Raw genomic sequence first — 57671 nt, 5'->3', positions numbered from 1 at the left:
CAGCAATTTGGCGAGGAAGTCTTGCACTTCTTTTGCTGTGATGCTGTTGACCAACTTTTCATAGTCTTTTGTATTATCCACACCCGTGTAGAGGTATTCGTCCATATTATTAAGCCAGTAGCCGTTTTCTTTCTGGGCGTCTTTATACTTCTTCAGCATATATTCTTTGATCTTCTGCATGTGTTCGGCAGACGGACCTTCTTTTGCCATTTTGTGAAGTTGTTCTACAACAACAGCAGACAATTTATCTTTCTTGGCAGGGTCAGTTTGGAATACAATCTGAAGAACAAGTTCCTCTTTCGGGTATTTACCAAGACTTCCGTTACAGCTTACACCGTATGTACCTCCTTCTTTTTCGCGGATTTCAGCAGTGTAAACCAAATCCAGAGCCTGATCTAAGAAGCTAAGCAGGACATTGTTGCGCAAGTCATATTTGCAAGTGCCGCTATAAAGGAACATGATGGTAGCCATCGGAGTTTCCTGTGCCTTTGCAAATACATTTTTGATCTCTCCCTTGCGGATATCCATCTTGTTATCTTTGAAAGTCTCTTTACGGTTGATAGATGGCAGACCTCCCAGATATTTGGCGATTAACGGTTTCATTGTAGCCAAGTCTACGTTTCCTACCAGGAAGAAAGTGAAGTCACTTGCATCTTTGTAGCGGTCTTTGTACATTTCAAGAATACGGTCATAGTCGATCTGGTCTACCATGTTTTCTTTCATTCTGATAGCACGTGGATGGTGACCGTATAGTACGCTTGTAATAGTGTCACTGAAAGCAGTCATCGGGTTAGCGTCGGCATTTTGAAGTTCAGCTTTCAGACGGTTCTTGTAAGATTCGAATGCTTCATTATCCTTACGCGGAGATGTGAAAGTCAGATAAGTAAGCTGCATCATTGTCTCAAAGTCTTTCGGAGCACAGCTACCGGAAACTGTTTCCGTAGTGTTGCCGATACCCGCACCTACGTTTGCACGTTTACCGGCTAAAGCTTTACCCAGATCCACTTTGCTGAAATTACCGATTCCACCTACCAGAGCTACTCCGTTTAATTGAGAGATATTGATAATTTCTTCGTTCGGGAATACGCTGGTACCACCGAAGCTTACACCTTTCATTACAATCTGGTCAGCCTTGAAATCAGTTGGCTTCACATATACGGTTACGCCGTTGGAAAGTACCAACTTAGTCGTACCATAGATTTCACCAGCTTTTTCAGAAACAATCTTGCCACCTTTAATATCTTCAGAGATCAGCGGTTCGTTAGAAACTTTATCTTCATAAGGTTTCAGATCGAATGACTTCATTTGTTTCAATAAAGCAGCAATTTCTTCTTTAGTAGGGTATTTTGCTCCTTCTTTTTCCGGACCGGCCAGCAAAACCACCTGATTGTTGTCAGTGATTAGTTGTTGCATCACCTGATTGACAGCTTCTACAGGGATATTCGGAGCCAGTTTGTTTACCAGTGTATATTCAACTTCGATTCCCGGAATCGGTTCTTTTTCAAGGAAATTGTTAACGTATTCGTTGACGTAAGAACCACTTTTAGTCTTTTCACGTTCGTTGTAAGCAGATTCTACGGCTTGTAGATAGTTGGCGCGTGCGCGTTCATATTCTGATGCGGTAAATCCGAAGCGGCGTGCACGTTCAGCTTCTTCCAAAACTGTTTTCATTGCTAAATCGATACCGTCTATTTTGCTGCTTGCATCAAGTGCGAGTGCTTCTTTAGTCTTGGCAAGGAAATAGTTTCCATATTCTGCGCTTGCACTAGTGAAAGGAGGATTAGCAGTTTGGCGGAGTTCGTTCAAACGGTTGTTCAGCATATTCATAGCCATGCTGACCATATACTGAGTAGCATAATAAGCAATGGTATTTTTCAAAGAATCCGGTGTAGCGTCTTGTTTGAAGAAGATGTTCACATAAGGATTCTTCACTTCCTTGTCTGTACCGATATAGATCAGCGGTTCCTGATTATCAGGCACTGGATAGTAGATACGTTCGGCCGGGTTTACCGGAGCTTTTACATCTGCGAATACCTTTTTCAGTTTGGCTTCAATTTCATCTACATTGATATCACCTACAATAACGATTCCTTGCAAGTCCGGGCGATACCATTTCGCATAATAATCGCGGATATCCTGATAAGGGAAGTTGTTGATAACATCAATACTTCCGATAGGCATACAGTCTGAATATTTCGAATTCGGATACAGAGTAGGCTGTGCATCAGTCATGATGCGAAGCATACCACTGTTGCGGCTTCTCCATTCTTCGCGGATAACGCCACGCTCTTTGTCAATTTCCTTGTCGGCAAGGTTGATAGCGCTCGACCAGTCGTGAAGGATCAGCAGACAAGAGTCTACCACGTTTATATTTTCAGTCGGTACGTTGCTGATATTGTATACCGTCTGGTCGACACTGGTATATGCATTCAGGTTCGTGCCGAATTTGATACCTTTCGTTTCGCACCAAGGCACGATACCAAGTCCGGTTTCATCACCCGGGAAGTGCTTTGTTCCGTTGAAAGCCATGTGCTCCAAAAAGTGAGCCAGACCACGTTGTTGCGGTTCCTCAAGAATGGAACCTACTTTCTGGGCGATGTAGAATTCAACTCGTTTTTCGGGAAGGGCGTTGTGGCGAATGTAATAGGTAAGCCCGTTGTCTAGTTTACCGATGCGAACATTCTTGTCCACAGGTAACTCTTGCATGGGTTGTGCAAGTACGAGCTGGAAATTGCAGCATATAAAAAGGACTGCAATAAATAATCCACGTAATAAATGTTTCATGTTCTATTTAGTTTAAATAAATATTTCTGTGTTATTTGCCGTTGTGCTTGGTTGTAAATCACAAATAGACAGGGAAAAGAGTTATTTTATAGCTTCCCGTATCCTGACTAGCTTAGTTAACAGTCCTTCCAGAAGGTCTAACTTTAACATATTGGCACCATCGCTTTTGGCTACGGCAGGGTTTTCATGTGTTTCGATGAATATTCCGTCGGCACCTACGGCGATACCTGCTTTGGCGACAGTCTCTATCAACTGCGGCATTCCTCCCGTTACCCCACTGGTCTGGTTGGGTTGCTGCAAGGAGTGAGTGACGTCCAGAATCACCGGATAGCCGAATGATTGCATTTCGGGGATGCCACGGTAGTCTACAACAAGATCCTGATAGCCGAAAGTTGTTCCACGTTCGGTAAGCATCACATTCTTGTTTCCGGCTTCCACCACTTTGTCGGCAGCAAACTGCATTGCCAGCGGTGAAAGGAACTGTCCTTTCTTGATGTTAATCGTTTTTCCGGTTTTGGCTGCAGCAACCAACAAGTCGGTCTGGCGGCAAAGAAAAGCCGGGATTTGAAGTATATCCACGTATTCGGCTGCCATTGCAGCTTCATCTGCAGTATGGATATCGGTTACGGTGGGGACTCCGAAAGTCTCATGTACCTTTCTCAATACTTTGAGTGCTTTCTCATCGCCAATGCCGGTAAACGAATCCAGACGTGAGCGGTTTGCCTTACGGTAAGAACCTTTGAATACATAAGGAATTTGCAGTGCTTCGGTGATCTTTACTACTCGTTCGGCAATGCGCATTGCCATTTCTTCACCTTCTATCACACACGGACCGGCCAACAGGAAAAAGTTGCCGGCGGGGTTGTTCTTAAGTTCTATCATTTTATTATTTACCAATTACAAATTATCAATTAGATTGTGAGTATATGTTTCTCTCCTTGGGTGGAGTGATCCTGATTAGTTGGGGATGATAAGCGTTGTCTTTTCCGGGAGCACGCCTACTTCTAAAGGAAAATGTTTAGGCAACAAACGCCCGTCCAAATCCACCGCTGCATTCTGTGCCCGGAGTACCTTTACTTTTCTCGTCCGGTAGCTTTTCACCACTTTGTGATTCAGGATTCTTCCCTGAATCAGCATCCATAGTCCGGAAATAATTTGCAGGAATTCTGGGCGGTAGATTACAGATACATCCAGCCATCCGTTGTATGGAACGGCACTGGGAGTTTGTCCCCATCCCCAGGCACTGCCTATACATACGGTCATGATGCGTCCGCGGATATGTTCATCATTGATGCGGAGATGCATTCTGTAAAGTTTCCGTTCGAAGATGAGGGAGAACAGGGCGGCAACGTATGAAAGGAACTTCACACCCCAGAAACGTTTGGTCTGATCGGTGATTTTGACGATTCGTGCTCCCAGTCCGATATTAACGGCATTGAGGAAATAGCGACGCTGGTGTTCGTTTCCGTCGTAGAAGTTGCAGTAGCCTACGTCTATTTTCTTCAACCGATGATTGATGATACAGTCGACAGCCGGCTTGTATTCGGTACTAAGTCCCCAATATTTGGCGAAGTCATTTCCGATACCATTCGGAATCATGCCGAGGGCGATGTTCTCTTTGTCTTCGGCATCGGATAGCATAATGCCATTGATGGCATCGTTCAATGCCCCATCACCTCCCACAATGACAATCGTGCGATAACCATTGTTGGCCAAAATTTTAGCGAGACGCTCTACCGAACCGAAACCTTCGGATTGTACATAGTCATAGTCTACACCTTTACTGTCCATGTACTCCTTAATTTCTTTCCAGCGCTTCTTTACCTTTCGGGTACCAGCTTTTGGGTTGTAAATCACTCCCCATTTCTTCGGTTCTACACTCATATTTGTTTATCTATCCTATTGTGTATTAAAAATCGCACTATAATAACTGCCAAAGATACTAATTCCCTTGCAGTTTCTCTTTTACAAAAGCTATCTTTTCTTCCATTGGCAGCTCTGCATTCATCCAATGGATCGTAAATCCTCTTCTTTCCATGCCGCGGAACCAGGTCATTTGTCGCTTGGCAAACTGATGGATGGCTATCTCCAAACCGTTGAACATTTCTTCATAAGTCAGTTTGCCTATGACGTATAATGTCAGGTATTTGTATTCCAGTCCATAGTAGATGAGATCGTCCGGTGCAATCCCCTGTTCGATCAATCGTCTTACCTCGTCCACCATTCCTTCATCCAATCGTTGTTTCAATCGGCGGGTGATCTTTTCACGGCGCAGTTCCCGGTCAATGTCCACTCCGATGATGAGACTGTTCAGTTCCGGAAATTCCCTTTCGGGAACCGGATGGGCTGCATAATACTCTTCAATTTCTATCGCACGTATCGCCCGTTTCACGGTATCCACATCGGTGGAGTTATGCAAAGCCTTGTATTGACTTAGCATTTCCGTCAACTCTTCCAGCGAATGATTTGCCAAACGGTTGCGCAATTCCGGATTTTCCGGTACGGGCATCAGTTTATATCCTTTCAACACGGATTCCAGATACATACCTGTCCCTCCACATAAAACGGGAAGACAGCCTTTTTGTTTGATGCTTTCGTAAGAATTCAAGAAATCACGTTGATATTCAAACACATTGTATTTATATCCGGGGTCTGCAATGTCAATCAGATGATAGGGGATTGTACGTCCGCTTACGGTATAGTCGGCCAAATCTTTTCCTGTACCGAGATCCATTCCTCTATATATCTGACGGGAATCGGCACTGATAATTTCTGTGTTGAGTTCATAGGCCAAGGCAGCGGCAAAGGGAGTTTTACCCGAGGCTGTAGGTCCGAGTATGGCGATTAAATCATAGTCCGGCATAGCTTCATTCTTTTATATCTGCAAAATTACGAAATATTTTTAACCTGTTTGGCATTCAATCGCTTTTTTATCAAGATTAATAAGGGGATAGGGAAGGTTCATTTGCATTTTAACCTCTAATTGGTGGTATTCAATCTAATAATAATGAAGTGTATGAGAATACCGCCATCTGATATTATCTACTATAATATTTGTGTTGTTTTTATTGTCAATCTGTCATGGTAGTAGCTAATCTTTTGATTTTTAGTGGAATATGGCTGATGATAGGAGCTGACAATAGGCTGACAATAAAGGTCTTGTTTTTTTATTGTCAGCTTTGTTTTTGCTGATTAAATAGTATAGCTATTTGATAAACAGTTGTTTATCTCCTTTTTTATCATGATGCTATTTTTGTGATAACTTCTGTATATCTGTATGTTTTTACGTTATATTACCACTAAGGTTGTGTTGAAAAATCAGGTGTGGTAACTCTAGTATGCTGATAGAATAACACGGAGATACGGGTAAAGTAGCTTAAAGATACTGGCATTGCTCAGCTAGAGTGCCTTTATTGTTCAGCTAAAGTACCGCTCTTGTTAATTCTCCACGGCCGTGGTAGCTTCTTTCCACAGTCGTGGTAGCTTCTTCTCACGGCCGTGGGAAGATCTCACCACGGCCGTGGAGAATGAATGATATCGGTAGCTTAACAGATGTATACCTGCTTGATAGAATAAAGATAAAGGTGCCTTAATAGAGTTGTGCTTACTTGCGTAAGTCTATAAACCTGGCATTCAAAATCATTTCCACATCTATCTGTTGTTTATTGTCTGTATGATTCGGCATACCTTTCCGTTTTTATCCACACCTTCTATGGTTATATCTTCCGGTGCAGTGCTGTCCGGAGTATAGTATTCGATAGTTGCTTTTCCATTGGCATCCAGTTGAAGGGTAGGATTCCAATAGATCGTACTTCGTAAATCCGAGCGTTGGTCATTCTTCTTTTCGGGCGTATCATAAGTCGGCTGGTAGAACTCGACCGAATCGCTGTACCCTAGTGGAGTGCACGTGATAATACCTTGTGCCGGTCTTGCCGGGATATCTTTGCCGTCTTTCAGCGTAATAACGATAGCACCTGCCGAACCGCGGGAACCTAAGATTGCTGCATCGGCACCGCGAAGAAGGCTCAAACTCGACATATCGCTGGTTTGTATCATGGTCAGGATGTCGTTATCGTCTTCATATACCACGTCGTCAACGACAATGACAGGTTGCTCGGGATTGTTACGGATATGTATTTCATTTCCATTTGTCACGCTAATACCCGGGAGTCTGGTGACTGCATCGAAAGCTGTTTGTGCACCGAATCCTTCCAGTCTGTCCCCCTCGATTGTGTAGGTGTTGATACCTCCTGTGTAAATACTTTCTGAACTGGCCTTTTTACGACTTCCAGTGACTACCACTTCTTTCAGATTGTACACTCTCATTCCACCTTCCATGTAATATTGGTCGCGGGTGTTGAGCAAATAATCTTCCATAAACGTTGCTGTTCCATCATGGAAAGGAGACTTGTGCGAAGTTGCCGGGTATTGAGGAGTGTCAATCACGATGTCCACTCCGGCAAATCCTCTTTTGGTACGTGCCTGAACAAGGAAAGTCGTGCTATCTCTGAAAGATGTGTTCACGATAAACTCTCCTTTTTCGTCTGTGGTGGTAGTGGCGATGATGTTCTGTTTGGGAGCCAGAATACAAATAGGTCCTTTCTTGACGTTGCCTCCAAAGAAACCTTTGATACGTCCGCTGATAGTTTGCCCCTTTTCCATATAGTTGGTGAGGTTCATTGAAGGTGCAGTCAGTACATTCTGGATATGGTGTCTGCGCCATCCGTGCGTCATCATCAGAAAGTCTACCGTGCGGAGAGTCCGGAGGTCTTGCTGCAAAAAATAATATCCGGGATTTTCTACATATCCTTTTAAGTCGGAGGTTAATAGAAGATTCGATACGATATTGTCAGCAAGCGAATCCGGACGGATACTCTTTCTGTCGGTAATGCTGACGGAGAAACTACCTTCTACCGGAGTGCCGTTATCATCCTTTGCTGAAATTTGCAGGGATACTTTTTCTCTTTTTCCGTATGTCGGCTTATCTGCAAGAATTTGCCATTGATGCGGATTCCGGTCGGGTATGAAAACCAGACGTTCGCTAAGCGCGTTGCCCTGTTGGTCGATCAGCATGAAATGGGTGATGCCTGCGTTGAATAAACTGTCGTTCATTCTTCCAAAAGTCCTGTCGACACTGACTGGCTGCAGGATGACCAGCTTTCCACGAGTGTGCGCAATCAAGAATAACTTTTGAGGCCACTCGGTAGCTTCTGTTTTCTGGATTTCGTAACGGATTTCCTTTTTATAATGTGTCATGGAAAGTGTGATTCCTTTTTCTTCTACAGCCGGGAGGTCGAATCGTTTACTAATCCCGTCACTGGATTTGGCAATCACATAGTAAGAGTTTCCGACAGTCGGATTCAGCGTGAAAACTCCCATACCGTCATGCTCCGAGCGGAAAGCAGTCAATGTATCTCCGTTGGCATCGAACAGGAAGCCTTCTATTTCTGTAGAAAAGCCGTCCGATCCTTGAGCCTTGAAAGCTATATTCTGATGAGCAACGGTCAGAAGAGCACCTCCTTCCGGGAAGAACTTAACATCAAAGTCTTTTGTAAACGAAGGCAGATAGAAAGTCTTTTTATAAATATATTGGGGATCATCGAACTCTACTTCAATGTGGCGTGTGGCAATAGGCTTCAAATCCGGCAGGGAAATAGAAATCAACCCATTCTCGTCTGTCTTTCTTTTACCTTTATCTTTAATCTTTCCGTTTTCAATGTAGCGGTAGCGGATGGCAGTATTTCCGAAAGCCTCTTGAGTATTGCTGGTAAATCTTACCTTGGCTGTATAATGTGATTCGTCTTCTTGCTGATACTCAATGTTTGAAACAATCGTATTATCAATCGAATTACCGATTTTCAGATTGCGTGAATAAAAGAATTCCGGTTCCTGATTAAGCATCCAGTTGCTATATCCCCGCAAATAATAATCGCCTGCAGGGAGAGTGGGAGGGAGGGTGAAAGCATTATGAAAACCCAGTGAATCTCTACGAATCTTCTTACGTTCTACGATAGAGTCGGAACGGTTGACAAGTTCTGTAATGATGAAGTTGCTTTGTGTATTATCTTGATGTGTAACAGAGTTTACCAGATATCCCTTGAACCATATTTTTTCTCCTGCCCCATAAAAAGGCTTGTCCAGATGTAAGTAGAGTTTCTCCTGCGGGACTTTTTCCAGTAGATTAAAATACGCAATAATGGTATCTTGTACGTTTTGCCCCGACAATGGGGCAAAACAGAACAGTATTCCGAAAAAGAAAGCTATTAAGCCTCTATGGATAGAAAATGTAGTTTTGTTTTTCATACGCTATGTGTTTGATTCTACATCTATGATTTGTGCATCCAAATCGAAAGCACTTTCCTTTTTACTGCCAGTATGTTAATCACCGATACAACGATAAATAATAGAATACCCATACTGATTGCTGCCCATAATGATCCGGTTTCCAGTTGTGGGAATAGCAAGCGGATGCTGTCTATGTAATAACTGCGCAACCAGGAGACTAATCCGATGGATAATACAAGCACAATAACGTTCAATCCTACCGTGAGCAACTGATAAGGCAATGCTACCTTGTTGGGACTGTATCCGATTAGTAATAGACTTTCCAGCTTGGTCGTATTCTTTTGTAAAAGCAGGAAGATGCTCAACATCAGTATATAGAATGAAAGGATACTGATAAATAAACCCACTCCCAATACAATACCTACGATAAGACGGAGGAAATAAGTTGTTTTTCCGGCATCCAGCTTACCATCTTCCGTTTCATATCCTTTCTTCTGAAAATAACTGGCGATGGCGGAATCTGCCGGATTGCTAACCTCGATAATCAACCGTGCCGGTTGGGCTTCTGCATTCGGTGCAAAATTCTCATTAGCCCATTTCATAAAGGACTGGGGAACAAGAATCGTATTCAGACGATTGGAAAAGCCGACAATGTTTCCTTTGTACTGTTCCACCCGTCCGTTGCCACGCATCATAATATCCATTTGAATCAGACTCATTAACCCTTCCGATAGTTTGGGGAGGCTGCGGCTTTGCGCAAAACCGAAGTTGTAAAGGTTCAGATAGTTGCGCGGAATGATAATGGGGATGGTATGTGTGTTTTCATCGAAATGCCATTTATCGAGTTTGATGTCGACAAACTCATCGGGAACAGACTCAAAAAACATATCTGTGGAAAGATGAATACCGGCTTCCTTCATTCCCAATCCTGCTGAAACTTTGAATTGAGAAGGAGTGAAAGCTCCTATTGTTTTGGTAAACGGTTGCTTTTTCAGATCCGCAATTTCTTCGGCAGAGAATGTATTACTCTTTCCTGCAAAAGAACCGAGAGCACTGATTTTCTTTGTAGCTATGATGAAATCCTTTTTCATAAAGCTGTCTCCTTCGGTGAATACCGGAATGACATCTTTATAAAACTGTACGCTAAGCAATACAATCATCATGCCGAATAGGTTGGCTAAAAAGAAACCGGCTAATTGACCGATACTGATATGTTGGCGGAGAAGCTTCCAGACAAGGGTATTCATTGTTTTATACTTAATAATTTTAATACGGAATATTTAGGCACGGATTACACGGATTTCACGGTTTAAGATTTATAGGAAAACAGCGTAATCCGTGTAATCCGTGCCTAAATACTTTATGATAATACATAGCCAATTCTTTTATAAGCTGAGAATATGTTGATAAGGCAGACCGATATGTTTACCGATGGAAGTGGCGATCACTCCGGCTCCTTGTGCCTTTGCTTCGGCGATGATAAGTTCACCCATGATGCGGCTGTTATCATCGTCCAGGTGGCTGATCGGTTCATCCAGAAATAAAAAGTCGAACGGCTGGCAGAGCGCCCGGATAAAGGCGACGCGCTGTTGCTGTCCGAAAGATAGCTTGCCGGCTTTCACATTTATTTTATCTGCGATCCCCAGTTGTTCGAAGAACGATATGATTTCTTTTTTCTTTTTGCATCCGGTGAGGTTATTCTTCAATTGCACATTTTCAAGAGCGCTAAGTTCGGTGAAGATGCGTAAATCTTGAAAAAGCATACTTAGTGAATGCTTTCGCAGGTCGACCCATTGCTTCACGGAGTATGCTTTGATATTGGTTTCATCGAAATTAATAATCCCCTGATAGTCGTTGCGGTAGCCATAGATATAGCTGCACAACGAAGATTTGCCGGTGCCGGAAGCAGCTTCAATCAGATACATTTCTCCTTTCCGGAAGAAAAGATCCTGATGCCATACGTCCGAAGTCACCGAATTACGGTCAGCAAACACTTGGGGAAGTGTTTGCTGTAAGTGAATACTATTCATACCGTTGGTTTATACATTTATTACATGCCGGCAAATTGCTTGGCAAAGTCTACAATTTGTTTGAGGGCATTTACATCTTTGTCTTTCAGGCAGAGGTCGATCTCGCTGACTTCCCCTTCCGAACTCATGGACAGGTAAGAAACCTTGTTGGCCAGTTTGATATATGTCTTAGCTTCCTGTCCTCCGAAACCTGCTACCATTTTAACGATAGGCAGATCGAGGATTGCTTCGGCATTGATTGCTATAAATAGGCTCTTTCCCTTCATATCCGATGCATAAGGAGCATCTTTGACTGATTTGTCGGCAGCTTTACCTACGTTTTTGTAGAGTAACTCATCATTGGTTGCATACATTTGTTTATCCTTGATGCCGAAGAATATATTCATGCCTCTTGTCTTGTAGACATATTCGTCTTTGCCAAGTTGCATGATATCTTCCCCTCTCTTCAATCCCAATGATTCCTTGTTCTTGTAAATCATTTCAAGAGCATTGCCGTTCTTCACGTCAGCGTACATCATGAAAGTGGGAGCACTGCTCATCGTTACGTTGATTAATCCTGCAGAAATATCACCATTGAACGAGCTGAACAACTCTTTTACTTCGTCTGCCTTAGCGATAGATACTGTGTTGCGGAATTCCTTGTTTTCGCTCAACAGGTTATACAGTTCGCCTCCTTTTACGCCTACGTTGAAGAACATCAGGGTAGAAGCCGGGAAGTATTTAACGAAAGTATTGTTCGCTTTTCCAACAGATTCCATTTGTTTTTTCAGGAGAGCTTTCACTGCTTCGTTTTCAGTATAGTTTTCTGTTTTGAGGGCAATCTTTCCTTTTTCAAAGTTCAGTCCTCCTATCAGAGTGATGTCTTCCGCTTTCACTTCGGTAGGTAATCCCATGGTTATCTGATCGCGGTAGGTTGAAGGAATAGCTGTCATGGAAGCAAAGAAGTTAATATCACTTTTCTGTTTCTCCATTTTCTGGAAAGCTCCTGATTTCACGATACTATTGCTTGCTGTCTGTTTCAACAAATTAGTAATGGCTTCTTTGGCTTTATCAGTTTGAGTTGTTCCGCTGACATTGACTACCAATATAGTAGAACTATTGAAAACAAGCAAACCGCTGTTCATCGTTGTAAAACTGTAACCGTCAGCTTCGCCTACCGGTTGACAGATCTGTTCTTTTGCCATCACGTCGAGTGATGCATGTAATTTATCTTCATTGTTCACTTTACCTACAACAGTGGGATAAGGGAAAGAAGATGAAGAGAACACATAGAATGGAGATTCAACATCGATTCCCGATTCGCCCGGATTCTTCATAACCTTTTCCAGTTGTTGGAATGTGGCCGCATTCATTCCGCTTTTCAGTGCTTCCAGTACTTTTTGTTTAGCAGCTTCATTCTCTTTATCATCCAATCCCGCTTTGCTTGCGAGGGATTTAAGATTGATAGAGGCAACTACCGAAGCGTCAGCCGGTATCACATTTGTATATTCCGATGTTTTGGAACATGCTGCCAGAAAAACAATCAGTACTGCCAGTACCGAGAGTCGTGAAATCGTTTTCTTTGCCATACTTATGTTATTTAAAAGTGGTATAATCATTGATTCAGACATTTACTGCTGTTATTGATTTTGCAGATTCAGCGTGTGGCAGGCCACCAATGCCGCTGTTTCTGTACGGAGCCGTGATTTGCCGAGACTAATCGGTACGAATCCCCGTTCGATGGCCTTCTTCACTTCTTCTTCACTGAAATCTCCCTCGGGACCTATCAGAACAAGGGCGTCTTCTCCTGGTTTCAGAACATTCTTCAATAGAGGTTTCTCCCCTTCGTAACAGTGGGCGATAAACTTCTGTCCTTTAAACTCCTGCCTGATGAACTGATCGAACTCGATCATTTCGTTCAACTTTGGCAGTCGTGCCTTGAGAGATTGTTTGATGGCTGATATCAGAATCTTTTCAATCCGTTCGGTCTTGATGACTTTACGTTCCGAGAAACGGCAGTTGAGGAAAGTCAGTTCGTCAAAACCTATTTCGGTAGCTTTCTCTGCAAACCATTCGTTGCGGTCCATATTCTTCGTCGGTGCCATGGCAATGTGTAAATGGCACGGCCATAACGGTTCCTGAAAAATGGTTTCTTTGATGTTTACGAAACAACGTTTGTTGGTTGCAACAGTAATTTCAGCTTTGTAGAAGTTACCCTTACCGTCGGTAAGCGTGATTTCGTCTCCGATACTTAGCCGCAGAACACGGATGCAGTGTTGCGCTTCCTCTTCGGGAAGCTCGTTGCTTTTCTGTATATCTGGAGTATAAAATACGTGCATAATATTATTTACTGATTTTTATTTCTTGAATTGATTTGATCGCGTATCTGCGCGGCTAACTCGTAATTCTCATCTTTAATAGCCTGTTCCAGTGCTTCTTCAAGCGTTCTGGAAGTAGCACCGGGCAAATCATGTTCTTCTTCAGCCCCTTCGTCGTTGTCCGTTTCTTCAGAACGGTTTCTTTCTTCTGACGACATGTGAAGACATTCCTGTTCAAGAATAGATTCATAAATAAGAATCGGGCAGTCGGCACGCACTGCCAGGGCAACTGCGTCTGAAGTCCGTGCGTCAATGCGTATAATCTCTTCGTCTTTTTTGAGGTAAATATAGGAGTAGAAAATACCATCCTTTGCTTTGTAAATTAATACACGTATCAGGCTGGCTCCCAGTATAGTAAGACTTGTTATAAATAAATCATGTGTCAACGGACGGGGAGTTTTCACTCCTTTCAGATATAAAGCGGTAGCCTGGGCTTCCGCCGGACCGATGATGATAGGCAGTTGCCTTTCACCGTCCACTTCGCCTAATAGCATAGCAAACGCGCCTACTTGCGCCTGGCTGTTCGTGATATTTATAACTTGTAATTCTACCTTTTTGTCCATCGTTCTCTTTTACTTAATTTGTTTTACTCTCCTGCTGGTGTTTGTACTTGAATACCAAGGCAAACAGAATGCCGATTACCAGCGCATAAGCGGCAAAGATCAGCCAAATGTTCATCCATTCGCGACTCACCAGTCTGCCGTCGGCATATACAGAGAATGCATCAACTACCGCACCGCTGGCATATCCGCCCATGATGGCTCCCAATCCGTTAGTCATCATAAAGAACAAGCCCTGTGCACTGGCACGGATAGAAGATTTGGCTTCTTGTTCAACAAACAACGAACCGGAAATGTTGAAGAAATCAAAAGCCATACCATAAACAATCATGGAAAGGATCAGCATCCATAGTCCTGATCCCGGATCTCCAAAACCGAACAGGCCGAACCGGAACACCCAAGCGAACATACTGATTAGCATGACTTGTTTGATTCCGAAATGACGCAGGAAGAAAGGTATGGCAAGAATAAACAATGTTTCGGACATCTGTGAAATGGATAACAGGATGACTGAATGTTTCACTCCGAAAGAATCTGCATATTCAGGGATGCTGGCAAAACTGCTTAGGAAAAGGTCGCCGTAAGTATTCGTAATCTGCAATGCTGCACCTAGAAGCATGGAGAAAAGGAAGAAAATAGCCATTTTCTTTTTCTTGAATAACACCAGCGCATCCAGTCCGAAAGCGGAGAGCCATGATTTGTTTTCAGATTTAGCCGGTCGACAGGCCGGGAGGGTAAATGAATAAAGTCCGAGTAGCAATGCGGAAGCACCGCCTACATAAAGTTGCGCACTTGAATTCTTGAATCCGGTAAGGTCGACAGCCCACATGGCACAAATAAAACCGATTGTTCCCCATACGCGGATAGGAGGGAAGTCTTTAATCAGGTCACATTTGTATTGTTCCAGTGCGTTGTACGATACCGTGTTGGCGAGGGATAAGGTGGGCATATATACCAACAGGTTGAGTAACATGGCCCAATACATCTGGTCGTATCCCGTTGCGGTGGAAGCGTAGAAGAGACATCCTGCTCCTGCAATATGGCAAAGTCCGTATAAACGTTCTGCATTAAACCATTTATCGGCAATAATACCGATAATACCCGGCATTACCAAAGAGGCAATCCCCATGGTGGCGAAAATGGCTCCGATTTGTCCTCCTTCAAAATGGAGTTCTCTTCCCATATAGCCACCTAGTGATATTAACCATGACCCCCATACAAAGAATTGCAGGAAGTTCATAATAATCAAACGAACTTTTATACTCATGACTTTTTTAATTTGTGTTTCTCTTCACATTCATAAACCTTGCAAATATAATATTTTCGTTGAATAGGTGGATAAGTAATTTGATAAAAAGGGGATAAAAATGGCATAAATGCGAAGAAAAGATGAGATTTGGGTGTGAAAAAACAAATGGAGGGGGTACAAAAAAAAGAAGGCTATCTATCCCAGACAGCCAATCTTTGTTAACCTTAAATCTAATACCATGAAAAACACAGTGCAAAGATATAGGGTTTATGTTATACAACATAATGTTTTCTCGAAAATCTTCTGTTTGTTAACTCTAATTAACTTTGAATCTTCCGTTTTTCTGTTACTGCCCTCTCTAATCAGCCATACTTCCGGAGAAATGCCTGATATCCGAATGGAAACTTGGCTCCGGCAGCTTGCCGGTTATTCTACGTAGAGCACCAATCCTTTCAGATATTCTCCTTCGGGATGATAGATGTTTACCGGATGGTCGGCCGGTTGAGTCAGCTGGTGTAGAATACGTACGCTACGCCCTGACATGGCTGCTGCGGTAAATACGGCAGTACGGAAATTGTCTTTGCTTACCACTTGCGAACAAGAGAAAGTAAACAGGATACCGCCCGGTTTGATTTTCTCGAATGCTTTGGCGTTCAGTTTACGATAACCTTGCAAAGCATTCCGCAGTGCATCTTTATGTTTGGCGAATGCGGGCGGATCAAGGATGATTAAATCATACTGGTCGCCCATGCGGTCGAGATATTTGAAAGCATCCTCGGCAAACGCCTCGTGGCGGGAATCACCGGGGAAGTTTAATTCCACGTTTTTGTTAGTCAGATCAATTGCTTTGGCTGAACTGTCGACAGAGTGCACGAGTTTCGCACCTCCGCGCATGGCGTAGAATGAGAATCCACCGGTGTAGCAGAACATATTCAGTACCGAACGGTCTTTGGCGTAACGTTCCAGCAAAGAACGGTTTTCACGCTGATCTACAAAGAATCCGGTCTTCTGACCTTTCAGCCAGTCTACATGGAACTTCAAACCATATTCTTGTGCGATATTATCACTGCTTCCTCCTTTCAGAAAACCGTTTTCGGGGAAAAGGTCTGCCTTAAAAGGAAGAGTTGTTTCTGATTTATAATAGATATTTTCGATCTTGTCACCCATTACTTCGGATAAAGCTTCGGCAATTGCCATGCGGTCTACATGCATTCCTGCAGAGTGTGCCTGCATAACAGCGGTTTTGGCATAAACGTCAATCACCAGTCCGGGGAGATTGTCTCCTTCACCGTGAACGAGACGGTAAGTGTTGTTGATTGGATTAGTGGCGATGCCGATACTGCGACGCATATCGTATGCAATTTCCAGTTTGCGTTTCCAAAAATCGTGATCGATAGGTTCCTGGCGGAAAGACAGTACGCGCACAGCAATACTTCCGATCTGGAAATGTCCTTCGGCAATAAATTCTTTTTTTGAGGTGTACACTTCTACAACTTCACCTTCATCGGGCTCTCCGTCAAAACGAGCGATAGCACCGGAAAAAATCCAGGGGTGGAATCTCTTAAGAGAATCTTCTTTACCAGGTTTGAGATATACTTTATGCATAATGTAGTCTTTCCTCAACCCTCTCCCAAGGGGGAGGGCTTCAGATCGTTTTATTATTGGTTATTAATCACTTATTTTATTACTTATCACTTCTTCCGCGGGAGAGACAGTAGCAGTCAGCGGAGAAACCTCCCAATCTCCCGTCTGTTTCAGTTCTTGCAACAGATTGTAGATATTGAGGCATGCCCATGCATCGGTAGCAGCGTATTGTTTCTGTCCGTCACTTAATACATCAGCTTCCCAGTTGGACAAGCGTTGTGATTTGGATATTTTTTCTTTGAATAAGATGGCGTAAATCTTTTGCAGACTTTTGTCCTGTATTCCGAATTGACGCACATAGTCCTGTAATTCGATACAGCTTTGTTGGGTGAAAGGTGCACGTTTGTGCAGCATCATAAAGTCGTCTTTCAGTGAAAGTCCCACTTTGATTACAGCCGGATTTTCTAACAAGTCAACCAATGGCTGGGTCAATCCCGTCATATTGAGCCGGAATAAGAAACAGCATTCTTCGGAAGAAATCTGGAGAAGTGCTACTTTGTGCGATTGTCCTTTGGTAAAGGAAGGGCGAGTTTCGCTGTCGATACCTATCACTGCTCTGGATTGGAGGTAAGCTACTGCTTTTTCCGTTTCAGCTTCCGACTGGATAACATAAATACGTCCCGGAAAGACTGTTTTCGGGAGTTCTTTTAGTTCATCTTTATCTATGGTTCTTCTTACAATCATTTCTATTTTAATTCATCATCGTGGCAATGGCAACCGTCTTCGTGACAGTGGCAATCATCATCGTGGCAATGACAGCCATCTTCTTCACAACAATCGTTGTCGTCGCTTGGTTCGTAAAATCCTTCTTCATTACCTACTTCCTCTTCTTCTTCCTCCTGGTTGTATTTCACGTCGTGAAGGGCACGAAGTGTGTTTACCAGTTTCTGTCCCCACAGTGTACCGAAGTTTTCCTGGCAGATGGCCAATGAATCATTCATTGTTTCGTTCAGTCCCAGTTGGAAGACAAATATGAAATCTTTAATATCCTGATAAATGTCGGCCAGGTCTTCCGATATAGACTTCTTGATAGGCTGGTCGCTATACACCATATCTTGCACGAATACGTCCAGATAATCATCCTTGTCAGCCATCAATCCGGAAAGGTTGATACGCAGAATTTCGTAAATCTCTTCTGTGACATACGTTTCAAGTGCTTCGTCCCCGATAGTCTCACATTTGGGCAGCATAGATGCTTTGAGATAGAGTAGGGGGAGTATTTTTAATGATGTATCAACGAAAGTGCTACGCTTCATGCGTTCGGCACGTTCGAGAAATGCACAAAATTCGGCAGCTACCGTTACGAACTCAATTACGTTTTTATCAAATATCGTTTGGCTTTCTTTTTCCATGATCTATATTGATTTGAAACGCAAAGGTAAGAAAAAGGATTGAATGAGCGTAGTGCTCGTTATTTTTTTATTATTTTTGCAGCTTAGAATCTCATTCCTGTTTTATAAAAAAGAATTAAAGACTCATGGCAAAGAAGAAATTAGATAAGGAGGCGGAACGTACTCCCTCTTCCCCCAGTAAAATTGTGGCTGTATTTAAGAATGAAACCATTCATTTTGTAATCGGATTGATGCTGGTCATCTTTTCCGTTTACCTGTTGTTGGCTTTTTCTTCCTTCTTCTTCACGGGGGCTGCCGATCAAAGTATTATTGATAGTGGCAGTTCGGCAGATTTGGCGGCTGTTAATAATCAGGTGAAGAATTATGCAGGTTCACGCGGAGCGCAGTTGGCCAGTTATCTGATTAATGACTGTTTCGGTGTTTCCTCTTTCTTCATACTTGTTTTCCTGGCAGTGGCAGGATTGAAGTTGATGCGTGTACGTGTTGTACGTTTGTGGAAGTGGTTTATCGGCTGCACACTCTTGCTGGTCTGGTTCTCCGTATTCTTCGGATTTGCCTTTATGGATCATTATCAGGATTCCTTCATTTATTTGGGAGGTATGCACGGATATAATGTCAGTCGTTGGCTGATCTCGCAAGTTGGAGTACCCGGTGTGTGGATGATCCTGTTGATAACGGCTATCTGTTTCTTCATATATATAAGTGCACGTACCGTCATCTGGTTGCGTAAACTCTTCGCATTGAGTTTCCTGAAACGCGAAAAGAAAGAAGAAAAGGAGAATGTTCCGGAAGGAGAAGGCGATCCGGAATTTACGACTTCCCAACCGCAAGAAGTGGAGTTTAATTTGAAACGGACGTATAAACAGACACCTCCTCCGGCACCAGTGATGGATATTCAGGCTGAAGAACCTGAAGACGACTTTCCTATTAATAAACCGGAAAAGGAAGATACTTCCGTATCTGACGAGAGTGAAGGAGTGACTATGGTATTTGAACCGACTGTTTCCAATCCTGCTCCTATTGTGCAGGAAGACTCTTTGGAAGAGGCGGAACCTGGATTTGAGGTGGAACCGGCAGCTTCGGAAGAAGAATACCAGGGACCTGAACTCGAACCGTATAATCCTACTAAAGATTTGGAAAACTACCGTTTCCCGACTATCGATTTGATGAAGCATTTTGAAAATGATGATCCGACGATTGACATGGACGAGCAGAATGCAAATAAAGACCGCATCATCAATACATTGCGCAGCTTCGGAATCGAAATCAGTACGATTAAAGCAACCGTGGGACCTACGGTAACTCTATATGAAATTACTCCGGAACAGGGAGTACGTATTTCTAAAATCCGTGGTTTGGAAGATGATATCGCATTGAGCCTTTCCGCTGATGGTATCCGTATTATTGCTCCGATACCGGGTAAAGGAACCATCGGTATTGAAGTTCCGAACAAGAATCCGAAGATTGTTTCCGGACAGAGTGTGATCGGAAGCAAGAAATTCCAGGAATCCAAATATGACTTGCCTATTGTATTGGGTAAGACGATCACGAACGAAGTCTTTATGTTCGACCTTTGCAAGATGCCGCACGTATTGGTGGCAGGTGCAACCGGTCAGGGTAAATCGGTCGGTTTGAATGCCATTATCACTTCCTTATTATATAAGAAGCATCCGGCAGAATTGAAGTTTGTGCTGGTCGATCCGAAGAAAGTGGAATTCAGTATCTATTCGGTGATTGAAAATCACTTCCTTGCCAAACTTCCTGATGGAGGTGAACCGATTATTACGGACGTAACGAAAGTAGTGCAAACCCTGAACTCTGTTTGTGTGGAGATGGATACCCGTTATGACCTTTTGAAGATGGCACATGTGCGTAATATCAAAGAATATAACGAGAAATTTATCAACCGCCGCCTGAATCCGGAAAAGGGACATAAGTTTATGCCGTATATCGTAGTGGTGATTGACGAGTTCGGAGATTTGATTATGACCGCCGGTAAGGAAGTGGAACTTCCGATTGCCCGTATTGCACAGTTGGCGCGTGCTGTCGGCATCCACATGATTATCGCTACACAGCGTCCGACTACTAATATTATTACAGGTACGATCAAAGCCAACTTCCCTGCACGTATTGCATTCCGTGTATCTGCCATGATGGACTCCCGTACCATTCTCGACCGTCCGGGTGCTAACCGTTTGATTGGTAAGGGTGATATGCTCTTCTTGCAGGGAGCCGATCCGGTGCGTGTGCAGTGTGCCTTTATCGATACGCCGGAAGTGGAAGAAATTACGAAATTCATTGCCCGTCAGCAAAGTTATCCTACTCCGTTTTTCCTGCCAGAGTTCGTGAGTGAAGATGGTGGCAGTGAAGTCGGAGATATTGATATGGGACGTCTTGATCCGTTGTTCGAAGATGCAGCCCGACTGGTGGTGATCCATCAGCAAGGTTCCACTTCGTTAATTCAGCGTAAATTCGCTATCGGTTACAACCGTGCCGGACGTATTATGGACCAACTCGAAAAAGCGGGAATCGTAGGCCCTACCCAGGGAAGCAAGGCGCGCGATGTCTTGTGCATGGATGATAACGATCTTGAAATGCGATTGAACAATTTACAGTAACCGTTCGTTTATTAATCAAATGAGAAAGTACATTTTTAGTGTTTTAATAGCTTTACTGTCTTTGCCTGTGATTGCCCAACAACAGTCGCAGGCTAAAGTCATTCTTGACAAGACGGCAGAGGCGTTTCGTAAAGCAGGTGGTGTAAAGGCTGATTTTACTGTAAAGGCTGTGACGAACGGTCTGGTAGAAGGTGCAGAAAATGGAACGATTCAGTTGAAAGGAGAGAAATTCGTACTGAAAACGTCGGATATCATCACTTGGTTTGATGGAAAAACGCAGTGGAGTTATGTGACAAAGAATGATGAAGTGAACGTCAGCAATCCGACACAGGAAGAGTTGCAGCAGATTAATCCGTATACGTTTCTATATATGTATCAGAAAGGATTCTCTTATAAGCTGGGAGCAACCGGGACGTATCGTGGAAAAGCCGTTTGGGAAGTCGTTTTGACTGCCAAGGATAAGAAACAGGAGTTGGAACGTATCACTCTTTTTGTGACGAAGGATACTTACGAACCTTTGTATATTTTGCTTCAACAGCGTGGTCAGCAGACGCGTAATGAGATAACCATTACAAGTTATCAGACTAAGCAGAATTATGCGGATCAGGTTTTTACGTTTGATAAGAAACAATACCCCAATGCGGAGGTAATAGATTTGAGATAATATACGTTTATAACAAAACGATAAAGATAAATTAAAATGGCAGAAATAGAAAAAGTGAAATGCCTGATTATAGGTTCAGGACCTGCCGGATATACGGCAGCGATTTATGCAGGACGTGCAAATTTATGTCCGGTGCTTTATGAAGGATTGCAACCGGGTGGGCAGTTGACTACTACTACGGATGTGGAGAACTTCCCCGGTTATCCGGAAGGAATCAGTGGTCCGCAGTTGATGGAAGACTTGCGTGCACAGGCGAGCCGTTTCGGAACAGATGTTCGTTTCGGTATTGCTACGGCGGCCGATTTGAGCAAAGCCCCTTATAAAATAACAATCGATGGTGATAAGGTTATTGAAACAGAATCATTGATTATTGCTACCGGAGCTACTGCTAAATATCTAGGACTGGAAGATGAAAAGAAATATGCCGGAATGGGGGTAAGTGCTTGCGCCACTTGTGACGGATTTTTCTATCGCAAGAAAGTAGTTGCCGTAGTCGGTGGTGGTGATACAGCTTGTGAAGAAGCTGTTTATCTTGCCGGACTTGCATCCAAAGTATATCTGATTGTCCGCAAACCTTTCTTGCGTGCATCGAAGATTATGCAGGAACGAGTAATGAACCACGAGAAAATAGAAGTTCTTTTTGAACACAACGCGGTTGGTTTGTTTGGCGACAATGGGGTAGAAGGTGTAAACCTGGTGAAACGTTGGGGCGAACCGGATGAAGAACGTTACAGCTTGCCTATCGACGGTTTCTTCCTGGCTATCGGACATCAGCCGAATACTGAAATCTTTAAAGAATACGTTGATACGGACGAAGTGGGTTATATCATCACGGAAGGTGATAGTCCCCGTACAAAAGTTCCCGGAGTTTTTGCGGCAGGAGATGTTGCCGATCCGCATTATCGTCAGGCTATTACGGCTGCGGGAAGTGGTTGCAAAGCTGCTTTGGAAGCAGAACGTTATCTTTCTGCCAAAGGACTCATTTAATCCGGTTTATATCCGATCATAGGAGGGTATTAAAACCCTTATAAATATAAAAATCACCCACGCTAGAGTTTAATCTGTAGCGTGGGTGATTTTGTAGAGGAAGGTGTGCCATAATGAATAATAAAACGCAGATTAACGCAAATTATCGCAGAAATAATTTTATAAGTCGTTGATTAATATATCAATATAATTGAAATAATCTGCGATAATTTGCGTTAATCTGCGTTTTGACACTCTCTTATTTTATAAGCTCAAAGCTCCTCGAACAATATTGATCGATTGTCTTTGGTTAATACGCTTCTATTTCATCTATCCATAATTCAGCAGGAATGACTTCCGGCCCGTTATTCTTTTCAAAGTTGACACCATTATGCAGTGTGCCGCCATTCTTGATTTTGACTTTCAGGAATGTAGTCTGTGCCGGTTCAAATTCGATGGAATCGGTGAATGCAATTCTTCCTGTTTCCGGATAATCGTGTTTCAAAGCTTTTTCGGCTATCCGTGTGTATTGCTTGCCGTCTGCTGATACTTCTACGGCAACTCCTCCTGCAGGAAGAATTCTCATGGCAGGATTGAATAAAGAACCGAAAATAACTTTGCTGACTTGTGTCGGTTTATCCAGATGAACGATAAATTCCAAGTCCTTACCCTCCACGATGCCGAAACTACACCACGGAGTATAAGAAGCGTTATTGCCTCGTTTGCCATTGGTCAGTCCAAAGGTGGTTTTGTCAGCTCCTAATACATCGTTTTCATCGAATATATCGCCTGTCCATCCCATCGTATAATTAACCGTATAGGGCTTTCCTGTCAATAAATTGCCATACAGTGGCTTGTGAGCTACTTTGCCCAACATCTTTCCGTCTTTGAAAGCAGCGGCTTTCAGGTCGATATTACCTTCAAGAACGAAAGGCTTTTCATATAAGACGGACGCTTTGGTCGGTTCGCTGCCATCCGTTGTATACCGGATTTCCGCATTCGGGTAGAAACTTTCCAGCAATACCATTAAAGGACCGTTTTCATCTGCGTGCGTATTTATATTTACGTCATAGAAGTTGAGACAAGGTTGGGTGTTCATAACTTTCAAACGTTCAAATTCAGTCACCATCCGTTCGCAGAAATTCTTCCAGTCTTTGTTTACGTTTTGTGTCCAGGCCGTTTCGGCGATAGCCATTGCACGCGGGAAAGCCTGGTAGTCTGTACGTTCTGAAGTCTGCATATATTCTCTCCAGATATTACCTTGTATTCCGATGATATGCTTCTTGGCAAGCTCGTCAGCGTCGTCCGGAACAGGGTTATAGCTATATGTTTTCTTCAAGGTATTGTATCCGCCAATAGTAGTCGGAGCAATTTCCGGCTCTTCCTGGTAGTAGTCCAGATATACATAAGGATTCGGAGTCATGATGGCATTATGCCCTGCTTTGGCTGCGTTCATACCGCCTTCTACACCGCGCCATGACATAACAGTTGCATTGGGAGCCAGACCACCTTCGAGAATTTCATCCCAGCCGATGATGTTTTTACCTTTGCTATTCAGGTATTTCTCCATACGGGTAACGAAATAGCTTTGCAACTTATCTTCTTTGCTGTGCTTTATTCCGTCTATCTTACTGGGAGCCGTATCATCTTTCAATCCTAACTGACGGATTAACTGCTGGCAGAAAGCACTATTCTTCCATGCTGTCTTGGGACATTCGTCGCCACCGATGTGAATGTATTCGCTGGGGAATAATTCTATTACTTCATCCATCACTCCTTCAAAGAATTTGAAAGTCGTTTCACTCGGGCAGAATACCTGTTCGAATACTCCCCAGGTAGGAGATACCTTGTAAGTTTGTGTAGAGTCGCATGACAATTCCGGATAGGCGGCAAGTGCAGCCAATGCATGTCCCGGCATTTCTATTTCGGGAACAACATTGATATATTTACTTGCAGCATAAGCCACTACATCTTTGATTTGCTCCTGTGTATAATAACCTCCATGTTCTTTTCCGTCGAATACTTGCGGATAGTTTACATAGTAATAGTCTACTAATGTCTTTTCACGCTGGGAACCGATTTCCGTCAATTTGGGATATTTCTTAATCTCGATTCTCCATCCCTGATCGTCTGTCAAATGCCAGTGGAAGACATTCATCTTGTTTATAGCCAGTAAGTCGATAAACTTGTAAATGTAGTCAATCGGTACATAATGGCGGCAAACATCCAACATGAGTCCGCGATGAACAAAACGGGGTGAATCTTCAATTTCTACGGCAGGAACCGACCAGTCAGCTTTCTTATCCAACTGCTTTCCGTAAATTGCCGGAGGGAGTAACTGATAAAGAGTCTGCACTCCATAAAAGAACCCGTTCGGTTGGGAAGCGGTGAGCGTAATGAGACTGGGAGTAACCGACAATTTATAACCTTCTTTCGGCATACCTTCCTGTACAACAAAAGAGATCGCTGTTTTTCCGTCTGTATTTTCAGCTTCTTTCAAGGAAATTCCTGCTGTCAGTTTTAGTTGTCCGGCCAGGCTGTCGGCAATGCTTTTTACTTCCGGAGCATCCGAAGGAACTACGAGGCAGACTTTGTTGTTTAGTTCAAAGCGTCCTTCCTGTGGAAGAATCTGGTTGGGTTTGGGAACGATGTTGTACTCGTTCGCCGCTTCTTTTGTCTTTTGGCAACTGGGGGCGATCATTAGCAAGGACAAAAGAAGAAGAGAAATACTTTTCTTCATGGTCAAAATGTGTGTTAAGTTATAAATAGATTTGACAGGACAAATGTACTTGTTTATATGATAAGTTCCAATAATATGGAAATAAAAAAAGCCGGAATGATGTCCGGCTTTTAGCTAAAGTTTCAGATTAATGTAGTTATATAATTAAGAGAGAGTTTTTATTTCAGTAGTTGCTCTTCGATGATTTGTACGTACTTCTCCGGAGTAGCTCCGACTTCAATAATCGGTTTGCCGCCTGCAGGTATGAAGAATAAGGTAGGCAATGCCTGCACACCGAAGTGATTACATAAATCCTTTTCCTTGTCTGCATTAACTTTGTAGAATACAACTTTACCTTTATATTTTTCAGCCAGCTTTTCCATTTCCGGAAGTAAGCGCATGCAAGGTCCACACCAAGTTGCCCAGAAATCAATCACAACCGGTTTGTCGCCATTATAAACGAACTCATTCCCGTTTCTGTAGTCGAAGATGTGTTCGAGGAAGAATTGGCGGGTAATCGGATTCAGTTTGCCGTCTTCCACTTTAGTTTCCGTTACTTTAGCTTCCGCTTCCGGTATGGGAACCATGTCAAATGGCTGGAAGTAAATTTTCTGATGAATATAGTCGATGGATATGATTCCGTAGTCCAGTATCTTTTTGCCTAATACGGAGCGTTTCAAGTACGGGTTCTTCACTGCCATGGCATCTTCAATCTTTGTTTTTACAAACATGGTTTCCGGTAAGATGAGGCTTTCCTCTTCTTGAGTGGTTTCTTTATATCCATTGGAAACTTTTTGGTTGGTTCCTTTGGTATATTGTGCGCTCCATGTATTGAAATCTTTTTCGGTAAGGTTCACCAATCCTTCGCTCCATGTGTCCAGAACAAGAGAAACAGGTTTTCCCTGAATGGATACCGGACATACGATTCCTAATCCTGTAATCAGCTCAAAGTTCTCCCGATAGTTTAATTTCATGTAAGAAGGACGGTAGGGCTGCGTAATGGTGAGCTTTTTCCGTTGCATATCAATGGTCAGAACAGAAGTGCGGAAAATAGCACCGCTTAATACACCCATCACTCCCAGCTTGCGTAGATACGGTTCGTCTTCCAAAGTGAAAGCCGGAAGATCGTTGTTAAACGTGTTGTTGCCAATAGCAACAGTTGCCATTTCATATACTTTTCCGACGGGCACTTGTTTGAATACAAAATCTTGATAAGAACTAAAAGTGCCGTTCTTCCCCGTGTCGATGCGTAACTTCTTGAGAGCTTCAGGAAGCAGGGCGTTATGTCCTGACAGATCGAGGACAAAGTCTGCCACTTCGCCATTGATGGCGGCTTCTACGATAATCTTTCCATCAATGGTTTTGAATGGAATGACCTCTGTCATACTGTTCTGTGTCTGTGCACTGATTCCTCCGGCAATACAAAATGCAAGTAGACAGAGATACATCTTTGTTATTATTCGCTTCATATCTTTTTCTGTTTAAAGTTCATTTCTCTTTCCTGATTTCAATCTTTTTCTCTTGATTGTCTTTCTTGACAATAATATAACCGGTATCACCGGGAATGGCTTTCATGATATCTTCCACGGCCATTTGGCTCATGGGACAATCGTCCAGAGAAGTACCGTTGATGTTAATCACCTGGTCGCCGAAAGCAACTTTATCTTTCATGCTGTCCCAGATCGTTGTAATTTCGAATCTGTCATTGCGTGGCAGAATACTCACGTTCCAGAGAGCGGGAGCACCGCCCATGTCGGTTTTTCCTTCTTCAAACGGGAAGAAGTAGAACCGTCTGCGCATATAATCGATAATCACTTTACCGTATTCCAGTAAATCCACCCCGATGATACTTCCATTCATTACTGTGGTCGTACTACCCACATTCGTGAATTCTTTCCCCATGATGTTGATAGGAGGAACAGTCACCTTCTTTATATCCACCGGCTTGCCCAGACCTGTTATTCCGGCAGCTACGATACCATATCCATGGTTAGTCACTTTTGAAATGTCAGACAGTCTCTCATAATCTTCTGTAGAATAAAGCAGAAAGCCATCTGCACCTGTATCGAACAGAACCTTGAAGTCATTGTCCCCTAAGCGGACATTGACGATGGAATGATGCTCCGTCTCATCCAACAGTGGAATTCCATCCGTTACTTTTAGTCCTTCAGGACGATACGGATAATTGATAACCATTATTTTAGAACGGGAATCGAATGTGACTACCGACTGTGCGAAAGCGTCTCCCCCAAGAATACCGACAACTCCTAGTCCGGCGAAGAATGGATTCTTAGGCAGCACCATTGTCTTCAACTGCTTGATTTTATAGTCTTTCCCGATAGAAACATTCTGTACATGTGCTTCCTGATAATTGGAGCCTTGTGCATTCACATCGGAGATGCGCGTATATCCTGCGGCAGTAGCTTTCATTTCCGTTGCGGCATCATACATAGTTCCGGTTCTTCCTCCCGTATCAATGATATATTTCACTTTTATACCGTTAACAGTGACGGGGATAATGATTTTCTCTTGTATAAATTCATAAGGAATGGTGTCGCAAACCTTATTCCGGATTTGCGCTGCCATTCTTTGTCCGCAGTTTAGAAATAACAGCAGCCATAAGCCGGTCAGTATTCCTATTCTTTTCATATTATTCTTTTTCATAGATAATATCCTTCACTCCGGAAGCTGTCTCAATCGTCAGCTTCGTCTTCTTTTTCTCTTTCAATTCAGGAATTCCGTTCAGAATACTTTCGCAGAAGTCATATTTTTTAGCAGGTTTACCATTGATTTTAATCACCTTGTCTCCGACTGCTATCTTACCTTTCGTACTACTCCATACGGTAGATACAAACAAATCTCCGTCTTTGACCGTCAAGTCAAAATTGTTACTTTGATTGTTTATTTCATTGTCCGGTTGAAATGCTTCGAAATAGAATCTTCCGCGTGGATAGTCGATGGTCACTTTACCGTATTGCAACAGTTTGACACCCAATAATGTGTAAGGGTGATTGTTGGTACTGGTTGTTACATTACGGAATTTGGTGGCTCCGACTGATAATAATGGAATACGAACCCTGTAAGAGGAAGCCTTGTCTGCTTGGCCGGATACTCCGATACTCCCTTCTCCATACCCCTCGGAAACCACTTCCATAGAGGCTTCCGGTTTGATTTTTTCAAAATCGCTTTCGATAAGTGATAACAGGCTGGGACTACCTGTATCAAATAATACGTTGATATTGCTGACCGGAGCTATTTGTATGCTGACGATCGGCATACCGCCTCCTTTGGTGAAATTCAACATCTTTCGTAAAGACACCGTCGATGGTTTTTCAGCAGAGGTAACTATGATATTTTTGGTTTGCGAATCAATCGTGACAATGGTGCTTGCGAATAAATCACTGCCGATGATACCGTCTACTCCAAAACATTCCCAGCCTTTTACCTCATCAATGACCAGTGACGGAGCATTTTTGAAGTTAATGACATGGTCGGGAGTCGTCAGATTCTCTATCCGGGTAGTTTTATAATAGCTTTCCACGTTATTCACATCCGTTACTTTAGTCGAGTCGGTGGCTGCCAGTTGCAGTGCTTGGCAGGCTTGGGTCGTGAGTGCCGTACGTCCTCCCGTATCAAAAATGAAAGGACGTGCTGTGCCGTTCACTTTCATTTCGATAATCATCTTTTCACCTACCATCTGGTAAGGTATAGTTGCCTTATATTGTTGGGCGAATACAGGAACCGCCATGCAAAAGGCGACGACGATTCCTATCATACGAGTTGTGTACTTCATAAGCTAATTTTATTTGCTGACTTTTTCTGCTTCCAAAATTGCCTGATAAGCGTTTACAATACCTCCGGAAATACACAAATCATCGAAAAGGAACAAGTCTTGTGAAGGACTGTCGTTTACGCGGATTCCTTTTTCCACTTCCACTCCTTTGCGTGAAGTGACGCTTTTCAGTAGTATGTCACGGATTTGTGAGCCGGTTAATTTAGGGAAATATGATTTCACCAAGGCAGCTACACCGGCTACAGTAGCCGATGCCATTCCTTCACCTGTACCTTTTTGGTACGTATCACCCATATAGGATGAATAAATATCTGTTCCCGGTGCATACAGATCGAGAGCAGTTGCACCGTAATTGGTGTTCAGTACCGGATTTCCATTCTTATCTGAAGAAGCAACCACCATAAAATTGGTAAGTTCTCCGTCTTTTCTCATCTTCCGGTTAGGGAAGAATTCATCTTTATCCATGTCTACTGACAGATCCCAAACCGGAACTATTACCAATGCTCCTTTCTTTTCAGCTTCTTTCAGTGCATCTGCTACCCATTGTCTCTGTTCTTCCGGGTATAATGAATTTTGTTCCGGCAATAAAATAACATCCGCTCCGTGGTTTACTGCATACCGGATGGCCAGTGCCATATCTTTTAAATAAGGTTCTCCTTCTCCCGGATGAATACGTAAAGTCATAATTTCTGCATTATCGGCAATACCGTTACTTCCGACACCGTTGTCGCGTTTGGCGGCGATCACTCCCGCTTTCATAACTCCTGTTGCTGCATCAGATGTCAACAGTACATTATTGCCATATTGTGTGTCGTTAATATCCAGAGGATTATCACCTACAATTTCTTTCCGGTTATCAGTTCCGTATTTTTTTAAAGCATCTTCATAGGACGTTTTGGCTGTTTCCACACTTTTTTTCCCCATTCTTTGGTATACGAGATCCCATTTGTCCGTTTGGTAAATGCTGAATGAATAAGCGGTAAAAACAAAAGCGATTTCAGAAAGGCTGTCTCTTTCTGCCTTAGGATCATAGCAGCTCTGGAAATCATCGACAGTCAGCTCTTTTCCGGGGAAACGCTTTTTCATGTCCTTATCGAATTTCTCAATATATTCTTCAATGACATAAGAGAGTTGCAGGCCACCGTATGAACCTCCGATTCTGGATTCAGGCATTACCTTATAACGATAATAACTATATTCTTCCATATTTTCCGGTGCAGGTACTTCCTGACGTTTTCCGTTAATGATTTTATAATATTTTTTTCCGTCAAAGATATAATCCGCATATTTATCTTTCAGACGGAAAAATTCACGTTCTCCTTCGCGTGTCAGAGATTCCATGACTTGACCGTCTTTACCACCGATGAAATTCCAACCATTGATGTCGTCTATCAAACCATTCTTGTCATCGTCTTTCTGGTTCAGCTTTTCTTTGGGATTCACCCAGATAGCCTGTTTCAGATCTTCGTGTTCTACGTCCATTCCTGTTCCGATCAATGCAACAACCGGTCTTTTTTTAGCTTTCTTCTTGTTGGCTTTCAGATACTCGTAAGCCTTGTTCACTTCAGCACCATATACACTGTCTTTGTTGAAAGAACAGTTAAACCAGTCCAGTTCGGATTGTTTCTTTTGTGTTTCTGCTTCTTGTTTTACTAACTGTGCCGATGCTGTAATGCTGATAAAACAGCATATAATAGGAAATATAAGTTTCTTCATTGTTGATGAGTTATAATTTATACAATCTAGTTATTTTCTTATTTTTAAAATAGCTTCGCGCACCTGTTCCCCCCGGACATTACGTGCAGCGAGTTTACCTTCTTTGTCAATGACAACAAGGAAAGGGATGGAGTAGAAACCGTAAGCAGCCTGAATAGCGCTTGGAGTCTTGCTGTTTTTGGGAAATCCTGTTTTATCCCATAGCATCACCCACGGCAGTTTTTCTTCATCCAGCATTTTTCTCCATTTTGCTTCGCTGTCATCCAACGAAACACTGATGAATTCTAAATCATCCGCTTTCAGTTCATTGTATATTGTCAGCATGCTACGCATTTCTTTGCGACAGGGACCACACCAGGAAGCACAAAAATCCAATACGACAATTTTCCCACGGAAATCTTTCAGACTTACATTTTTTCCGTTGGCATTTATGAATGTAAAGTCGGGACATTCTGCATTGATAATTTGATGGGAGAGGACCTCTACCCGGTTTACCAACCATTTGGCAACGAAAGACGTCCGTTCATTTTCCGGTATCATATCCAGCAACATTTTGTTGGAGTAGTAATCATTAACATTGGCCAGATAAGCCAGTGCGGCTGCCATGCCGGGAGTCAGTTTCCCTTTGACAGAAGCAGAAATCGTAGCTATATCCGGATCTTTTTCTGTAGGCATATAGTTTTGTAAAGTCAGAAATGAATCGATGCCGGTGAATGAGAGCGAACTTTGTTCGGGGTTCTTTTCATCAAAAAAACCATTAATGCTTACAGGAACGTTTTCGAAGTATATGTTTTGTTCCGTATTTCCAATATATAATGTGTATACATCAGGTGAAATTTCTTTTTTTTCGGTTTCGAATACTCCATTTTGGCTAATAGGACAACTTAAAATGAGGTTCCCATTCAAATCCTTAACTTGCAAAGTGGTTGGTTTGAGTAGTCTCAACTTTCCTTTGAATTGTAGTCCGCCGTCGCTCCATAGAGGAGTGGTGCTGCATAAGAGCAATAATATCAGTGAGAGTCTTATTAATTTCATGATTTGGAGTTTATAATATATCGTAAATTCTAAATATCTTTATTCTTATTTTATCTATCCTTTAATAAAACGACTAACTTAATCGCTATGGAAGATTTTCTTTACCAATCTCCCCAATCTCCCCAAGGATCATCATCGCCATCTCCTTCATCTGTTTCCGGTAGTTCCGGATAAGGTTTAATATCCCAATCTTCCGGCCCTTTGGCGATAGCTTCCAAATCAATATTATATTTTTTTAGATAGTTTGTCACAAAATCGAACTTAGTGCTTAGAAATGGATAGGTTGCCGAAGGAAACATTGCTTTCCGTTCTTCTTTGGTATGACGCATGGCTATTTGCAGATAGCCGATAAATGTTTCTTTGGCTGTTGGAGGATTATCGGAACCGGGTGTAGAATGTTTACCTGATACTGTATTTACATTACCAGGATAGCCTCTCGTGAGATAATAATTAGGATCGGCTTTACTTTCGATGTCTTCACTTCTGACAATCGGAGTCAAATGGTCGAATCCTGCATCAAATTCATCTTCGGGTATGATAATGTTTCCGTTGGCGATAGCTGTATTTATAACTTCATCAATTATTTTGAAGCGGCGTATGGTAAAACTATCCTTATTGCCGGCAATAGGAGTTTTCCATCCTGTGATTGGGTCATCGTAAGTGCTGTGGGTTTGATCTCCCCAAAAACAAGTTATCCAGCAGTCGGTTTGGCCTTCATCATGCTCGGGCAGTGCTACATAATATTCCAGTACTCCCGGTATGATGGAGGTAAATACAGAATAATTGTATACCATATACCAGTACATAGGAAATACTCTGTCCGTAACTTCCCGATTGAGATAAGGAAAAATGTGATTCTTCATAAAAGTAATATAAAATGCCCCCATTTCGTCATTGAGACAATTTTCGAATACTCTTGATGAACTACCGACTCCACCATTAGTCCAATTTTTATTGAGGTCTTTTTCAGTGATATCTTTATATATTATCTTCACTCCGAAATCTTGGTAGATTTTCATGACATCATTGTCCCATGAATTATTTCCTTGCGGAAACTCAAATCCTCCGGCAAGTGCAAGCGGGTCTGGCGTCGGGATGATTGAGTCATCATCGTAACAGGACGAGAATGTGAGACAGAATAGTAATATCCATACATTATATATTGGCTTCATGATTCTCTGTTGTTTAAAATTAGCGATCATTATTTCTTATATTTATAGTTAGTTTGTAACGGGAACCCCAGTCCGTTCCGGTCCGAACGGATTTTGTTCCAATAATAAGTTTCTTTGCAACACTTCTGTTGGGATAGGTAATACGTATGAAGGATCGTTTTTTGTTAGTGTATAAACTTTGCCTTCCCATTTGTGCTGTATGGAAGGCATACCATATCGACGTAAGTCGAACCAGCGTTGTCCTTCGTAGCAAAGTTCTTTTCTGCGTTCTTCACGTATTTGGGTGATCAAAGCATCTCCACTCAATCCGGAAAAAGACGGTGCGTTTCCTCTATCATATCGTTTTTCCAGCAATGTATTCATAGCGGTGATGGCATCTCCTTCGTCTTGGCTCATGGCAGCGGCTTCTGCATAGTTTAGATAAGCTTCTGCTATTCGGAAGGAGAGTGCAAAATAATCACTGCTTCCGGAAGTGGGGACGGAACGTAGTGTCTTATATTTGCCATAGGGGAGATAAGTATCATAAAATGTGCTGTTCTCCGGAACTGCCTCGTTATATAGCATTTCCCTGGTAATATAACGGTCTTTGCGTAGGTCGCCTTCCGAGAAACTATTGATTAATCCGTCTGCTGCTTTGAACATTCTTCTGGTCTTTTCTTCATCGCTGTTTTCATCTTTCTTATCGATATAACCTTCGTATTCACCTGTCAAGTCTCGGATAGTTCCATAACTCCAGATGACTTCCGGCGAATCATATGTATTGAATGTGTAATAAGGTTCTTTTATACCTGCTTCCGGTGCAGGAATAGTATTCAGATCGCGTAGTGAGAAGTTCCAATCTTTGATAACTTTCTCTGCATACGTTTTCGCTTCTTCCCAATTTTCCATATATAGAGCTACACGTGATTTTAATAATTGTACCATAGGTAGACTGACAAGGTAGTTCGGTTCATATTGTTGTGTGGCGGAGAGAGTTAGGAATAAACGTTCTGCTTCGTTCAGGTCGGTAACAATCTGTTGGTATACTTCTTCTACCGTGTTCCGTCTCATCAATATATTGTCATCATCTCTCATTTTACTGTCCAGCTTGAGAGGAACTCCCAATGATTCTTTGTTATAATTATAGGGAAGTCCGTACTGATTGACTAACATATAATAATAAAAAGCCCGTAGGGCATAGGATTGTGCCTTAATATAATTCTTTTCTATTTCTGTACCGGATACTTCGTCAATATAGTCAAGTGTGGCATTAGCTCCTAAAATATATTCATAAAGGTTCTCCCAAGTATTGACTGTTTGTTGTCCCAATTTTTCTCGTATTTCGAACATATTGGGTTGCCAGCTATACAGTATCTCAAATATTTCCATATCTGCTTTGTCGTTTTCAGGGAATTCGTAACCTTCCACCTGATTCTGCTCGACATCATCTGCGAGTATTTCCTGATAGTTGAGAAATTTGGTATCCTTTTGTTGGGGATAGGCTTCTCCGATAAGCATCTCTTGTAATGCATTAGCGTCTTTGGGTATATATTGGCTCTGTGACTTTGGCTCTAAGAAATCTCCGCAAGCGGTGAGGCCGGTCAGTGTAATTGTATAGATTAAATATTTAAGTTTCATATCTCTCTTTGTTTATTGTTTAAAATCCTATATTAAGTCCCAATGAGAAAGAACGTGGCATGATACTGTTTTCTAATTCCGGATCAAAACCATTGAAACGTTTGCTGGCTATTACAAATACATTGTCCATATTAAAGTTAATAGACAGATTTTTAGCATGTATCTTGTCACACCATTCTTTTTTCATCTGCCAGGATAATCCAATGTTACGGCAACGCAGGAATGAAGCGCTGACTACCATAGCATCTGATTTTTCCCACATATAAATGGGTGATTCTGCGGTCTCCGTGTTAGGCAAAGTCCAAGCGATCCCTAATGGCCATATCGGCAACCCGGGGATATTTGTGTAAGCTTCGTCTCCTGTCTTTTGCCAGCGATTCAATAAATCGCGGTTTATATTCTTGGTTGGATCGGGCATCATATTATGTTCTCCTCGGAAATCATTGTAAGGTGACGTCAAACGCTTTTTGCTACCTAACAAAAGGGAGAAGCTGGTATTTAGTGACAAAGATTTGTAGCGGAAACTCAAACCGAGACCTCCGGTGAAATACGGCTCTTTTTCTCCGGAATATACAAGGTAAGTGGTCGGGTCGATGCCTTTACTTTTTTCTTCTTCCGGGACCTCAACATAGTTGAACATCGGTTTGCCGTTACTTCCATCAAGACCGGCAAAGGAATATGACCAGAATCCGCTCAACGGATATCCTTCTTTTAATATCTGGGTGTTGCTTCCGGTCAAGTACATCCCCGTGGTTCTGTCAATCGTGGTTTCTCCGCCTTTGTTCCAGTTTTTAGAGGCATTCAGGTTAATATTCAGGCTGAAATCACGTTTCTGAACAGGTGTGAATGATAACGTGTATTCAATTCCCCGATTGTAAATAATTCCGCCGTTACGTTTCATGTCGTTAATTCCATATTCGAATGGTAAATCTACGGTGATTACCGCATTGGAACGTCGGGTGTAGTATTCCAGATTCATATAAAACATATGAAACAGTTCCAGGTCTACACCGAAATTCCAGTTTTTGGTACGTTCCCAGGAGAGATACGGATTGGGGATCTGGCTGATAGTGGAGTAATATCGATTATATCCTGCTTGTACTCCGTTCTGACTTAAGATTAGTTCAGGACTTTCACGTGTCAAAGCGTTTCCCTGAATACCAAATGTTCCTCTGAAATTGAGTGTTGTGATCCATTTCAGATACTTTTGGAAGAAAGCTTCTTCCGATGCTCTCCAGGAAAAACCGAATGAATAAGTCGGGTCGATACGGTGATTGATATCCTGTCCGAAAACGTTGGAAGCGTCATTTCGTACATTGGCATTGACTACATAGCGATTCTTGAATGAGTATGCAAAAGTAGCGAAGAACGAAAGGAAGTTGTTGGTATTGTTTGTTCTTTTCCAACCTCTGTCATAAAGTTCTTTTAATATTCCCCAGCCTGTTGGACTTCCGCCCGGTGATACTACTTGGCTTGGTATGGTAGGTGCTACAATACGTTCGCCTCTGTCCGGTACATATCCCCAAACTGTATTGGCTGTTCCTTTAGCTGTAGACGAGCGAAGTTCCATACCCAATAGCGCATTCAATCGGTTATCAGGATTGAATGCTTTGCTGAATTGTAGCTTGTTCTGGATATTGTAAGAATACTGGTTGTTGTCATTTGTGTACAATCTACCTCCGAATGGAAGCTGTGCAGCTTTAAAATCGGCACTGGTGGGAGTAACAGAATTAAAATCATAACCACGATACAGGTTGGCAATGTAGTACGTGCGTTCGGTAGCCCAGCTTTCATTTGTACTGTTATTAGTCGAATAACCGCCTGTAAATTGATAAGTTAACCAGTCAAGGACATGCCAGTTGACATCCAAGGAAGCGGACATGAAGTTGGAGCGTGCTTTTGAGCCGCTGTTATCCCGTTCATTGATGAAATTGTATGAAAGGGTTTCTTTATTTCCTGTTTTATAATAGTATCCGTTTTCTTGCATATAATAAGCATCCGGGTCAATGATACGGTTTGTATTAGTTGCATAACCCATTGGATTGATATCATCGAAAAAACCGTTAGTAGTAGAAACGCTACCGTTTAAAGTCATGCTGATAGTCAGTTTTTCTATCGGACGTAACATCAGAGCGATGCGGCCTGTCATACGTTCGTTATCGTTACCTATTTCCTGACCTTCGCTGTTGTTATATCCCATAGATGCCGAATAACTGAACTTGTTCGTTCCACCGGAAACACTAACGTTGTGACTATGGCTGAACGAACGGCGTGTCAGGCGTTTGAACCAGTCAGTATTGCGGGTTTCCATATCGTTGTAAAGTTTTCGGTATTCGATATCTGAAATGTCATGTTCCTGTAACATCCGTAATATACCTTCATAGGTGTTAGGATCCTTATAAGGCATTGTTGCGTAAGTGATCCCTGCATCGAACGCTTCTTGTGAGAAACGGATGCGTTCTTGAGAGTTCATAAAGTTGAACATTCCATAATTAGGGCGTTGTCCGATGTTGAAGTTGGCGGAATAGTTTACAGTCAATCTGTCAGTGGTATTCTTTTTGGTTGTGATTTCGATTACACCGTTAGATGCTTTTGAACCATAGATAGCAGTGGCGGAAGCATCTTTCAAGATTGTGATGTTTTCGATGTCAGCGGGGTTTAGCCATGAAATCTGGTTGCCGATGATATCCTTTAAACTTTTAGTCATCAGTTCGCCGCTATCTAGTGTTACTTGGAAATCTTCCTGAATAATACCGTCTACTACCCACAATGGATCACGATTTCCTTGTAGCGTACTGGTACCTCGAATCTGGATCTTAGGCGCAGTACCTACCCGACTGCTTGAGTTAGTAACCACCATACCTGCTACACGTCCTTGTAACATTTGGTCGATAGTAGTGTAGGAAGGCATTATAATGTCTTTGGCTTTTATCGTAGTAATGGAACCAACGAGGTCACGACGTTGAATATTCTGGTAGCCGGTTACCACCACTTCGTCAATTTCCGTACTGGAACTGGTCAGAGTGACGTTGATTGTTTTCTTACCTGTATATTTCAACGTTTTCTTTTCCATTCCGATAAAAGAGAACGTAAGAATCAGCCCCTCTTGTGCCGGAATATTAAAAGTATAATGTCCGTCCAATCCGGCGATGGCTCCATGTTTGGAGCCTCGGATCGTAACAGTGGCACCGGGTAATGCTTCGCCACTGGCATCTCGAATCCAACCACTGATTGTAACTTTCTGGCTTTGCTTTTTCTTTATAACAATTGCACTACCAGAGATTTCGTAAGTCAGGTTAGTACCTTCCAGACATTCATCCAGAATTTCAGTAATTGTTTTATCTTTTGCCTTGATGGTGATATCGGTCACATTAGCAATGTCTTCCGTTCCATACATAAAGACAAATTTCGTACGATTCTGCAGATACCAGAGTGCTGCTTCCAGCGTTTCTCCTCTCAAGTCGATGGAGATTCTCTGATTGTCCTGTGCTTGAATCATGAGTGAAGAAAGGGAGAATATCCATAAAAGACAGAACTTTACAAAGTTTCTGCTTGCATAAGATATCGCCCATGGCAGGGATTTTACTCGTTTTTTCATAATGCGTTAGTTATATTATGTATTATTACTGTTTGTAGGAAATGTGCAGGATGCCCTCCCGTTGTTTGATATTGACCAGATTTAACTCTGTAATCATGTCGATAATCGGGTTCATGTTGGCGTAACGGTTAAGGTAAGCTCCGATACGCACCTGTTTGGCTGCTTCGTCTTCAAAAGAATATTGGAATCCATACCATTTGGACAGGTATGACATCACATTCTCAAGAGGGACATTTAAAAAGATAAATGATCCGGATTCCCAAGATGTGTACAAATCAGTGTTTACGTTGGCGACGGTATTTGTACCGGTATTTTTATTATATGTATAGTGCTGGTTGGGAACTAATTCGAATGCTTCATTTCCACTGTTGATTCTTACTGTTCCACTGATTAAGGTTGTACTTTCCGTATCTTCATCAGCGTAGGCTCTTACGTTGAACGACGTTCCCGTCACCCGGATAGATGTATGCGATGTTTTTACGATGAACGGATGCTCCTTGTCCGGGGCAACATCAAAATAAGCCTCCCCTTCAATTTGCACAATACGTTCTTTACTACTGAAACAAACCGGATAAGTCAGCCGGGTTTCCGCATTGAGATGTACCCTCGTGCCGTCGGAAAGCGTGATAAGGCATTCCATCCCCTGCAATGTGCGTAGTGTGTTTGGGATTTCTTTTACTTGTGGTTTGTTGGCGGGAATCTGATAGTTGATCCCTTTAGAATCGATCACAAATGCTCTGACCGCATTCTCCGGAAGATTATTATCGGAAAGATTGAAAGATTTGCCGTCACTCAAGATCAGTTCCCCGCCAAGGGTTCCCGGAGTGATGTCGCTAATCGTTTCTTCGGATATCCAATGATAGATAAAGTAAGAAGTAGGTACTAATAACAAGATGATGAGAGCTGCATATTTCAGACTCTTTTTCCACGAAAAAACAGTACCCGATTGATTGCCTCCTAATAACGGATAGACTTTCTCCCACGCTTTTTGTGAAGAGAAACTTTTTATTAACCGGCTGTTTTCTTCATACGTTTCCTTATTTAATATCCGGTCGGCTATCTTTTGATGTTCCGGGTTTTCATCCAACCATGCACGATAGTTCTTTTCCTCTTCGGGGGTAGACGAATGAGTAAATAAGGAAGCTAAGATTTTTGCAATTTTAAATTTTTCTTTGAATGAATTCATCGTTTTTTCGATTTGTTATATAAGTAAAACAATCCAATCGAAAAAACGGGGTAATCAAAAAGTTACTTTATTTACATAAAAATAGTAATAAGGCATAATTTATGCCTTTGAGGCTTTCGCGAAGTTTGCGATAGGCGAATTTCTTTAACGTATGGACAGTACCCTCTGCAATTTGCAATTTGTCAGCAATCTCATGGTTTTTTAACCCTTTCATGGAGTATAAAATGATATTTCGCATCTGGGTAGGCAATTCTTCTACCGCTTTGCGCACTATGCGGAAAGTTTCCTGCTCGATAATTGCAGCTTCGAAGCCGCTGTCAAACTCTTCCTGTTCTGCAAAATCAGGAATATCCAACTGCTCATGTTTGAGATGATTCAGGCATTTATTTCGGGTGACGGTATAAAGGAAGCTCTTTACTTTCAGAATGTCATCAAAATCTTCTTTTCGCTCCCAATAAACTAACAATGCATCTTGTACGATGTCTTTGCAGACCTCTTTGTCCTCGATATAGTGAGATGAGAAAACACAAAGAATAGGGTAGTAGTCATCAAATAGCTTTTTGAAAGCCTGTTTGTTGCCACGTTTTATGTCTGCAATTATATTTTCTATATGTATGTTCACTATTTAGGGTGGAGCGATTGGAGCAGAAACTCTCTTACCCAATCTTACTTATTTTCTTCAGCTTTTCTTCTTCGATGATTTTGATCTTTCTTCCGTCGATAGTAATCAGTCTTTCCGTAGCGAATTGCGACAAGGTACGGATAGCGTTCGAAGTAGTCATATTGGAAAGATTTGCCAGATCTTCACGTGAAAGATAAATGCTCAACGTAGAACCGTCTTCTTCCAGTCCATAACTTTCTTTCAGGAAGATAAGTGATTCGGCCAAGCGTCCGCGAATATGTTTTTGTGTCAGATTAACGGTACGTTCGTCAGAGATACCCAAGTCAATGGAAAGCTGGCGGATAAAGAACATGGCCAAGTCATTGTTTTGGGCAACCAGTGTAGTGATGGCACTCATAGGAATCAGGCAAACAACGGAAGGTTCGAAAGCTGCTGCGGCAGTTACAAAATCTTGTTTGGCAAAATAAGCACGATATGCAAAGTATTCGCGTGGTTTAATCATGCGGATAATTTGACTTCTACCCCCCACACCATCTTTGAAGATTTTCACTTTTCCACTGATGAGACACATCAGATGATGTGGCGTTTCTCCTTCACAGTAGATGGTTTCATTCTTTTTGTAGGTTTGTATCGTATAATTATTCATCAGAAACTCCTTTTGCTCATTGTTTAGAGGAGCTAACATATCGGATAACGGTTCCGAAATATCGATGTCTGACATATTCATTTTTACCATGAGTGCTACAAAACTGTGTTATACAGCACAAAAGTAAAAAGAAAAAATGAGAAAATGAACGAATCTATAAAAAGATTGCACAAAAGTGGGAGCTTTCGTGCAATCTTGCAGACATTTTATTTGGTAAACAACAGTTCTCTATATTTAGGCAACGGCCATATTTCGTCATCCACTTCCATCTCCAGGTGGTCGATGTGGTCGCGGATTTGGTCAAGATATGGGCGTACTTTTTCTTCGTATGCGAATGCCCTTTCTTTGTAGTTTTCCATGTGGTTGGCTACTTTTCTCGCTTCGGTCATGTCGCGCACGAGTACTTTGATAGAAGTGACCCGGTGTGAAATCTCACGAATCAATTCTTTACGGTCGGCACTCAATACTTCGTATTCTTCAGCCGGGAATATTTCTTTCAGTCCGCGAAGATTTTCGAGCAAACGGTTCTGATAGGCAACCGCAGTCGGTACGATGTGGTTGATGGCGAGGTCGCCCAATACACGGCCTTCGATTTGCACCTTCATGGTGTATTTCTCCAGTTCTACTTCCAAGCGGCTGTTCAATTCAGTTTCGTTGAAGATACGTTCGCCGATAAGCACCGATTTGGATTGGTTGTCAATATAGTGCATCAGAGCTTCCGGTACGTGGCAGATATTAGTCAGTCCGCGGCGTGCAGCTTCTTGTTTCCATTCTTCGGAATAACCGTCCCCTTCGAAACGAATCGGTTCGGAGGCGATAATTGTTTCTTTCAGCAGGCGGAAGATAGCTTCGTCTTTGCCAACTCCTTCTTCCATCAGCTTTTCTACCGATGCGCGGAATTCGTTCAGCTGGTTTGCCATGGCCGCATTGATTGCAATCATGGAGGCGGCACAGTTGGAAGAAGAACCTGCGGCACGGAATTCGAAACGGTTTCCGGTGAATGCAAAAGGAGAAGTACGGTTGCGGTCGGTGGTATCCAGTAAAATTTCGGGGATACGTCCGATGCCTAACTTCAGTGTGGTTTTTTCTTCCGGTGTCATTTTCTCATTTCCTACCTGGCGGACAATTTCGTCGAGAGTAGACGAGAGTTGTGAACCCAGAAAGCAAGAGAGGATGGCGGGAGGAGCTTCATTGGCTCCCAAACGGTAGCTGTTGCTGGCGCTCATGATGGAGGCACGCAATAAATCCTGATTTTTATAAACCATCATTAAGGCGTTTACCAGGAAGGTGAGGAATAGCATATTTCCTTTCGGATTCTTTCCGGGAGCGAACAGATTGATGCCGGTGTCTGTGCAGAGCGACCAGTTGTTGTGCTTGCCCGAACCGTTTACTCCGCTATATGGCTTTTCGTGCAGGAGTACATTAAAATGATGCTTCCTGGCGATACGCTTCATCAAATCCATGACGAGCTGGTTGTGATCGTTGGCAAGGTTGCAGTTTTCGAAGATAGGGGCCAACTCAAATTGGTTGGGAGCTACTTCGTTATGACGGGTTTTGGCAGGAATACCGAGTTTGTGACACTCGATTTCGAGTTCTTTCATAAATGCAGTGACACGTGGAGGGATAGAGCCGAAATAATGGTCTTCCAACTGTTGGTCTTTGGCAGAAGAGTGTCCCATCAGTGTCCGTCCTGTCAGGCAGAGGTCGGGGCGTGCATTATATAAGGAAGAGTCTACAAGGAAATATTCCTGTTCCCATCCTAAATTGGTATATACGCGTGTGATGTTCTTGTCGAATAGCTGGCAGACTTCCGTTGCTGCTTTATCTACAGCGGCAAGTGCTTTCAGCAATGGAGTTTTGTAATCCAACGCTTCACCTGTATAAGAAATGAAGATAGTGGGGATACAAAGAGTGGTATCTACAACGAATGCCGGTGAAGAAACATCCCATGCTGTATATCCTCGTGCTTCGAAAGTGTTGCGGATACCACCGTTAGGGAAAGAAGAAGCGTCCGGCTCTTGCTGGATCAGCAGTTTTCCGGAGAAGCGTTCAATCACTCCGCCATCTTCGCCGAATTCGATAAAGCCGTCATGCTTTTCGGCTGTTCCGTCTGTCAGAGGCTGGAACCAGTGTGTGTAGTGAGTGACGTTGAGTGACTTAGCCCAACTTTTCATACCGTTAGCAATTAAATCTGCTATTTCACGGCTGATAGGCGTACCTTTTTCGATAGCGTCGGTTACAGCTTTGTAAGCTTCTTTGGGAAGATACTCCTGCATCTTCTTGCGGTCGAACACGTGGCTACCATAATAATCAGAGAGTTTGTTGGAAGGGGCAATAACTTCCAGAGGTTTCCGGTTGGAAAGCTCTTGTAAGGCAAAAAAACGCATTTTTGACATAAATGGTCTATTTTTTATCGGTTGATGGCGCAAAATTATATGTTTTTTCTGAAAGTGCCCCTATTTTGGAGGGGGTATTTTGAAAAATAATGTGTTTTTCTAAAAGTACCCCCTCTATTGATTCTTAAATTTCTATTCTGATTGTTTCTGTTGGTCGATTTCTTTAGCCATCTGTTTAACCAAACTTTCCACTTGGATATAATGGTTGTGATAGTTCTTGAATAACAGTTTGAACACCGGGCTGTTCACAGCCATTTGGGTAAGAAATTGTAGGTGTTTACCCGTAGAGGTGTTCATCTGCATACGTTCTTTTTTGCTCAAGTTGTCTTGTATGGAGTAAGCACCGCATGAAATTTGGATTTCTGCAATGCCTTCGTCCCAAGGATGCGTGTTGAGGTGAGTCAATGCTGCCAGGATTTTTTTTAGGTTTTTCAGCAGAATGTTTAATAGTTCGAATTCGGTACGGTTTACGGAACAGGAATCCGGGTCCAGAAGGAAAGCGAATTTAAGGTAGAAATCCTTTAATTCCTCTTTAGGAATAACGAATGAATCTTTAGAAGCCTTTATCATGCCTCCAACCGCTGGTTGAACGGTAACTTGTTTTGTTTCCATAATATAATTATGAATAAGGTGGTAGGCGAAGATTTTCTATGAAATAAGAGCGGTTCCGCCTTTCCCGTTACTCTTCACCAACCAGGCAGTGGGTGCATTAACACTCCACACGGGGGTACGAAACCGCCATATGAAACATCAGGACAGGCATAAAAATGCCTGCCACGAAACGAGGCAGGTTCCCTACCTGGTTGATATGAAGAGTATCACAAAGATACGACAATTTTCTTCTTTGTCAAGAATAAAAGGAGAAATAAAAAGGTAAGAGTAAATATTTCTCTTTTTCATTTAGTATATACTAATTGAATTCAGCGCCCACTAGAAATGATTTAGCAATTTCATTTCTCATATTCTCATTTATTAATCATAAGTGACAGAAAACTAATAGAATAGACAATGAGAAATGATTTCAAAAACAGCGTTTCTCATAGTTTTTCCGTCAAATACCCCCAATTTTACCTTGTTTCTCATACTTGTTGGATTCATTTCTCATAGCGTCTTTCCTGTTAACCTATAACAAGAATAAAGAAACAACTAATCAATCATTATCAGGGGAAGTACATATTCTCTTTGTCCCATATATTATGGGAAAGTATTCCCTAATATTATAGGAATTTATTCCCACAAAATAAGGGAATCTTTTCCCAGTTAGCAGGGAATACTTTCCCAACTAAGTAGGAACACTTTCCCACAATATATGGGACAATTGGAACTTGTTTATCTTCAACCAGAAAAAGGTAGAAGATAGTATTTGACTATGAGAAATACCTTGAAACACTATGAGAATAAGGTGAATTTTAAGCTAAAATAGAGGGTATATTATGAGAAATGTCATGTTAGAAAGTATTTCTCATAAGCTATTTGTTTGATTATTTGTTGTTTATCAGTTATTAATGAGAATATGAGAAATGAAAATCATTTTTCTTGTTCTAGGAAACCGCTGGGAGGCGGAATTTTTAATTGATGTACTCATGACTGCACTGTTATGAACATTGATATTTTCTTTTATCTCATCTTTGAGGATATTCAACAAAAAAACTCTATCTTTGTTTTATAATTGAGACACAAGATATAATGGGAAGATTTATCAATCCCTTTACCGATTTTGGCTTTAAGTTCTTATTCGGCAGAGAGGTAGAAAAGGAGTTATTAATTGACTTCTTGAATGATTTACTTGTAGGAGAGCATGTAATTACCGACATTCGGTTCCTTAACAACGAACAGCAGCCGGAAGTAAAAACAGAACGAGGGCTTATCTATGATATATATTGTAGAACTAATACGGGGGAACATATTATCGTAGAAATGCAGAACCGGGAACAGCCTTACTTTAAAGACCGTGCCCTTTTCTATCTCTCCAGGGCTATTACTCAACAAGCGAGAAAGGGAATTTGGAACTTTCAATTAGATGCTGTGTATGGAGTGTTCTTCATGAATTTCGTGATGGACAAGGATATACCCTCTAAAATCAGGACGGATGTTATTCTTTCTGACAGGGATACTGGTAAGCTTTTCAACAGTAAATTTCGGCAAATTTTTATTGAATTGCCGAACTTTAATAAAGAAGAGGATGAATGTGAAAATGATTTTGAACGCTGGATTTATATATTAAAGCACATGGATACACTTGATCGAATGCCTTTCAAGGCTCGCAAAGCCGTTTTTGAACGACTGGAAAAGTTAGCCTCCAAAGCGAATATGACCCAGGAGGAAAGAATGCAATACGAAGAAGAATGGAAAGTCTATAACGATTATTTTAATACGTTGGATTTTGCAGAACAGAAAGGTATACAAAAGGGTATACGAGAAACAGCCCGTAAAATGAAAGAGCTAGGAGTGGCTGATGATATAATCATAAAATCTACGGGTATTTCGAAAGAAGAAATAGAGAAATTATAATCTTTCTCCTATTATTAATAAACGACTCATGCATTCAAACATGAGTCGTTTTTGTTTATTCCCATATTTATATTAATCATGTATGAAAAGCTTCCTTTCTCTGATAACTCTTTTTAGTAGCTTAATTCCATTGCTTTTCGATATTCTTTTTTATATTTGCCTACGTTAATGAAGGAGATACGACGATTGAGAGATAAAATATTGATAGGATGCATATTGTGTCTGTTCTCTTTTATACCAAAGGGGACAGCCAATAATTATATAATGAATCCTTATACCCATCAGGAAATCTCTGCTGACTCCATTATAGAACGTGTGATGACTTTTGCACCTTTGTATGAAACGATAGTCAGTGATTATCGCGCGAACCTATATATAAAAGGTAAGATGGACATTCAGAAGAAGAATTTTATTCTCCGTTATGTACCTTCTATGTTTCGTTTGCAAAAGGGTGTTCGCGAATATCTGCTTGAAACATACAGTGACCTTCATTATACGGCTCCCAATATTTACGATCAGAAAGTAAAGGCTTCCCAGGGAACTGTGAGAGGAAACAGGGGATTGCCTGGATTGCTCGAGTACTTTAATGTAAATATCTACTCTTCTTCTTTATTGAATGATGAACGCTTATTGTCACCACTGGCCAAAAACGGACAGAAATACTATAAATACCGGATAGACAGCGTGATGGGAGATCCTAACAATCTGGATTATCGGGTTCGCTTTATCCCTCGCACTAAGAGCGATCAGTTGGTGGGTGGATATATGGTGGTCAGTAGTAACGTTTGGAGTGTTCGTGAAATTCGTTTTTCGGGGAGATCGGAACTGATAACATTTACCTGTTGGATTAAGATGGGAGATGTGGGCAAGAAAAATGAATTCCTGCCGGTGCGTTATGAAGTGGAAGCTCTTTTCAAATTCCTCGGAAATAAGGTGGACGGTAATTATACCGCCTCTTTAGATTATAAATCCATTGAATTGAAAGAAAAGAAGGTACGTAAGAAAGAAAAGAAGAACTATAACCTTTCAGAATCCTTCTCTTTGCAGTGTGATACGAATGCTTATAAGACGGATGCTTCTACCTTTGCCATCATGCGCCCCATCCCTTTGAGCGAAAGCGAGAAGAAACTATATTCCGACAATTTGCTTCGGCGTGACACGACAACGGTACAAAAGCAATCTAAGAGTCAGGCTTTCTGGGGAACGATGGGTGATTTGATGGTAGAAGATTATAAATTCAACTTGTCCAACATCGGAAGCGTGCGATTCTCTCCGTTTATCAATCCGCTCTTATTCAGTTATAGTGGAAGCAACGGTTTGTCTTATCGACAGGATTTCCGTTATAACCGTCTTTTCAGGGGGGATAAATTACTTCGCATTGTACCTAAACTCGGATACAACTTTACGCGTAAGGAATTCTACTGGTCATTGAATGCCGATTTTGAATACTGGCCGCAGAAACGGGGATTCTTCCGGTTGAATGTGGGTAACGGTAACCGTATTTATAGTAGTAAAGTGCTGGACGAACTGAAAGCCATGCCGGACAGTATCTTCAATTTCGATTTAATTCATCTTGATTATTTCAAGGACTTGTATTTCAACTTCCGTCATACCGTTGAAGTAGTCAACGGACTGGATATCGGTCTGGGTTTCTCTGCCCATAAAAGAACAGCGGTAGAGCCTTCCCGTTTTGTGATTACCGGTGACTATCCGATGCCACCCCCGGAATTTATGGATAAATTCAAGAACACTTATATCAGTTTTGCTCCCCGCATCCGGATAGAGTGGACTCCGGGACTCTATTATTATATGAACGGAAAACGAAAGATTAACCTCCATTCTTTATACCCGACTTTCTCGGTCGATTATGAACGGGGTATTAAAGGAGTGTTCAAGAGTACGGGCGAATATGAAAGAATAGAATTCGACCTTCAACATCAAATCCGGATGGGATTGATGCGTAACATTTATTATCGTTTCGGATTCGGAGCATTCACCAATCAGGATGAGTTGTATTTTGTGGACTTTGCCAATTTCTCCCGGCATAACCTTCCGATGGGCTGGAATGATGAAATCGGTGGCGTGTTTCAGGTGCTTGACTCACGTTGGTATAACTCCTCCCGCCGTTATGTACGGGGGCATTTCACCTATGAAGCTCCGTTTCTTATTCTCCGGCATCTGATGAAGTACACCCGTTATGTGCAGAATGAACGTATTTATATCAGTGCCCTCTCTATGCCGCACCTTCAGCCTTATCTGGAAGTAGGATATGGCATCGGTACGCATATTTTTGACGTAGGAGTTTTTGTGAGCAGCGAAAACTGGAAATTTGGAGGAATAGGCTGTAAGTTCACGTTTGAGTTGTTCAACCGATAGTTTTCTTCGTTCCGGTTGTTTTATCGAAAGATTTTACTTATCTTTGTATAAGAGAGGATGAGGGCAGAATTTAGCATCAAAGAGGTGTAGTCGCCTCATAAGCACAGGTATTTTCCTAGAAAATAAATTCTAAGGTATAAATACCTAAATTTATTTTAGTAAATAACTCATCCTCTCTTCTCTCTTTTTATATGCATATACAAAATGGACGGAATTTTAATAACGATCATTGTTATCACCGTTTTCCTGGTTTATAAGATGATTTCCTCAAGCAGGAAACAGGAGGGGTATAAAAGATGGAAAGCAACAAGCAGTGGTAAGGAAGAAAAAACTACTAAAGTAAAATGGGAACACGGAGCCTGGCTAAGGCATGCTTTGGGGGGAACTGTTCCGAGAGCGCAGTATGTTCAAAAGTTTGATGAAGCGGCTGTTGTTTGGTGCGCCAACTTGTTGGGAGTGGAAACGGCACGGTTGAAGGAAATTCTACGGGATGTTTCCGAACATTACCGGGAGTTCTGGATGAGAAAAAGAAAGGGAGGTTATCGGATGATTTCTGCTCCTGACAAAGAATTACAATCTATTCAAACCACTATTAATTCTCGAATATTATCATCTGTGACAATGATTTATCCGGCGGCAGTAGGTTTCCGGAGCGGTCATTCTGTGGTTGATAATGCCAGTCCCCATCTGGGAAAACGGTATATCTTGAAAATGGATATTCATGATTTTTTCTTTTCGATACGGAGCCGGAGGGTGAAAAAGACATTTGAGAAGATTGGTTATCCGGAAAATGTGTCTAAAGTATTGGGAGTGTTGTGCTGCTTGTACAGGCACTTGCCGCAGGGAGCGCCTACAAGTCCGGCGTTAAGCAATATCGTGGGGTATGAGATGGACAAGAAATTGGCTGCACTGGCAGCGGAATACGGACTGACTTATACCCGCTATGCCGATGACCTGACTTTTTCGGGAGATGTGTTTCCAAAAGAACAAATCATTCCCCGGATCAAACAGATCATCCGTGATGAGAAATTCGAACCGAATCATAAGAAGACCCGTTTTATCAATGAGTATGGCAGGAAGATTATTACAGGAGTATCTGTCTCTTCCGGTGCGAAACTGACAATCCCTAAAGCCAGAAAGAGAGAGATCCGGAAGAATGTCTATTTTATCCTGACGAAAGGCTTGGCGGAACATCAGCGCCGGATTGGCTCGAGTGACCCTGTTTATCTGAAACGGCTGATTGGAGAACTTTGTTATTGGCGGTCAATAGAACCGGACAATGCGTATGTATCCGATTCTATTAACCGTTTGAAATATTTGGAGAAAGGGTATTAATCTAATTGGCAATCGTTACCCGTTCATTTTCTATCTTGGCGTAATCCCTTTTCACAGCTTCGCGAATACCTCTTTGCATGGCAGCGTCTATGTTCGATCCCATACGGGCAAAGCCGAACTGTTGTGCGCATGCTTTTATCAAATCTGCCACAGGCAGGCTGATGGAGTCGGTCAATAGTTGCTGGATGGCATTGGCTATTTCTTCAGGTGGTATGTCTGTCGCTTCCCGGTCGGAAACCGGGCGATAGATGGAATAGGAAGCGCATTGCTCTTTGTCGTTCCAGCAGAAGACAAGTCCTTCGTATTCTGTGCGATAGATATTCAATGTGTCGAGTGCTGTTTCTATCTGTGCTTCTACCCGTGTTCCCAAGCGGCTGATTCCCCATTCGGACAGGATTTTCTTACAGAGCAGGGATTTACTGATTGGCGCCTCGCTTTCCATAATCTTCCGTATTTGGGAGAGGAGGATAGAGTAACTGTCCGTAAAGAAAAAGTCTTCCGGTGAATAACTGTATGGGGTAATCTTTGCAAACTTGTACTTTTGTTCTATCCGGTTTTGCGTAGAAAGAACGGAAGCAGCTTGCTTTTCAGGAGCAGCAGGCGATGCCTTGAGCACGAATGAAATATCATTGTTGGTTATCTGTGCTGTCGGTGCAGGTGTTGTCACTTCTGTCGGAGCAGAGTTGATTCCGGTTGCTGTCATTGAGCCGACCTTTGAACTCTTTTTCCGGGCGATAGCCTCTTGGATAGTTGCCATTACTTCGTCCGGCTTTTCCCACCAGTCCATTGTCCATATCCGGTAGATGTCCCATCCGAGTGCTTTCAATACATTGTTCTGCACAATTTCCCGGTCACGTGCGGTCTTGGTACGTTTGTAGTTTTTGCCGTCGCAGATAATACCTAACTGATAGTTAGAGGTATTTTCGGTGTCGACGATACCAATATCTATCTTGTATCCGGAGCAACCGATGTCTGTATGCACGGTGTAACCCAATGAGCGCAGTCTGTCGGCAATGATCGTTTCGATGGAGGCTGTTGCTTCCGACAGTTGTCTTGGCACACTGCTGATGGTGCTTCGGGTTCCCTTCTCCGCATATTCGAGGAAACGTTTTAGTCCGGCTACTCCGATAGAAGAAGTCCGGTTCAGGTCGATCATATCCGATCTTAGGGTGGAATAGATAATCATCTCATACCGTGCACGGGAAACGGCTACATTCAATCTTCTTTCGCCGCCTGCCCGGTTCAGTGGTCCGAAATTCATGCTGACGCGCCCTTCTGCATCCGGGCCATAGCCCACAGAGAAGAGAATAACATCGCGTTCGTCTCCCTGCACATTCTCCAGGTTCTTGATAAATAACGGTTCGTCGCATTCCAGCGCAAGAGTTTCCAGTTCGGGATAAAAGATAAAGAGGTCAGATAATAAGTCTTCTATCAAGGCTTGTTGGACAATGCTGAAAGTGACTACACCGATACTTTTCTTTCTTAATTCCTCGCTTCTCAATCTTCTGGCTATTTCGTCCACTACAGCTTGAGCTTCCGCCCGGTTCTGGCGCGACTTGCCTTTATCATAGTAACCGTTGATGTTGACTATCCTGACTTTCGATTCAATGTTGTCCGGTGAGGGGAAAGTCATCAGTTTGTTATCGTAATATTCGGAGTTGCTGAAAGCGATGAGGCTCTCATGTTTGCTTCGGTAGTGCCATAATAAATATTTGGAAGGGATAGACAGAGCAAGACAGTCGTCAAGGATACTCTCCAAATCTTCCATTTCAATGTTGTCTTCATCAATGGTGTTGACCGAGAAGAAACTGGTAGGAGGCATTTGTTTCGGGTCGCCTACGATAATGACGTTTTTACCCCGTGCAATGGCGCCCACCGCTTCATAAGTAGGCATCTGTGAGGCTTCATCAAAGACAATCAAATCAAATTTATCAGCATCCGTATCGATGAATTGAGCGACGGAAAGAGGACTCATCAGCATACACGGGCACATGCGCGACAACAAAGTGGGAATTTGGTCGAATAGCTTGCGAATAGATATGCCGCGGGCATTGTTGCGGATATTCTTTTGAAGGATACCCACTTCGGAACTTTGGATGGCTTCGTGAGTGAAAGACGGAATGTTGGAGGCCAACCGGGCAAATAATTCTCTTTGGGTCGTTTCTTCGAATTTGGCGGATATTTGTTTGTATTTAGCAATGATATCATTGAATATCTTACCGTTGAATAATTCCAAAGTCGGCTCTTTGGCAATGATATACCGGATAGCCGCCTGATAGAAACTCTTGCGGAAGCTGTCTGTAAGTTGGCTGGTAGGAATATTCTTTTCTTTATATTCCGTCGCGATAAATCCTATTCCCAGACTATGCAGGGTTTGGTAGGCTTGTAGCCACTGATACCAGTCCTTGAGCTTGTCGAGGTTCTCTTTCCAGGTTCGGGCTTTTGACAAGGCAATCGTTATCCAGTCGGCTGAATCGGTATAAAGTTCTTCGATCGAGATACCCAGCATGCCGGACAATTTCTTTTCGGTGGCTGTGAGTGTATCTGCGAGCTGATACAGTTCATTGAAAGAATGAGCATGGATGTCTCTGAATGTTTGAATTCCTTCTGTGAGTTGTACGGACAAATTCTGCTTGATTTGCGAAACTTTGGCAATGTCTTTTGCGTAGTTCAACAAATGCGAATGAAGGGAAGTCATGTCGTCGATTATCTGCTCAATGGTGTTCCAATCCTCGTTCTTGCCGGGGCGTCCGAATAGGGAGGGAAGTTGCCCGATGTATTTCCGGACGGCTTCTGCTTCTTCCTGATACCGGATAATGCGGTGGAGCAGAGGTTTGATGTCTTCTGTTTCAATCGTTTTTAAAGCATATACGTTGATTGCCTTTCTGATTTTCCGTTGTCCGAAATATCTGGGAAGGAACCATTGATCGGATACCCGGTTCCATTCGGCTAACATCTGCTTTGCGTTGATGGACAGGATTTCTTGGGTGAATCCGGTTTCTATCTCTTTCCTTTGTTCATCCCGTTTCCGTCCGTGAACCACTACTTCCCGGTATTCATTCAGTGTTTCGTTGAGCAATGGCAAAGTCAGCAATCCGGGAGTCAGTTCCGGAATGTCGAGTATTCTCCGGATGATGTGGGAGATTGTCTGGAAATCCTTGCGTGTAGGGTGTATATCCGTATCTTTTAGAAGTATGGAGAATACATCCAGCTTCTGCCGGATGGTGGTCAACAGGTCGATAAATCCGGTGAGCAGTTGGGAGGATCCCTCCTTAACGGCTGATGAATATTCGGTAATCGAGATACCGGTTAATGGATGCTGGTAAGGATGTCCACACGCATTGGCCGTCCGGACTAGCAGCTCGATGGCATCTTCCCATTGGGCAAATGTGTCTTTATCTAATGTATCCAGATAAGCTTGTGGAATATCAAAACAAGATTCGACGTCCACGGATTGATAATGAATAATGGCGTCGTATAATGAAACTCCGAACGGGTATTCTTTATGCAGGGCTTCGATATATTGATTCAATTCCGCCCGTAAATTCAGCAGGCGTTCCGCTTCCTTTCTGAATTCTTCGGGAGGTGTCTGTCTGATAATTTCCGTAGTTTCTTTCAGTTGCGAGATAACGGCGGATTTCTTTGTTTTGTTGGAATGAATTTCCAGACAGAACGGAGCCAGGCCGATAGCTGCCAGCCTGTTTTGCACAACGGAGAGGGCAGCCATCTTTTCCGCTACAAATAAAACACGTTTTCCTTTGTAAAGCGCGTTGGCGATGATATTGGTAATCGTTTGCGATTTTCCTGTTCCCGGAGGGCCGTGCAGGATGAAAGTCTTGTCGTGTACGGCTTCGTAGATGGCTTCCAGTTGCGAAGAATCGGCGATGATGGGTAATACAATATCTGCGGGCGACACTTGTTTGTCCATATCCGCTGCATCTATTTCCTCTGTGGCGGCTTCCCATTCTATCTTTCCGTTGATGAGGCTGGACACAATCTTGTTCTGAATCAGTTTGTTGGCATTGTTGTGAATGTCATTCCACATGATGAACTTGTTGAAAGAGAAGATACCCAGAATCGCTTGCTCTTCCACGTCCCATTTACGCTGGTTCTTAATGCTGTTGCGGATAATGGAATAAATCAGCTTGACGTTTACGCCGCTTTCGTCGGTAGGCAACGGGTCCAATCCTGATATGGCGATTCCGAAGTTTTGGCGAAGCATTTCCAATAAGGTGATGTTCATCATTGTTTCTTCTTCCCGGGAACGGATTACGTAACCTTTGGCTGCCGATTTACGGATAATTTCAACCGGTAATAGCAAGATAGGGGCATAGCGGGGACGTTCGCTGGAAGGTGTCTCATACCATTTCAAAAGTCCGAGAGCCAGATAGAGCGTGTTGGCTCCATTTTCTTCGATAGAAGTACGCGAAGAGCGGTATAAGTGAGTCAGTGCCTTACCTAAATCGTTTTCGGGCAGATAGAAACGTAACCTTTTCTGTGAAAGTTCCGAGTTGATGAAACCAACCATGGGATCAGACTCCGGTATGGAGGAATAAATCCCGAAGTCCATCGCCGGACTTTCCCAATCGGCAGGGCGGTGAAGAATGCGGAATTCTTCTCCGTCGGCCAATGCATCTTCCAGACAGGATAGATTAGCCGGGATGAGTTGGAGCGTGTTTTTGGTAATCCGGATATTCAGCAGATTGTTGCGCAGGCTTAAATCCAGCAACCGTCTTTCCCATAACAGCTGTTTGGTAATCACGGCCTGGGTTTCATTGCCCGATAAATCATACGGATTGATACTTTGCGGAGTGGCATGAACGGCACTTCTTTGAATGTCGGTCTCCTTTTCTTCTACTTCCCATACCTGCCCGTGCAGAATGCGCTGGGGGATGGGGCGGATGCCCGAATGTCTCGCTCTTTTCACATCTATGGCAAGAATGAAACTGTTTCCATCCGTCAGCTTTCCGTTCGCTTTCTTCACTGCATCGTCGAAATCGGACGAATGTCCCATGTTCATGCAGGTCGTTTCAACTAAAGTAATGTCGTATATTCCTTCGGCAGTCCGTTTGGTTAACAGGGAAACATCGTCAATGGTAGGATCCGGGAAAGTCTCCGGCACTAGCCAGGCTCCAGCAAAAGCATGCCCTTGAGTGATGATAATGAGAGCATTCAGCCCGATTGCTTCCAGACAGGAAGCATAGAGCAAGGCCATATCCAGACAGGTTCCCAGTTTTTGTGCCATCACGGAGTCGGCTAGCCGTACACGTTGCCCATATTCCTCGAAGCTGGCGGGGATGGTGCTGTATATAATCTGTTGTTCCGTGATAGCCGTGTAGATGGCGGCCATCTGTTTCCTTACCCGGTCCGGAGTGCGGCTTTGATATTCGTCGAGGGACGGATTGTCAGTCCATTGTCCCAGGATGGAAGCGGCTCTCTTGATGATCGGCACAATGGCTGTATGATTGGGGGTGATGAAAGCGGCCAGCATTTCGGGCAATACATTGAGCCCTCCCCATTGGTCGTATGCCAGAATGTCGATAGGGTAGGTTTGGCAGAATACGGATTCTGCTTCGGAAGTAATTTCAATTTTCAGATTGCCGGATAAACGTTCGGTCAGCTGTGTGAAATAGTTGGCGGACAAAGTAAGATTGAATGACGACAGGCATATCGATTCATTGGGCGGAATCTGTGCCACAGCTATCGGAGCAGCGTTTCCGAAAGTCGGTTCTGTCGTGATTTGTACCTGAATGTCCTTCAGCGGGGCAGGCGTTGTATTCTCAATAGAAAGCTGATGAATGATTGATGCACCGTTTTGTTGTATCGCAAAATTAATAAGCGGTAAATAGTCGCATTGCACCTTGACTTTGTCCAATCTCTCGTCCATGGCAAAAACTGTATAAATTAAAGATTGCAATATTACAAAAAATACGGATATAATTCTCTTTTCTTCTGCCATTCTTTTGTCAATCAAGAAAATATTCCTACCTTTGCGCCCGATTTATAGATAATATAATGTCTTATTTAATTAAAGTATTAAACAATTTATTTATTAATGGAAAACTTAAAGAACGTAGCTCCTATTGAAGATTTCAACTGGGATGCTTATGAAAATGGCGAAACAGTAACCAACGTTAGCCACGATGAACTGGAAAAAGCTTACGACGGTACGCTTAACAAAGTGAACGACCGTGAGGTTGTTGACGGAACCGTAATCGCAATGAACAAGCGTGAAGTAGTTGTGAACATCGGTTACAAATCAGACGGTATCATCCCATTGAATGAGTTCCGTTACAATCCGGATCTGAAGATCGGTGATACAGTAGAAGTATACATCGAAAATCAGGAAGACAAAAAAGGACAGCTCGTTCTGTCACACAGAAAAGCCCGCGCTACTCGTTCTTGGGATCGCGTTAACGCTGCTCTGGAAAATGAAGAAATTATCAAGGGTTACATCAAGTGCCGCACTAAGGGTGGTATGATCGTAGACGTATTCGGAATCGAAGCATTCTTGCCGGGTTCTCAGATCGACGTTAAACCGATCCGCGACTATGATGTATTCGTTGGCAAAACAATGGAATTCAAAGTGGTTAAAATCAACCAGGAATTCAAAAACGTTGTTGTATCTCACAAGGCTCTTATCGAAGCTGAACTGGAACAACAGAAGAAAGAAATTATCGGTAAACTTGAAAAAGGACAGGTTCTTGAAGGAACTGTTAAAAATATCACATCTTACGGTGTATTCATCGACCTTGGTGGCGTAGACGGTTTGATCCACATCACTGACCTTTCTTGGGGACGTGTTAGCGATCCGAAAGAAGTGGTTGAACTGGATCAGAAGCTCAACGTTGTTATCCTTGACTTCGATGACGAAAAGAAACGTATCGCTCTTGGTTTGAAACAACTGACTCCGCACCCATGGGATGCTCTTGACACTGACTTGAAGGTAGGTGACAAGGTGAAAGGTAAAGTGGTTGTTATGGCTGACTACGGTGCATTCATCGAAATCGCTCCGGGCGTAGAAGGTTTGATCCACGTTTCAGAAATGTCTTGGAGCCAACACCTGCGTTCTGCACAAGATTTCATGAAGGTAGGTGACGAAGTAGAAGCTGTTGTGCTGACACTTGACCGCGAAGAACGTAAGATGTCTTTGGGTATCAAACAACTGAAACAAGATCCATGGGAAACTATCGAAGAAAAGTATCCTGTAGGTTCTAAGCATACTGCAAAAGTTCGTAACTTCACTAACTTCGGTGTATTCGTAGAAATCGAAGAAGGTGTTGACGGCTTGATCCACATCTCTGACCTTTCTTGGACTAAGAAAGTAAAACACCCATCAGAATTTACTCAGATTGGTGCTGACATCGAAGTTCAGGTATTGGAAATCGACAAAGAAAACCGTCGTTTGAGCCTTGGCCACAAACAACTCGAAGAAAATCCTTGGGATGTATTCGAAACTGTGTTCACCGTAGGTTCTGTACACGAAGGTACAATCATCGAAATGTTGGATAAGGGTGCTGTTGTAGCTCTTCCTTACGGTGTAGAAGGTTTCGCAACTCCGAAACACCTTGTAAAAGAAGACGGCTCACAAGCACAGTTGGATGAGAAACTTGAATTCAAAGTGATCGAGTTCAACAAAGACGCTAAGAGAATCATCCTGTCTCACAGCCGTATCTTCGAAGATGTAGCTAAGGCTGAAGAAAGAGCAGAAAAGAAAGCTGCTTCTGGTGCTAAGAAGTCATCTTCTAGCAACAAGAGAGAAGATTCTCCGATGATCCAGAACCAGGCTGCTTCAACTACGCTGGGCGATATCGACGCTCTTGCTGCATTGAAAGAACAGTTGGAAGGAAAGAAATAATCTGAATAGAATATTTTCCAATGAAAGGCGCTCCCGATATCGGGGCGCCTTTTTTAATTCACCACAGAGGACACGGAGGACGCAGAGGGTAGGGAGGATATAGAGGACAGGGAAGGATATGGAGAATACAGAGGATGTGAAGGATTGATTTAACAAACTAACGATGGTGATATATTTATATAAACTTATCCTCTGCGTCCTCCGTGTCCTCTGTGGTGAATAGAAAAAAAGTTTCTTCCTTTGCAAGATTAAATGTGAAATGTCCTATCTTTGCATACCATGGAAAAATTCGAGTTACATATATTGGGATGCGGCTCCGCTTTGCCTACCACGCGACATTTTGCGACCTCTCAAGTCGTGAATTTGCGTGAAAAGCTTTTTATGATTGATTGTGGTGAAGGGGCACAGATGCAGTTGCGCCGTTCCCGACTGAAATTTTCCCGGTTGAACCATATCTTTATCTCTCATTTACATGGTGACCACTGTTTCGGATTACTGGGATTGATCTCTACATTTGGATTATTGGGGAGGACTGCCGATTTGCATATCCATTCTCCACGGGGATTAGAAGAACTGTTTGCA

At 42.6% G+C, this 57671-nt stretch carries 37 protein-coding genes (2 of these 37 cut by a window edge); 8 read left to right on the top strand and 29 right to left on the bottom strand.

All coding sequences use genetic code 11. The features are described from left to right. The 14 genes from DXB58_RS08945 to DXB58_RS08870 form a co-directional block, all read right to left on the bottom strand. A protein-coding gene (locus DXB58_RS08945) for a pitrilysin family protein (protein WP_122136587.1) crosses the window boundary here: on the bottom strand, positions 1–2784 show its 5' portion. 54 nt of this gene lie to the left of the window's left edge; the window shows 2784 of its 2838 coding nt (coding positions 1–2784); it begins with the start codon at positions 2782–2784; the stop codon falls past the left edge of the window. Between the two features lie 81 nt (positions 2785–2865). Then, complete coding sequence (kdsA, locus tag DXB58_RS08940) at positions 2866–3666, bottom strand: 3-deoxy-8-phosphooctulonate synthase (RefSeq protein WP_009000532.1); 801 nt, start codon at positions 3664–3666, stop codon at positions 2866–2868. A 75-nt stretch (positions 3667–3741) separates the two neighbouring features. Continuing rightward, positions 3742–4668: a diacylglycerol kinase family protein gene (locus DXB58_RS08935; RefSeq protein ID WP_004301802.1), complete on the bottom strand. Its 927-nt coding sequence runs from the start codon at positions 4666–4668 to the stop codon at positions 3742–3744. Positions 4669–4726: 58 nt separating this feature from the next. Next, on the bottom strand, positions 4727–5647 hold the full coding sequence (gene miaA, locus DXB58_RS08930) for a tRNA (adenosine(37)-N6)-dimethylallyltransferase MiaA (protein WP_122136586.1): 921 nt from the start codon (positions 5645–5647) through the stop codon (positions 4727–4729). 788 nt (positions 5648–6435) lie between these two features. Next, on the bottom strand, positions 6436–9087 hold the full coding sequence (locus tag DXB58_RS08925; RefSeq protein WP_122136585.1) for a TonB-dependent receptor plug domain-containing protein: 2652 nt from the start codon (positions 9085–9087) through the stop codon (positions 6436–6438). 23 nt (positions 9088–9110) lie between these two features. Then, positions 9111–10316, bottom strand: a complete 1206-nt coding sequence (locus DXB58_RS08920) for an ABC transporter permease (RefSeq protein ID WP_122136584.1) — start codon at positions 10314–10316, stop codon at positions 9111–9113. 138 nt (positions 10317–10454) lie between these two features. Next, entirely contained in the window at positions 10455–11099 is a 645-nt protein-coding gene (locus DXB58_RS08915) for an ATP-binding cassette domain-containing protein (RefSeq protein ID WP_117937237.1), read from the bottom strand. 20 nt (positions 11100–11119) lie between these two features. Further along, the gene (locus DXB58_RS08910) at positions 11120–12667 is read right to left on the bottom strand and encodes a DUF4836 family protein (RefSeq protein ID WP_122136647.1); all 1548 of its coding nucleotides are present in this window, start codon (positions 12665–12667) and stop codon (positions 11120–11122) included. 51 nt (positions 12668–12718) lie between these two features. Further along, on the bottom strand, positions 12719–13417 hold the full coding sequence (locus DXB58_RS08905; protein WP_117937239.1) for a 16S rRNA (uracil(1498)-N(3))-methyltransferase: 699 nt from the start codon (positions 13415–13417) through the stop codon (positions 12719–12721). An 8-nt stretch (positions 13418–13425) separates the two neighbouring features. Continuing rightward, positions 13426–14019 carry a bifunctional nuclease family protein gene (locus tag DXB58_RS08900; protein ID WP_008775488.1) on the bottom strand — a complete coding sequence of 198 codons (594 nt, stop codon included), beginning with the start codon at positions 14017–14019 and terminating at the stop codon, positions 13426–13428. A 13-nt stretch (positions 14020–14032) separates the two neighbouring features. Further along, on the bottom strand, positions 14033–15283 hold the full coding sequence (locus DXB58_RS08895) for a nucleoside permease (RefSeq protein WP_008775489.1): 1251 nt from the start codon (positions 15281–15283) through the stop codon (positions 14033–14035). A 408-nt stretch (positions 15284–15691) separates the two neighbouring features. Next, a complete protein-coding gene (locus DXB58_RS08880) occupies positions 15692–16870 on the bottom strand; it encodes a class I SAM-dependent rRNA methyltransferase (protein ID WP_122136583.1) in 1179 nt (392 codons plus the stop codon). Positions 16871–16933: 63 nt separating this feature from the next. Further along, positions 16934–17593 (bottom strand): 3'-5' exonuclease, encoded by a 660-nt coding sequence (locus tag DXB58_RS08875; protein WP_008775492.1) that lies wholly within the window; start codon positions 17591–17593, stop codon positions 16934–16936. A 2-nt stretch (positions 17594–17595) separates the two neighbouring features. Continuing rightward, positions 17596–18261: a DUF5063 domain-containing protein gene (locus DXB58_RS08870; RefSeq protein ID WP_004304614.1), complete on the bottom strand. Its 666-nt coding sequence runs from the start codon at positions 18259–18261 to the stop codon at positions 17596–17598. A 125-nt stretch (positions 18262–18386) separates the two neighbouring features. On the opposite strand from DXB58_RS08870, the gene DXB58_RS08865 reads away from it, so the two are divergent. Genes DXB58_RS08865 through trxB form a run of 3 tightly spaced genes read left to right on the top strand, consistent with a single transcriptional unit; the run spans position 18387 to position 22530 of the window. Continuing rightward, positions 18387–20879: a DNA translocase FtsK gene (locus tag DXB58_RS08865; RefSeq protein ID WP_009000538.1), complete on the top strand. Its 2493-nt coding sequence runs from the start codon at positions 18387–18389 to the stop codon at positions 20877–20879. Positions 20880–20898: 19 nt separating this feature from the next. Next, positions 20899–21543, top strand: a complete 645-nt coding sequence (locus DXB58_RS08860; RefSeq protein ID WP_122136582.1) for a LolA-like putative outer membrane lipoprotein chaperone — start codon at positions 20899–20901, stop codon at positions 21541–21543. 36 nt (positions 21544–21579) lie between these two features. Then, positions 21580–22530 (top strand): thioredoxin-disulfide reductase, encoded by a 951-nt coding sequence (gene trxB, locus DXB58_RS08855; protein WP_004301820.1) that lies wholly within the window; start codon positions 21580–21582, stop codon positions 22528–22530. Between the two features lie 289 nt (positions 22531–22819). Here trxB and DXB58_RS08850 read toward each other — a convergent pair whose 3' ends face one another. The 14 genes from DXB58_RS08850 to DXB58_RS08785 form a co-directional block, all read right to left on the bottom strand. Further along, positions 22820–25249 (bottom strand): beta-N-acetylhexosaminidase, encoded by a 2430-nt coding sequence (locus DXB58_RS08850; RefSeq protein WP_122136581.1) that lies wholly within the window; start codon positions 25247–25249, stop codon positions 22820–22822. Positions 25250–25407: 158 nt separating this feature from the next. Then, positions 25408–26697 carry a thioredoxin domain-containing protein gene (locus DXB58_RS08845; RefSeq protein ID WP_122136580.1) on the bottom strand — a complete coding sequence of 430 codons (1290 nt, stop codon included), beginning with the start codon at positions 26695–26697 and terminating at the stop codon, positions 25408–25410. A 19-nt stretch (positions 26698–26716) separates the two neighbouring features. Next, entirely contained in the window at positions 26717–27877 is a 1161-nt protein-coding gene (locus DXB58_RS08840; RefSeq protein WP_199487936.1) for an aspartyl protease family protein, read from the bottom strand. A 1-nt stretch (position 27878) separates the two neighbouring features. After that, positions 27879–29021 carry an aspartyl protease family protein gene (locus DXB58_RS08835; protein WP_122136578.1) on the bottom strand — a complete coding sequence of 381 codons (1143 nt, stop codon included), beginning with the start codon at positions 29019–29021 and terminating at the stop codon, positions 27879–27881. Between the two features lie 9 nt (positions 29022–29030). Further along, a complete protein-coding gene (locus tag DXB58_RS08830; RefSeq protein ID WP_122136577.1) occupies positions 29031–30737 on the bottom strand; it encodes a S8 family serine peptidase in 1707 nt (568 codons plus the stop codon). Between the two features lie 30 nt (positions 30738–30767). Beyond that, positions 30768–31772, bottom strand: a complete 1005-nt coding sequence (locus DXB58_RS08825; RefSeq protein WP_122136576.1) for a peroxiredoxin — start codon at positions 31770–31772, stop codon at positions 30768–30770. A 101-nt stretch (positions 31773–31873) separates the two neighbouring features. Then, a complete protein-coding gene (locus tag DXB58_RS08820) occupies positions 31874–32944 on the bottom strand; it encodes a hypothetical protein (protein ID WP_233527264.1) in 1071 nt (356 codons plus the stop codon). Between the two features lie 48 nt (positions 32945–32992). Further along, positions 32993–34561, bottom strand: a complete 1569-nt coding sequence (locus tag DXB58_RS08815) for a RagB/SusD family nutrient uptake outer membrane protein (RefSeq protein WP_122136575.1) — start codon at positions 34559–34561, stop codon at positions 32993–32995. Positions 34562–34580: 19 nt separating this feature from the next. Beyond that, a complete protein-coding gene (locus DXB58_RS08810) occupies positions 34581–38159 on the bottom strand; it encodes a SusC/RagA family TonB-linked outer membrane protein (protein WP_117610891.1) in 3579 nt (1192 codons plus the stop codon). Positions 38160–38184: 25 nt separating this feature from the next. After that, on the bottom strand, positions 38185–39345 hold the full coding sequence (locus tag DXB58_RS08805; protein ID WP_122136574.1) for a FecR family protein: 1161 nt from the start codon (positions 39343–39345) through the stop codon (positions 38185–38187). 67 nt (positions 39346–39412) lie between these two features. After that, positions 39413–39967 (bottom strand): RNA polymerase sigma-70 factor, encoded by a 555-nt coding sequence (locus tag DXB58_RS08800; RefSeq protein WP_009000549.1) that lies wholly within the window; start codon positions 39965–39967, stop codon positions 39413–39415. 34 nt (positions 39968–40001) lie between these two features. After that, positions 40002–40703, bottom strand: a complete 702-nt coding sequence (locus DXB58_RS08795) for a Crp/Fnr family transcriptional regulator (RefSeq protein ID WP_004301832.1) — start codon at positions 40701–40703, stop codon at positions 40002–40004. Between the two features lie 116 nt (positions 40704–40819). Beyond that, positions 40820–43009 (bottom strand): glutamine synthetase III, encoded by a 2190-nt coding sequence (locus tag DXB58_RS08790; RefSeq protein ID WP_004301833.1) that lies wholly within the window; start codon positions 43007–43009, stop codon positions 40820–40822. A gap of 132 nt (positions 43010–43141) precedes the next feature. After that, on the bottom strand, positions 43142–43621 hold the full coding sequence (locus tag DXB58_RS08785; RefSeq protein WP_122136573.1) for a hypothetical protein: 480 nt from the start codon (positions 43619–43621) through the stop codon (positions 43142–43144). A 1074-nt stretch (positions 43622–44695) separates the two neighbouring features. Between DXB58_RS08785 and DXB58_RS08780 the strand changes: the two genes are divergently transcribed. The 3 genes from DXB58_RS08780 (at position 44696) to DXB58_RS08770 (ending at position 49231) form a co-directional block, all read left to right on the top strand. Then, positions 44696–45520, top strand: a complete 825-nt coding sequence (locus DXB58_RS08780) for an Rpn family recombination-promoting nuclease/putative transposase (protein ID WP_122136572.1) — start codon at positions 44696–44698, stop codon at positions 45518–45520. 168 nt (positions 45521–45688) lie between these two features. Further along, on the top strand, positions 45689–47896 hold the full coding sequence (locus DXB58_RS08775; protein WP_175353654.1) for a DUF5686 family protein: 2208 nt from the start codon (positions 45689–45691) through the stop codon (positions 47894–47896). 204 nt (positions 47897–48100) lie between these two features. After that, entirely contained in the window at positions 48101–49231 is a 1131-nt protein-coding gene (locus DXB58_RS08770) for a retron St85 family RNA-directed DNA polymerase (RefSeq protein ID WP_122136571.1), read from the top strand. A gap of 1 nt (position 49232) precedes the next feature. On the opposite strand, the gene DXB58_RS08765 is transcribed toward DXB58_RS08770, so the two are convergent. Then, the gene (locus DXB58_RS08765; RefSeq protein ID WP_122136570.1) at positions 49233–55190 is read right to left on the bottom strand and encodes a DUF3320 domain-containing protein; all 5958 of its coding nucleotides are present in this window, start codon (positions 55188–55190) and stop codon (positions 49233–49235) included. A gap of 96 nt (positions 55191–55286) precedes the next feature. On the opposite strand from DXB58_RS08765, the gene rpsA reads away from it, so the two are divergent. Both rpsA and DXB58_RS08755 read left to right on the top strand, forming a co-directional pair. Next, positions 55287–57089, top strand: a complete 1803-nt coding sequence (gene rpsA, locus DXB58_RS08760) for a 30S ribosomal protein S1 (RefSeq protein ID WP_004301842.1) — start codon at positions 55287–55289, stop codon at positions 57087–57089. Positions 57090–57368: 279 nt separating this feature from the next. Beyond that, a protein-coding gene (locus DXB58_RS08755) for a ribonuclease Z (protein ID WP_122136569.1) crosses the window boundary here: on the top strand, positions 57369–57671 show its 5' portion. It continues 636 nt past the right edge of the window; the window shows 303 of its 939 coding nt (coding positions 1–303); its start codon is at positions 57369–57371; the stop codon falls past the right edge of the window.

Source organism: Bacteroides sp. OM05-10AA, from assembly GCF_003439055.1.
Classification (GTDB): Bacteria; Bacteroidota; Bacteroidia; order Bacteroidales; family Bacteroidaceae; genus Bacteroides; species Bacteroides intestinigallinarum.
Note: the sequence above shows the minus strand (reverse complement) of the source record. Positions and strands in the feature narration are given on the sequence as shown.

Bases quoted from the DNA above. Each gene is read 5' to 3' on its own strand.
- DXB58_RS08920 (WP_122136584.1), bottom strand. From the start codon at position 10,316: ATGAATACCCTTGTCTGGAAGCTTCTCCGCCAACATATCAGTATCGGT.
- DXB58_RS08895 (WP_008775489.1), bottom strand. From the start codon at position 15,283: ATGAGTATAAAAGTTCGTTTGATTATTATGAACTTCCTGCAATTCTTT.
- DXB58_RS08900 (WP_008775488.1), bottom strand. From the start codon at position 14,019: ATGGACAAAAAGGTAGAATTACAAGTTATAAATATCACGAACAGCCAG.
- DXB58_RS08935 (WP_004301802.1), bottom strand. From the start codon at position 4,668: ATGAGTGTAGAACCGAAGAAATGGGGAGTGATTTACAACCCAAAAGCT.
- DXB58_RS08815 (WP_122136575.1), bottom strand. From the start codon at position 34,561: ATGAAACTTAAATATTTAATCTATACAATTACACTGACCGGCCTCACC.
- miaA (WP_122136586.1), bottom strand. From the start codon at position 5,647: ATGCCGGACTATGATTTAATCGCCATACTCGGACCTACAGCCTCGGGT.
- DXB58_RS08925 (WP_122136585.1), bottom strand. From the start codon at position 9,087: ATGAAAAACAAAACTACATTTTCTATCCATAGAGGCTTAATAGCTTTC.
- DXB58_RS08785 (WP_122136573.1), bottom strand. From the start codon at position 43,621: ATGGAAACAAAACAAGTTACCGTTCAACCAGCGGTTGGAGGCATGATA.
- DXB58_RS08865 (WP_009000538.1), top strand. From the start codon at position 18,387: ATGGCAAAGAAGAAATTAGATAAGGAGGCGGAACGTACTCCCTCTTCC.
- DXB58_RS08905 (WP_117937239.1), bottom strand. From the start codon at position 13,417: ATGCACGTATTTTATACTCCAGATATACAGAAAAGCAACGAGCTTCCC.
- rpsA (WP_004301842.1), top strand. From the start codon at position 55,287: ATGGAAAACTTAAAGAACGTAGCTCCTATTGAAGATTTCAACTGGGAT.
- DXB58_RS08780 (WP_122136572.1), top strand. From the start codon at position 44,696: ATGGGAAGATTTATCAATCCCTTTACCGATTTTGGCTTTAAGTTCTTA.
- DXB58_RS08870 (WP_004304614.1), bottom strand. From the start codon at position 18,261: ATGGAAAAAGAAAGCCAAACGATATTTGATAAAAACGTAATTGAGTTC.
- DXB58_RS08770 (WP_122136571.1), top strand. From the start codon at position 48,101: ATGGACGGAATTTTAATAACGATCATTGTTATCACCGTTTTCCTGGTT.
- DXB58_RS08820 (WP_233527264.1), bottom strand. From the start codon at position 32,944: ATGAAGCCAATATATAATGTATGGATATTACTATTCTGTCTCACATTC.
- DXB58_RS08805 (WP_122136574.1), bottom strand. From the start codon at position 39,345: ATGAATTCATTCAAAGAAAAATTTAAAATTGCAAAAATCTTAGCTTCC.
- DXB58_RS08880 (WP_122136583.1), bottom strand. From the start codon at position 16,870: ATGCATAAAGTATATCTCAAACCTGGTAAAGAAGATTCTCTTAAGAGA.
- DXB58_RS08790 (WP_004301833.1), bottom strand. From the start codon at position 43,009: ATGTCAAAAATGCGTTTTTTTGCCTTACAAGAGCTTTCCAACCGGAAA.
- DXB58_RS08860 (WP_122136582.1), top strand. From the start codon at position 20,899: ATGAGAAAGTACATTTTTAGTGTTTTAATAGCTTTACTGTCTTTGCCT.
- kdsA (WP_009000532.1), bottom strand. From the start codon at position 3,666: ATGATAGAACTTAAGAACAACCCCGCCGGCAACTTTTTCCTGTTGGCC.
- DXB58_RS08840 (WP_199487936.1), bottom strand. From the start codon at position 27,877: ATGAAAAGAATAGGAATACTGACCGGCTTATGGCTGCTGTTATTTCTA.
- DXB58_RS08850 (WP_122136581.1), bottom strand. From the start codon at position 25,249: ATGAAGAAAAGTATTTCTCTTCTTCTTTTGTCCTTGCTAATGATCGCC.
- DXB58_RS08875 (WP_008775492.1), bottom strand. From the start codon at position 17,593: ATGATTGTAAGAAGAACCATAGATAAAGATGAACTAAAAGAACTCCCG.
- DXB58_RS08835 (WP_122136578.1), bottom strand. From the start codon at position 29,021: ATGAAGTACACAACTCGTATGATAGGAATCGTCGTCGCCTTTTGCATG.
- DXB58_RS08830 (WP_122136577.1), bottom strand. From the start codon at position 30,737: ATGAAGAAACTTATATTTCCTATTATATGCTGTTTTATCAGCATTACA.
- DXB58_RS08825 (WP_122136576.1), bottom strand. From the start codon at position 31,772: ATGAAATTAATAAGACTCTCACTGATATTATTGCTCTTATGCAGCACC.
- DXB58_RS08910 (WP_122136647.1), bottom strand. From the start codon at position 12,667: ATGGCAAAGAAAACGATTTCACGACTCTCGGTACTGGCAGTACTGATT.
- DXB58_RS08795 (WP_004301832.1), bottom strand. From the start codon at position 40,703: ATGGTAAAAATGAATATGTCAGACATCGATATTTCGGAACCGTTATCC.
- DXB58_RS08810 (WP_117610891.1), bottom strand. From the start codon at position 38,159: ATGAAAAAACGAGTAAAATCCCTGCCATGGGCGATATCTTATGCAAGC.
- DXB58_RS08845 (WP_122136580.1), bottom strand. From the start codon at position 26,697: ATGAAGCGAATAATAACAAAGATGTATCTCTGTCTACTTGCATTTTGT.
- DXB58_RS08775 (WP_175353654.1), top strand. From the start codon at position 45,689: ATGAAGGAGATACGACGATTGAGAGATAAAATATTGATAGGATGCATA.
- DXB58_RS08915 (WP_117937237.1), bottom strand. From the start codon at position 11,099: ATGAATAGTATTCACTTACAGCAAACACTTCCCCAAGTGTTTGCTGAC.
- DXB58_RS08765 (WP_122136570.1), bottom strand. From the start codon at position 55,190: ATGGCAGAAGAAAAGAGAATTATATCCGTATTTTTTGTAATATTGCAA.
- trxB (WP_004301820.1), top strand. From the start codon at position 21,580: ATGGCAGAAATAGAAAAAGTGAAATGCCTGATTATAGGTTCAGGACCT.